The following is a 55579-nucleotide window of genomic DNA, read 5'->3' on the forward strand; positions in this document are numbered from 1 at the left end:
CCCTGATTACCGCCGTATCCGCCGCACGCCCCAAAATCGCCAACTACCCCTTCACCACCCTGCATCCGAACTTGGGCGTGGTACGCATCGACGAAAACCACAGTTTCGTGATGGCCGACATCCCCGGCCTGATTGAAGGCGCGGCAGAAGGCGCAGGCTTGGGACACCGCTTCCTCAAACACCTGTCGCGCACAGGATTATTGTTGCACGTTGTCGATTTGGCCCCGTTCGACGAAACCGTCAACCCCGCCGAAGAAGCCCTCGCCATCATCAACGAATTGCGCAAATACGACGAAGAACTCTACGGCAAACCGCGTTGGCTGGTGCTGAACAAACTCGATATGCTCGACGAAGAAGAAGCCCAAGCACGTACCGTCGCCTTCCTCGAAGCCATCGGCTGGGACTACCCGAAACCCGATGACCGCTTCCAATTCGACATGGAAACCCCGCGCCTCTTCCAAATCAGCGCACTGACCCACCAAGGCACGCAGGAATTGGTACACCAAATCAACCAATACCTGACCGAGAAAAAACGCTTGGAAGCCGAAAAAGCCGAAGCGGAGAAAGCGGCGGCAAATGTTGAAATTATCGAACAGCAGCCTAAAACGGATACGGGCGTGTTTAAGCCGGAGTAAAAGGACAATGCCGTCTGAAAGTTTTCAGGCGGCTCATTCTGCAGAGATGTGCTATGTATAAAACAATAGATTTATTTTCAGGCATTGGCGGAATACGCCTAGGCTTTGAAAAATACGGGTGCACCAATGTATTCTCATCGGAATGGGACAAATATGCCCGACAAATGTATGAAGCAAACTTTGGAGAAAAACCTTTTGGCGATATTAACGGCATCGATCCTTCAGATATTCCCGATCATGATATTCTGCTTGCGGGATTTCCGTGCCAACCTTTCAGTATCGCAGGTAAGGGATTGGGATTTGAAGATACGCGCGGAACATTGTTTTTCAATATTGCCGAAATCCTGAAAACCAAACAGCCGAAGGCTTTTCTTCTGGAAAACGTTAAGCGGCTGACTACGCACGATTCGGGCAGGACTTTCCGTATTATTTTAGAAACCCTTAAACAGCTTGGTTATACGGTTTATTTTAAGGTTTTAAATACTTTGGATTTCGGATTGCCGCAAAAACGCGAGAGAATTTATATTGTGGGTTTTTCAGACGGCATCCCTTTTTACTTTCCTGAACCCATAAACCAATATCGGCCATTGGGCGAACTGTTGGAAAACGACCGAGATGTTGAACCAAACTATTTTTTATCAGATGCCTTGAAACAAAAACGTTTGGCAGCCTTAAAAAAAGCCCCGCCCACCCCATCAATTTGGCATGAAAATATTGGCGGGAATGTTTCCGCACTTCCATATTCCTGTGCCTTAAGGGCCGGGGGGAGTTACAATTATTTAGTGGTGAACGGAGTAAGAAGGCTAACAGGAAGGGAAATGTTAAGATTACAAGGTTTTCCCGATGATTTTGAAATCAATATCCCCTACTCGCAAGTCAGGAAAGTCGCCGGAAATTCTGTATCCGTCCCTGTAATAGAAGCCATCGCGGAAAATATGCTCGCTTCTCTTTCCGGCAAGGTCGAACAAAAAGGGCAATTGGATTTATTGGAGGCAGGATGACGTTTGAAGAACAACAAGCCAAAGAAGCATTGGACGGCATTATCAAAAAATCCCGTATCCACCTTTATAACCCCATTCAAATTGCAGAAATTTTATATCATGACCGTTGTATAAAACAGTTGGATTTTTTAAATTTAGATACTTACCGCAACCAATCTAAACGCTGGAGGGATGAAATCTGCCGTCGGTTTTTAGGGCGGATTTCTACTTCATCGGCAAAATTCCAAGATAATCTGTTTGAAAAAAATGCAATGCCGCCTGAAAAACTAGCGGTATTGGGAACATTAAACAGACAGTCGGACGGCGGGGTAGAATCGTACATTTATAAACAGTTTTTCAATCGTTTTTCCCAAATGAGCGAAGCATTGGCTTATGTCGGCAATACAGACAGATACTCTTTCCAACTGTCTGAATTTCTAAATTTATTTTGGCTCGAGCCGGGATTGAAAAGAAGTATAGACAAGATATATGAAATCGTTGTTTATGCGTTGTTTGATGCATTGGTTTCAGAATTAGGCATAACGGTTTCAATTGATTTTCCTAAGGAAAACCTGTTTTTATGGGAGGAATATCAAGATTTTGCCGAAAAAATCATCACTATGCCGAAAAATGGGCATTTAAAACTTCCTGCAAAAATCCATCGTGTAGGCGTAACCAATGCTGCCGATAGAGGGTTGGATATGTGGTCTGACTTCGGATTGGCCATACAGGTCAAACATCTCTCTTTAGACGAAGAGTTGGCAGAAGATATTGTATCCTCCATTAGCGCAGATAGAATTGTCATTGTCTGCAAAAAGGCTGAACAATCGGTGATTGTTTCATTACTGACGCAAATAGGCTGGAAAAGCCGGATTCAAAACATCGTAACTGAGGATGATTTGATAAGTTGGTACGAAAAAGCATTGAGAGGCCAATATCCGATTGCAGAAGCGTTGTTGGAAAATATTAAAACTGAAATTATGCGTGAATTTCCTGCCGTTAATGAAGCCAATGAATTTTTAGATTTCGCCCAAAATCGCGGATATGACATTACTGTTACCCATTTCTAAACTTACTTGATAAATATGACTACCCTCTACAACACCCTAACCCGTCAAAAAGAACCCTTTTCCCCCATCGACCCTGAAAACGTGCGTATGTATGTCTGCGGTATGACCGTTTACGATTACTGCCATTTGGGACACGCCCGCGTGATGGTTGTGTTCGACATGATTGCCCGCTGGTTGCGCGAGTGCGGCTATCCGCTCACTTATGTGCGCAACATCACCGACATCGACGACAAAATCATTGCCCGCGCGGCTGAAAACGGCGAGACCATTGGCGAACTGACCGCGCGTTTCATTCAGGCGATGCACGAAGATGCCGATGCTTTGGGCGTGTTGCGTCCGGACATCGAACCGAAGGCAACGGAAAACATTCCGCAAATGATTGCCATGATTGAAACCCTGATTCAAAACGGCAAGGCTTATCCTGCCGCCAACGGCGACGTTTACTACGCCGTGCGCGAGTTTGCCGCTTACGGACAATTATCGGGCAAATCGCTGGACGACCTGCGCGCGGGCGAGCGCGTGGAAGTGGACGGTTTCAAACGCGATCCGCTGGATTTTGTGTTGTGGAAAGCCGCCAAAGCAGGCGAACCGGCGTGGGAAAGCCCGTGGGGCAGGGGCCGGCCGGGTTGGCACATCGAATGTTCCGCGATGAGTGAAAACCTGTTCGGCGATACTTTCGATATTCACGGCGGCGGCGCGGATTTGCAGTTCCCGCACCACGAAAACGAAATCGCCCAAAGCGTCGGCGCGACGGGGCATACCTGCGGCCACGACCACGCGCAAACCCACCACGGGCAAAGCATCGCCAGCCACGTCAAATACTGGCTGCACAACGGCTTCATCCGCGTGGATGGCGAAAAAATGTCGAAATCGCTGGGCAACTTCTTCACCATCCGCGAAGTATTGAAACAATACGACCCTGAAGTTGTGCGTTTCTTCATCCTGCGCGCCCACTACCGCAGCCCGTTGAACTATTCCGACGCGCATTTGGACGACGCGAAAGGCGCGTTGACCCGTCTATACACCACCTTGAAAAACACGCCTGCCGCCGCGTTTGATTTGTCCGAAAATGCCAACGACTACACCCGCCGCTTCTACGCCGCCATGAATGACGATTTCGGCACGGTTGAAGCCGTTGCCGTGCTGTTCGAACTGGCAGGAGAAGTGAACAAAACCAATGATGCGCACCTTGCCGGCTGCCTGAAAGCCTTGGGCGGCATCATCGGCTTGCTGCAACGCGATCCGATTGAGTTCCTGCAAGGCGGCGCGGTTTCAGACGGCCTCTCCAACGAAGAAATCGAAGACTTAATCGCCCGCCGCAAACAGGCGCGCGCGGATAAAAACTGGGTGGAATCTGACCGCATCCGCGACCTTCTGAACGAACACAAAATCATTTTGGAAGACAACGCCGGCGGCACGACTTGGCGGCGCGGTTGAACTGTATCGGAAAGGGCAAAAGTAATAAACATGGAAGATGTTATTAATAATATTAAAATCAGATTAAAAGATCTTGGATTTAACCCGGAAGACTTTCTGGAAATAAAAAAAATATCTAATATTATCAATAATAAGCAAAATAATTTTAATAGATGGATTTATAGTTTGCATAGAGTACTCTATGAAATTGGATTAAACGATAAAGAATTGGATGACTTATTAAATAAATTACTAGATTATGGAGAATAAGATAAGAGGTGTTTTTGTGAAAAGTACCGCCTTTTGCCCTTTTTCCGTTTTCAGACGGCATTTCCCGCTTGAAGCCCCGCCGTTTTCAGCAGGCAGGGCCGAATGGGAAATGCCGGGCGGCGCACCGGGTGCCGCTTTGTGTATGGGAACATTGTGAGAACTTATTTTTATTATGCTTAAAATCATTTCCGCCAACGTCAACGGCATCCGCTCCGCTTATAAAAAGGGATTTTACGAATACATCGCCGCATCGGGCGCGGACATTGTCTGCGTGCAGGAACTCAAAGCGCAGGAAGCAGATTTGTCTGCCGATATGAAAAATCCGCACGGGATGCACGGCTATTGGCATTGTGCCGAGAAGCGTGGTTACAGCGGCGTGGCGGTGTACAGCAAACGCAAACCCGACAATGTGCAAATCGGTATGGGCATTGAAGAATTCGACAGGGAAGGGCGGTTTGTGCGTTGCGATTTCGGCAGGTTGAGCGTTATTTCGCTTTATTTGCCCAGCGGCAGCAGCGCAGAAGAACGCCAGCAGGTGAAATACCGTTTCCTCGATGCGTTTTACCCTATGCTCGAAGCGATGAAAAACGAAGGGCGCGACATTGTCGTCTGCGGCGACTGGAACATCGCCCACCAAAACATCGACCTGAAAAACTGGAAAGGCAATCAGAAAAATTCGGGCTTCCTGCCCGAAGAGCGCGAGTGGATAGGCAAAGTCATCCATACGCTGGGCTGGACGGATATGTGGCGCACGCTTTATCCCGATGTGCCGGGCTACACGTGGTGGAGCAACCGTGGGCAGGCGTATGCGAAAGATGTCGGGTGGCGCATCGATTATCAGATGGTTACGCCCGAACTTGCCGCCAAAGCCGTGTCCGCACACGTTTATAAAGACGAAAAATTTTCCGACCATGCGCCGCTGGTCGTGGAGTATGACTATGCTGCCGAATAAAGTTTTGGGTAAATATGATTGGAATGTGGACGGAAAAACCGGCATCGGCGCGGCATGGGTCGTCGCTGCGTTTATCCTGCCCATGTTGGTGTGGGCGATATTTATGCTGGCGCGGATGCAGGGCTGGCTTGCGCCGACCAAGGCAAACCCGATATGGGCGTTGGTGTGGCTGCTGATTTGTCTGCCCTGCCTGCTGATTGCGTCCAAATGTTTGGGTTGGAAAGGCTGGCGGCGGGTGGTGAATATTTTTGTCTGCCTGACCGTCTGCGCCATATTGAGCGTACCCGCTTCGCTGCTCATCGCCTTTACCCTTCGGGACCTGCTGAAATAGGCGGGGCGGTATGCAGGGTTTTGAACTCGAAGATTTGACGCTTTGGCTGATACGCGATGCCGGAGAGGATCAGATGTGGATAGACCGTTGGGCGGTCAGTTATCCCGTCGTGCAGATGTCCGAAGCATCGGCCGGTCAAAGCATAGGGGAATGGCAGGCAGGGCTTCAGACGGCATTCGAACGGATACAGGGCAGGCATATCGCCGTTGTCGCACACGGAGCGGGTGCGGCCGCATTCTTGGCGTGGCTGTATCGGGCAGACATCCTGACACGGAAGAAAATTGCCAACATCATCCTTGTACCGCAGCGTCCCAATATTTTCTCCGATGATGCGGAACACACCTTCCGGCGCGTCCGCTGTCCTTGCCGTGCCGCATTGGTGGTGTCCGAACACGGGGGTGTGCCGCGAGATTGGGCGCAAAAACAGGCGGATACGTGGAACGCGCGCCTGTTGGTTTCCCCGCATTCGGGCAGTTTGAACGGTATGCTCGGCGGCTGGCAGTGGGGTATGAAGCTGATGCAGGAAATGTTGCTGGCGTGAACGCTTGCTTTATCGGGATTTCGTCCAATTGGGGTTGCAAGGAAAATGCCGTCTGAAACAGGATTCAGACGGCATTTCCATTCAAACAGGGCTTACAGGCTGCCCAACACGATGCGCAACACGCGGCGCAGAGGTTCGGCCGCGCCCCACAAAAGTTGGTCGCCGACGGTGAACGCGCTGATGTATTCGCCGCCCATGCCCAGTTTGCGGATGCGTCCGACAGGGACGGACAGCGTGCCGGTAACTTTGGCAGGAGTCAGCTCGTGGATGCTGGCTTCTTTTTCGTTGGGGATGACTTTCACCCAGTCATTCGCGCCTGCCAAAATCGTTTCGATTTCGGAAACAGGCAGGTCTTTCTTCAGCTTCAGGGTGAGGGCTTGGCTGTGGCAGCGCATAGAGCCGATGCGGACGCACAAGCCGTCGATTACGGTCGGATTGCCGCTGCGGCCGAGGATTTTGTTGGTCTCCACGCCGCCTTTCCATTCTTCTTTGGACTGGCCGTTGCCCAAGTCCACGTCAATCCACGGAATCAGGCTGCCGGCGAGCGGTACGCCGAAGTTGGCTTTCGGATAGTCTTCGCTGCGCAGGAAATCGGACACTTTGCGGTCGATGTCGAGAATCGCGCTGGAAGGATCGGCAAGCTCGTCCGCCACTTGGGCGTGAATCGCGCCCATGCCGCTGATGAGTTCGCGCATATTTTTCGCGCCCGCGCCGGAAGCGGCTTGGTAGGTCATGCTGGTCGCCCATTCGACCAAATCGTTTTGGAACAGGCCGCCCAGCGCCATCAGCATCAGGGAAACGGTACAGTTGCCGCCGATGTAGTTTTTCACGCCGTTTTTCAAACCGTTGTCGATGACGTTGCGGTTGACGGGGTCGAGGACGATAATCGCGTCGTCTTTCATACGCAGCGAGGATGCCGCGTCAATCCAGTAGCCGTTCCAGCCACTGTCGCGCAGGGGTTGGAAGACGGATTTGGTGTAATCGCCGCCTTGGCAGGTAACGATGATGTCCATTTTTGCCAGTTCGGCAACGTTGTTCGCGTCCAATAACGTTTTAGCCGCCTGACCGAAATCAGGGGCTGCGCCGCCGACGTTGGAAGTGGTAAAGAAAAACGCTTCGGGAATGTGGGCGAAGTCGTTTTCTTCTTTCATACGCTGCATCAAAACCGAACCGACCATACCGCGCCAGCCGACGAAACCTACTTTCATTGTGTTGCTCCTTGAGGAAAAATCGTTAATAAAATTATGTATGGCGTAAAGGAAGCGTTTTAACGCCGTATTGGGAAAATGTAAAGTTCTTTATCGAATTTTCTTTTTGGGATTGGCGTTTGCGGCAGCAGGGCGGTAGAATGCCATCTGTTTAAGAACAATTATCAGGAACGGATATGGAAGAAAAAAACGACTACACCGACGCTGCATCCGACAACCGCAACGGGCAGGAAATTGAAGTCGGAATTGCCGGCGCAGGCGACCGGATACTTGCCGCGCTGCTGAACCAATTGTTTACCTTTTTGATTCTGCTGGTGCCGTTTGCCGGACTGATTGCCTTCGCCGTCAAGAATGAAGGCAGAATCGTCGGCAGTGAGGAAATAGTCGGACTGCTTTTGGGCACAACTTCCTTTTGGGTCGGACTGGCGGGCATTTTGGCGTACACCGTCATCCAAATCTACTATATGAGCAGGGACGGGCAGTCATTGGGTAAGAAAATCATGAGAATCAGGGTGTTGAAAACCGACGGCCGCAATCCGGGTTTTGTCGGTACGGTTTTGGTACGCGAAATCGCATGGTCGGTTTTGGTTGCCATTATTGCCGCCGTTATCGGTCTTGCAGTAGGTGACAACGGAGAAAACGCTATCAACCTACTGGCATTTCTTGCCAACTTTGTCCTGCTCTTTATGGTCAAACGCGACCGCCGCACGCTTTACGACATACTGGCGGATACGGTTGTCGTCAAGCTGCCCAAATAAACGGACACGGCAAAATGCCGTCTGAAAGCCTTTCAGACGGCATTTTTATCTTCAGAACCGCTCAAGCATCGTGCAGCGAAGCCGCGTGCAGGGTGTTTTCCATCAATGTGGCGATCGTCATCGGGCCCACACCGCCGGGAACGGGCGTAATCATCGCCGCCCGTTCTTTTGCCGTTTCAAATTCCACGTCGCCGCACAGGCTGCCGTCGTCCAAACGGTTGATGCCTACATCGATAACGACCGCGCCGGGTTTGATCCATTCGCCTTTGACAAAGTTCGGAATCCCCACGCCGACCACCAAAATATCGGCCCCGGCAACCTCGTCTGCCAGATTTTCGGTCGCGCTGTGGCAGACCGTTACCGTTGCGCGCGCCAGCAGCAGTTCCAAAGCCTGCGGGCGGCCGACAATATTCGATGCGCCGACCACGACCGCTTTTTTCCCCTTCGGATCAATGCCGTAAGCCTCCAAAAGCGTCATCACGCCCTTGGGCGTACACGGGCGCATCAGCGGCATTTTGACCGCCAGCCTGCCGACATTGTAAGGATGGAAGCCGTCCACGTCCTTATCCGGCGAAATACGTTCCAAGACTGCCTGGCTGTCGAGGTGCTTCGGCAGTGGAAGCTGAACCAGAATACCGTCCACTTCGGAATCGGCATTCAGGCGGTCGACCAATGCCAGCAGTTCTTCCTGCGATGTTGATTCGGGCAGTTCGTAAGACAGCGACTTGATGCCGCATTTTTGGCAGGCTGTTTTCTTGTTGCGCACATAAACCGCGCTGGCAGGGTCGCCTCCGACCAAAACCACGGCCAGGCAAGGCGTGTGCAGATTGTCCTGTTGGCGTTGCGCCACCGCTTCGGCAACCGCCTGCAGGCGTTTTTGCGAAACTTCTTTACCGTTGATCAGTTGTGCCGACATATCCGTCCTTTTGTTAAACAGGTAGAAAATGCTGAAAATTATCGCATTTTCCGTTTGTTTTTACAGCAGGATGCCGAAAATAAATTTGTCCTGAAATAAAATACGGCTGTTTGGACGGATTAAATATTTTTTCAAATCAAAAAACTATATTTTTCATCTTGGTGTTTTGAAAATAAATGTTGACGCATCTTTCCCTGAACTGTATAGTTCGCTTCTTCAAGTCGGGGCGTAGCGCAGCCCGGTTAGCGCATCTGCTTTGGGAGCAGAGGGTCGTGAGTTCGAATCCCACCGCCCCGACCAATCAATCAGCACGAATCGGCATGAGCGCCCGTAGCTCAACCGGATAGAGCACCGACCTTCTAAGTCGGGGGTTACAGGTTCGATTCCTGTCGGGCGTGCCAAGAATTTGATTGAAAACCGTTTTTATGGTGGCTGTAGCTCAGTTGGTAGAGCCCCGGATTGTGATTCCGGTTGTCGTGGGTTCGAGCCCCATCAGCCACCCCAGATAAAGGCCCGTACTTTTCGGTACGGGTCTTTTTCCGTTTGCACGTACTGTCCGCACCGTCGTACCGGTGCGGCGGTATGCCATCTGAAAGCTGGGCCGGTCATACGGAAACCGCTTCAGACGGCATTTGCGCCTTCGGCTTTGCCTTTCGCATATGCTTCTGTATCATGTGGGTTTTTCTGTCTTTTATGGTTTTTGTCGGAGGCTTTGATGGTTGACGCTTGGTCTGTCCCTGATTTTGAATCGAAAATCTGTCCGCCCGAGGCGTTGGTGGCGCGTTTGGCATTGTTGCCGCGCCCGCTGGTGTTTACCAACGGCTGTTTCGACATCCTCCACAGGGGGCACGTTACTTATCTGGCGCAGGCGCGTTCGGCAGGGGCGGCGTTGGTGCTGGCGTTGAATACCGATGCTTCGGTGCGGCGTTTGGGCAAGGGCGGCGACCGCCCGATTAATCCTTTGGAGAACCGTGCCGCCGTTGCCGCCGCGTTGGAAAGTGTGGATTTGGTTACTTGGTTTGACGAGGATACGCCGGCGGCTTTGATTGAGGCGGTGAAGCCGGAGGTGTTGGTCAAGGGCGGCGATTGGGCTGCGGATAAGATTGTCGGCGCGGCGGAAACGCTGGCGCGCGGCGGTCAGGTGTTTTCAATTCCGTTTCTGCACCAGACTTCGACAACGAAGACTTTGGCAAAAATCCGTGCGGCAGAGGGCGGAAAATGACGGTTTTGAAGCCTTCGCACTGGCGGGTGTTGGCGGAGCTTGCCGACGGTTTGCCGCAACACGTCTCGCAACTGGCGCGTGTGGCGGACATGAAGCCGCAGCAGCTCAACGGTTTTTGGCAGCAGATGCCGGCGCACATACGCGGGCTGTTGCGCCAACATGACGGCTATTGGCGGCTGGTGCGCCCCTTGGCGGTTTTCGATGCCGAAGGTTTGCGCGCGTTGGGGGAGAGGTCGGGTTTTCAGACGGCATTGAAGCACGAGTGCGCGTCCAGCAACGACGAGATACTGGAATTGGCGCGGATTGCGCCGGACAAGGCGCACAAAACCATATGTGTGACCCACCTGCAAAGTAAGGGCAGGGGGCGGCAGGGGCGGAAGTGGTCGCACCGTTTGGGCGAGTGTCTGATGTTCAGTTTTGGCTGGGTGTTTGACCAGCCGCAGTATGAGTTGAGTTCGCTGTCGCCTGTTGCGGCAGTGGCGTGCCGGCGCGCCTTGTCGCGTTTGGGTTTGAAAACGCAAATCAAGTGGCCAAACGATTTGGTCGTCGGACGCGACAAATTGGGCGGCATTCTGATTGAAACGGTCAGGACGGGCGGCAAAACGGTTGCCGTGGTCGGTATCGGCATCAATTTCGTGCTGCCCAAGGAAGTGGAAAACGCCGCTTCCGTGCAATCGCTGTTTCAGACGGCATCGCGGCGGGGAAATGCCGATGCCGCCGTGTTGCTGGAAACATTGCTTGCGGAACTGGACGCGGTGTTGTTGCAATATGCGCGGGACGGATTTGCGCCTTTTGTGGCGGAATATCAGGCTGCCAACCGCGACCATGGCAAGGCGGTATTGCTGTTGCGCGACGGCGAAACCGTGTTCGAAGGCACGGTTAAAGGCGTGGACGGACAAGGCGTTTTGCACTTGGAAACGGCAGAGGGCGAACAGACGGTCGTCAGCGGCGAAATCAGCCTGCGGCCCGACGACAGGCCGGTTTCCGTGTCGAAGCGGCGGGATTCGGAACGTTTTCTGCTGTTGGATGGCGGCAACAGCCGGCTCAAGTGGGCTTGGGTGGAAAACGGCACGTTTGCAACCGTCGGCAGCGCGCCGTACCGCGATTTGTCGCCTTTGGGCGCGGAGTGGGCGGAAAAGGCGGATGGAAATGTCCGCATCGTCGGTTGCGCCGTGTGCGGAGAACTTAAAAAAGCGCAGGTTCAGGAACAAATCGCCCGCCCCATCGAATGGCTGCCTTCCGCCCATCAGGCTTTGGGCATACGCAACCACTACCGCCACCCCGAAGAACACGGCGCGGACCGCTGGTTCAACGCCTTGGGCAGCCGCCGTTTCAGCCGCAACGCCTGCGTCGTCGTCAGTTGCGGTACGGCGGTAACGGTTGACGCGCTCACCGGCGACGGGCATTACCTCGGCGGGACCATTATGCCCGGCTTCCACCTGATGAAAGAATCGCTCGCCGTCCGAACCGCCAACCTCAACCGCCCCGCCGGCAAGCGTTATCCTTTCCCGACCACCACAAGCAACGCCATCGCCAGCGGTATGATGGATGCGGTTTGCGGCTCGATAATGATGATGCACGGCCGTTTGAAAGAAAAAATCGGGGCGGGCAAGCCTGTCGATGTCGTGATGACCGGCGGCGGCGCGGCGAAAGTTGCCGAAGCCCTGCCGCCTGCATTTTTGGCGGAAAATACCGTGCGCGTAGCGGACAACCTCGTCATCCACGGGCTGCTGAACCTGATTGCCGCCGAAGGCGGGGAAGATGAACATATTTAGGGAATACAGAGATGAAATGGTTATTTATCCTTTTGGTTGCGATTAATATTGCCGTATTCGGCGGTACGGTAGGCTACAAACTGACACTGAAACAGGCCGGCAAAATACCGGAGGCACAGAATGCCGCAAACAATTTGCAGGTTCAACCAGTTGCCCCAACTATGCCGGTTGTTCGGAATATTCCGGCATCCGGTTCTGCCGTTCAGGCGGCATCTGAATCGGATACAGGCGTACTGCTTGGTGCAAGCGATATTCTGACCGAAGAACAGGCCGAGCAGTTGCGCTTGAAGAAAGAAGCGGAGCAGAAAAAGCTCAAAGAGAAAAAACAGCGCGAGGAAAAAGCCCGCCGCGAAAAACTCGCCGCCGAAAAGGCGCAGGCGGAACGCGAAAACGGCGCGGCGGATGCCTTATGCGCCGCGCAGGCAAGCCTCACGATGGACGAAGACGACTACCACCGGATCAAAGGGCTTTTGGGCAAATGGTCGCACGTCGCCAGTAGAAGCGTCGAAAAACGCACCGCCCAAGCCAAATCCGCCGGCAAAACCTACCGCGTCGTCCTGCCCGTTTCAGCCGATGCCGAAAATCAGGCGGCGGAGCTGTCTGCCAAAGGTTTCAACCCCATACCGTTTGACGGCGCATTGAGTTTGGGTGTCGGCAACAGCAGGGAAAACGCCCAAGCCCTGCAAAACCGGCTTGCCGGCGCGGGATTCGGCGGGGCGCATATTGTCGAACGCGCTGCAGAAACCGGCCGGCAGGACGATTCTTTGAGCGTGTCGCGTATGACGGTTTTGTTTACCGGCGTGAATGCCGCCGATGCGGACGAAATCCGTAAAATCACGTCCCCATACGGCAAACTGAACCTCAAGTCTTGCAAATAAGTGCAGACCAAAAACGCCAAACCCACCGTAAAGGTGGGTTTGGCGTTTTTGGTTTTGAGTATCTGATATATAAAAAGGAATGTATGTCTCGTATATGCCGACTCCAAGTGTGAAAGTGAATTGTGAGGGAATACAGTGTTTAATGGTTCGGAATTGACGACTTCCGAGTGGTTTTAATTATACGCTAATAATAATAATTATCAATAAAAATTTAAAAATAAATGCGGATTTTTTGTAATGCGATGAAAAATAAACAAATTAACCTATACGCCGATGTTTGTGATTCGGGTCGGCAAACTTTCATTGTGCCGGACAAATCGGGGTCGGCAGGCATAGCTGGGGGCTTCGCGCCTGCCGGGAATAAGTGTGCCTCTGTTTGAACATCTGTCCGATTTGGTGCGGACAGGGTTGTCATTCGGGGGTGTTTGAGCGTGGATTCGGGGATGCAAAAGCGGTGAAACCGTTGCGGATGAAGGCTTACGGATGGCTTTAGGTATTTTTAAATGTATTCAAACAACAACAAAACGCTTCTTCTGTTGCCGTACTTGGGGCTTGCGCGGCAGCCTGCGCACCGTGGAGGCCGGGTGTTTCGTTGGTTGCGGCATCGGGACGGGCGGCAAGGTTTTCCGGCCGGTTTCCCTGTTCCTCATGACAAAGCCGTGATGCCGGGGAATGGCGGTTTGTCCGTTTCAGGCTGCCGCCGTTTTGAGCCGCGATGCCGTCTGAAGCCTTCAGACGGCATTTTTGCCGCCTTTTTCAATATTCCGCCGAATGCCAAAACGGTTGTCCGACTGTCGGCGTGCTGGCTTGCGCTTTGGTGCGAGCCTCGACCGGTTCGGCTTCAAATGCCAGCCGTCCGGATTCGACGGCGAGTGCGAAGGCGCGCGCCATATTGACCGGATCGCCGCTGCGGGAAACGGCGGTGTTCAAAAGCACGCCGTCAAAGCCCCATTCCATCACTTGTGCCGCCTGTGAGGGCAAACCCAAGCCCGCGTCGATAATCAGCGGCGTGTAGGGCAGGCGTTCGCGCAGGACGTTCAACGCGTAGGCGTGAACCGCGCCCAAACCCGTGCCGATCGGGGCCGCCCACGGCATCAACGCCTGACAGCCTGCGTCGAGCAGGCGGCGGCAGGCAATCAGGTCTTCGGTGCAATAAGGCAGCACTTTGAAGCCGTCTTTAATCAGGATTTCTGCCGCTTCGACAAGTTGGAACACATCCGGCTGCAAGGTGTCGTCATCGCCGATGAGTTCCAATTTTATCCAATCGGTTTCAAACACTTCGCGCGCCATTTGCGCCGTCGTTACCGCTTCCTGCACGCTTTGGCAGCCTGCCGTGTTCGGCAGGACGGGAACGCCGGTTTCTTGAAGCAGCGACCAAAACCCCTGACCGTGCGCCTCGCCGCCGCTTCCCGCGCGGCGCAATGAGACGGTAATCATCGCGGGTTGGGCGATACGGACGGATTGTTTGAGGATTTCAGGGGTCGGGTAGGCAGCCGTGCCGAGCAGCAGCCGCGAGGGGAAAGTTTCTCCGTATAGGGTGAGCATAAAAATTCCTTGATATGTTTGGGATACGATGCCGTCTGAAAGCCGGCGGCGTGCCTTTGGGGCTTCAGACGGCATTCAGCCGCCGACGACGGGGCGGACGATATCGATTTTGTCGTTTTCGTTCAAAACCGTTTCCGCATACGCGCCTTTGGGGACGAAAACGGTGTTGACCGCCACGGCAAAGGGCTTTTGCGGCGCGGTTTGGGCGATGAGGTCGGCAACGCTTGTGCCGTGAAGTTCGGCGGGTCCGCCGTTTAAGATGATGTTCATGGTTTCTCGATGTTTCTGTATTTATAGTGGATTAACAAAAACCAGTACAGCGTTGCCTCGCCTTAGCTCAAAGAGAACGATTCTCTAAGGTGCTGAAGCACCGAGTGAATCGGTTCCGTACTATCTGTACTGTCTGCGGCTTCGTCGCCTTGTCCTGATTTTTGTTAATCCACTATATCTAGCCGAATTACTTTATTTTTTGATACGCAACCGGCCGGTTGCCGTCATTCCCGCGCAGGCGGGAATCCATTTTTGAAATTCGGAAACTGTTTTTCAAATGATGGTTTCTCAAGTTTTAAGGCGGATTCCCGCTTACGCGGGAATGACGGAATTTGATGATATGCCACATTTAAAGTTAAGTATGTTTGCGATAACGGGCTAAGTTTTGCCTACACGGCAATTGAATTTTCTTCTTTCGGTTTTATCCATCCCACAAAGCCTGAAACGCTTTAACCACCGCTTCAGGATTTGCCGCTTCGGTTACGGCGCGGACGGCGGCGAGTGAGGAAACGCCGGTGGCGAGTACGGCTTGGGCATTGTTCAAATCGATGCCGCCGATGGCGACGACGGGCGTGCCGCCTGCCTGTTTCACATATTCGCGCAGTTTGTCCAAGCCTTGCGGGGCGGTGGGCATTTGCTTGGTCGTGGTTGGGAAAATCGCGCCGCTGGCGACGTAGCTAGGGTGTACGGACAGGGCGCGGTCGAGTTCGGCGACGGAGTGCGTACTCAAACCCAAGCGCAAACCGGCAGCGGCAATGGCGGCAAGGTCGGCGGTGTCCATGTCTTCTTGTCCGAGATGCACGCCGTATGCGCCTGCTTCTATCGCCTCGCGCCAGTGGTCGTTGATGAAAAGCTGCGTACGGCTGCCTTGACAGGCGGCGACGCAGCGGGCGATTTCGCGTTTCAATTCATCGCCGTGCAGGGTCTTGCAGCGCAGTTGCACCGTGTCGGCACCTGCTTCGACCATGCGCTCCACCCAATCGGCGGTGGGAACGACGGCGTAGAATTTGAGCGGGGATTTTAGGGGCGGGAAGGTCATGGGGTTCCTTTCAGACGGCTTTAATCTTGTCTTCGGATATACGCCAAACCGCTTTCTTCATCATGTTCGGGTGCGTCTTTTCCGTCAAACAGTACCACTGCCAATCTGACGGCGGCGGCGGTTACAGCGGGGGAAATCATGAAACCGTGGCGGAAAAGACCGTTGATTTCAATCAGGCGGCGGGTGCGGCTGTAACGGATTTCGGGGTTGTGGTGGTTGAGCGTGGGGCGCAGGCCGGTGGCGATTTCGAGAATGTCGGCTTCGCCGAAGGCAGGGTGGACGGCATAGAGTGCGGACAAAAGTTCCAACCCTGAACGCACGCCGGCAGGGGCTTGGCTTTCGCTTTCGATTTGGGTCGCGCCGATAACGAAGACGTGGTTTTCTTTCGGGGCGATGTAGAGCGGATAACGTGGGTGCAGCAGGCGCACGGGGCGGTTGAGCGTGATTTCGGGCGTGTAAACCCGCGCCACTTCGCCGCGTATGCCGCGCAAGGTGCTGGTGTGTTCGGGGGCTTGGTTCCACGCGGCTTTTGAGCCGTAGCCGCGACAGTCGATCAACCAGTCGTATTGGGCTTGCAGGTCTTCGGGGGCGCATTCGTGTTCCCAATGGCAAGGGACGTTCAGCCCGTCCAAAGCGTCGGCAAGTGCAGACAATATTTGCCGCCCGTCGAGTTGTCCTTCGGTCGGCAGGTAAAGGCCGTCTGAAAACCGTCCGCCGAGTTGCGGTTCGCGTTTGGCGATGTCGTCGGTACGCCAACGGACGATTTCGTCATCCGCCACGCCGCCGCGTTTGAGATGGCGGACGAACTCGTTGGATAAAGGTTTGTCCTGCCCGTGCCACACAATCAGGCTGCCGTTTTCCTGCATCATCGTGTGCGTGTTCAGACGGCATCGGATGCCGCGCCAAAGCGGAATGCTCTGCCTGCCCAGCCTGACCACTTCAGGCGTGGCTTCGACCGCTTCCGCCGCAGGCGCGAGCATCGCGGCGGCAACATAGGCGGCGGCGTGTTCGCCCCAGCGGCTGCCTTTGTCGAAAAGTTCAATCCGATAACCTTGTTCTGCAAGCTGCAATGCGGTCAGCCTTCCCGAGAGGCCGCCGCCGAGGATGGCGATACGGGTCATGACGGGTTCCTTTGTAAAGATTGGGTTTTTTTAAAGAAAAGGCGCACCAGTACGGTGGCAATGGCAACGGCAGACATTACGGGGGCGGTCAGACCGATGCTGCTTTCCCAGCCGGACGAGAGCAGGAAGCGGTAGAGGATGAAGCCCGCCAGCCACAGAACCAGTCCGGCAAAGTCAAAGCTTTCAATCTCCTCACGCCGTTTCAAGACGAAAAAGTCGGCAATCAAAACCGCCGCCATCGGCGCAAATACCGAGCCGATAAGCAGTAGGAAGTTTTCATATTCGGTAACGGGCAGCATGACGGCAAGCACCGTGCCGATCAGGGTAACGCCGACAGCGACGGGTGTTTCCGCAAAACGCGCGGAAATGTTGTTCGCACTCGCGCCGGCGGAATAGGCATCGAGAAACGTTGTGGTAACGGTGGAGAGGACGACCGACAAAATGCCTGCCGCACCCAAACCTGCGCCCAGCAGGATTTTTGCCACGTCGGTTTCTCCGGTGAACAACGCCGCTGCCAAACCCAAGGCATACATCCAGCAGCCGGTCAGCGTGTAGGCGAGTGTTGCCGTCAGGGTTGCCGCAAACGGGCGGCGCGCGTGGCGCGTGTAGTCGGCGGCAAGCGGCAGCCAGGAAAGCGGCATCACGGCGGACAGCTCGACTGCCGTTCCGAAACTCATGCCGTCTGAAACCTGTGCGGCGGTGCTGCCTGCCGTGGAAAAGACTTCGGCACTCAGCCACAGAACCGCCAACAGCATCAGCAGCATCGAAACGGTTTTCAGCCCGCCTGTTTTGCGTGCGCCGAAAACCAGCCACAGCACAATCAGCGCGCCGTTTGCCAATGCCCACCAGACAAAAGATTCGCCGTCCCACAACACTTTGCCCAAAGCGGAGCTGACCGTTGCGCCGGCGTAAATCATCACCGCCGTCCAGCCGGCCAGTTGCAGCATATTCGCCACGGAAAACAGCACTGAACCGCGTTTACCGAACGACAGGCGCACGCTTTCCATCGAGCTGCGTCCGGTCAGTGCGCCGATATACGCCGCCGCAAAAAACAGCGCGCCGCCGACGGCATGACCCAAAAGTAGAGCCGCCAGACCGCGTTGCCAGCCCAAGGGGGCAAGCAGCGTACCCGTGCTGATTTCGGCAATCGAGACCGCCGCGCCGAACCAAATCAGCCCGATGGCGGCGGAAGATGAAGGAGAGGAGGCATTGCCCGACATATGACGTCCTTTAAAAAGAAGGAAGGTGGGCGGGGAAGTGCGGAAAAGGGAACGGAAGCCTGATAAGGCATTTGACGGTTTGTTTCCTACGCAGGCATTACCCCGACAGGTTCTACGGATTCTGCTTTCGCAATCTCAGCCGCCCGGCGGCACTCCGACAAGAAAGTTTAAGTGTACACAAAAGCAGGGTACGTTGGCAAAAATCTTACATTTTCGGCGGCACGGCGCATTTCCATAACAAATGCCGTATAATCAAGCCCCTGATTTTTTATGCGCCGACACTATGCATCCGACCTATTCCGCCGTACAGGCGCGGCTGCTCGAAGCCAACCGCCTTTCCCCCGAACTGCTCGCCAAAAGCCTGTGCATCATCGGCGCGCACCACGTCGATTACGCCGACATCTACTGCCAGCGCACCGCTTATGAAAGCTGGCATTTGGAAGAAGGCATCGTCAAATCGGGCAGCTTCCAAATCGATCAGGGCGTGGGCGTGCGTGCCGTTTCGGGCGATAAAACTGCTTTTGCCTACGCCGACAGCCTATGTATCGATTCGATCAACCGCTCTGCCAAAGCCGTGCGCGTGATTGGTGCGGCCGGCGGTGAGGTCAGCGTCAAAGTGCCGACACCTGCTTACGGCAAGCCTGTCCACATGGCGATGGATCCTATTGCCAGCCTTGATTCCGCTGCCAAAGTCGCGTTGTTGAACAAAGTCGAAACGCTGGCCAAAGCCGCCGATCCGCGTATCGTGCAAGTGATGGCCGGTTTGACCTGCGAATACGATATGGTGTACATCGCCCGTTTGGACGGCAAACACGCCGCCGACATCCGCCCGATGGTGCGCCTGAACGTTACCGTCATCGCCAAACAGGGCGACAGGCGCGAACAGGGCAGCGCGGGCGGCGGCGGACGCTGCGACTTGGCTTATTTTGATGAAACTTTGGTGCGGCAGTTTGTCGATTCCGCCGTCAAACAAGCATTGATTAATCTTGAATCCCGCCCTGCGCCTGCCGGCGAGATGACTGTTGTTTTGGGCAACGGCTGGCCGGGCGTGTTGTTGCACGAAGCGGTCGGACACGGTTTGGAAGGCGATTTCAACCGCAAAGAAACCAGCGTTTTCTCCGGCCGAATCGGCGAGCGCGTAGCCGCCAAAGGCGTTACCGTTGTGGATCAAGGCGATATTGCCGACAGACGCGGTTCGCTCAATATCGATGACGAAGGCAACGAAACCCGCCGCACTGTATTGATCGAAGACGGTATTTTGGTCGGCTATATGCAGGACGAAACCAACGCCCGCCTGATGGGTACGCAATCGACCGGCAACGGCCGCCGCGAAAGTTACGCTTCTGCGCCTATGCCGCGCATGACCAATACCTTTATGGAAAACGGCAGCTACGAGCCGGAAGAAATCATCGCGTCCATCGACAATGGCATTTACGCCGTCAACTTCGGCGGCGGACAAGTGGACATTACCAGCGGCAAGTTCGTATTCAGCGCATCCGAAGCATGGTGGGTGGAAGGCGGCAAGTTACAATATCCCGTCAAAGGCGCGACCATCATCGGCAACGGCCCCGAAGTGCTGAAACATGTTTCCATGATAGGCAACGATACCGCGCTGGACAGCGGTGTCGGCGTGTGCGGCAAAGAAGGGCAGAGCGTCCCCGTCGGCGTCGGACAACCGACCCTGAGGATTGATGCCGGGCTGACCGTCGGCGGCAGCGCAATCTGACGCGGAATCCGGCACGATGCCGTCTGAAAGTTTTTTCAGACGGCATCGCCTTATTCTTTTTTCTGATGTTTGATATTCCCAAGTATTCTTTAACATTATCTTACAAGTTCATTAAAATACCGCCTTTCGTTAAGCTGATTGTCTGATTCTGATGAACTGGCCTTATCTGATCGATGCCATACCCAAATTCGCCGATGCGGCAAAGCTGACGCTGGAATTGTCGGCTTACGGCATCGTTTTATCGTTGCTGTTCGGCCTGCCCGTCGCCGTGGTAACGGCATACCGCATCCGCCCTTTCTACGCATTGGCACGCGCCTATATCGAACTGTCGCGCAATACGCCCCTGTTGATCCAGTTGTTTTTCCTGTATTACGGCCTGCCGAAAATGGGCATCAAATGGGACGGTTTCACCTGCGGCGTAATCGCACTGGTTTTCTTGGGCGCAAGCTACATGGCGGAAGCCATCCGCGCCGGTATTCTAGCCGTCCCCAAAGGACAGGTTGAAGCGGGTAAGGCCATCGGTTTGAGCCGATTTCAAGTCTTCCGCTATGTCGAATTGCCTCAAGCATGGGCGGTCGCCGTTCCCGCCATCAGCGCAAACGTATTGTTTCTGATGAAAGAAACATCTATCGTCAGCGCAGTCGGCATTGCGGAATTGCTGTTCGTTACCAAAGACATCATCGGCATGGACTACAAAACCAACGAGGCATTGTTCCTGCTGTTTGCCAGCTACCTGATTATCCTTCTGCCCGTTTCGCTTTTGGCGCGCTGGGCCGAAAACCGCGTACGGAGTGCAAAATATGGTGTTTGACTGGCTGTTTGAAGGACAAAACGCAGCGCGCTTGGGCGAAGGCCTGCTCTTAACGGCACAAATTTCTTTAATCTCTGTTGCGGCTTCTTGCGTATTGGGGACGCTGTTCGGCCTGGTTTTGCGTTCGCGCAACCGGCTTGTCCGCCTTATCGGACGGTTTTATCTCGAAACCATCCGCATCGTGCCGATTTTGGTGTGGCTGTTCGGCCTGTATTTCGGTTTGTCCGTGTGGACGGGCATACACATCGGCGGATTTTGGGTTTGCGTTTGGGTTTTTACGCTTTGGGGTGTCGCCGAAATGGGCGATTTGGTGCGCGGCGCATTGGAATCGATTGAAAAACATCAAGTCGAATCGGGTTTGGCACTGGGTTTGAGCCGCCGTCAAGTGTTCTGCTACATCGAATTGCCGCAAAGTGTCCGCCGCGCTTTGCCGGGGGCGGTTAATTTGTTTACGCGCATGATCAAAACCAGTTCGCTCGCCTCGCTTATCGGTGTGATTGAAGTGGTCAAAGTGGGGCAGCAAATTATTGAAAACTCGCTGCTGACGCAGCCCAATGCTTCATTTTGGGTTTATGGACTGATTTTTATGCTGTATTTTTTATGCTGTTGGCCACTGTCGCTGCTGGCGGCAAAGCTGGAACAAAAATGGGAACACTGATATGGCTTTACTGAGCATCCGCAAGCTGCACAAACAATACGGCGGCGTAACCGCCATCCAATCCTTAGACTTGGACTTGGAAAAAGGCGAAGTGATTGTGTTGTTGGGCCCGTCCGGCTGCGGCAAATCCACCCTCCTGCGCTGCGTCAACGGTTTGGAACCGCACCAGGGCGGCAGCATCGTGATGGACGGCGTCGGCGAATTCGGTAAAGACGTTTCCTGGCAAACCGCCCGGCAAAAAGTCGGTATGGTCTTTCAAAGCTATGAACTGTTTGCCCATATGACCGTCATCGAAAACATCCTTTTAGGCCCGGTAAAAGTACAAAACCGCAACCGCGCCGAAGCGGAAGCACAAGCTGACAAATTATTGGAACGCGTCGGTTTGTCCGACCGCAAAAACGCCTATCCGCGCGAACTTTCCGGCGGACAAAAACAGCGCATCGCTATTGTCCGCGCCCTGTGCCTGAATCCGGAAGTGATTTTGTTGGACGAGATCACTGCCGCACTCGACCCCGAAATGGTGCGCGAAGTCTTGGAAGTGGTTTTGGAACTCGCCCGCGAAGGGATGAGTATGCTCATCGTAACCCACGAAATGGGGTTCGCCCGCAAAGTTGCCGACCGCATCGTCTTTGTGGACAAAGGCGGCATTGTCGAATCGTCCGACCCCGAAACCTTTTTTTCCGCACCAAAAAGCGAACGCGCCCGCCAATTTCTGGCAGGTATGGACTACTGATTTACCGCAAACCGTCCGAACCCCCTTTCAGACGGCATTTCATCCCAAGCAAACATTCAAAAAGGAGATTCCCAATGAAACTGAACGCCAAACTCAAAGCCCTGTTGGCTTCCGCCGCCATCGCCGTCGGTCTGACCGCCTGCGGAGGCGGCAGCAGCGGCTCCGGCGATGCCCAATCTTCACAAAGCAGCGGTGCGGCAACCGTTGCCGCCATCAAGGAAAAAGGCGTGATCCGCATCGGCGTATTCGGCGACAAGCCTCCGTTCGGCTATGTTGACGCCAACGGTAAAAACCAAGGCTTTGACGTTGAAATCGCCAAAGACCTGGCCAAAGACCTGCTCGGCAGCCCCGACAAAGTCGAATTCGTCCTGACCGAGGCCGCAAACCGCGTCGAATACGTCCGTTCCGGCAAAGTCGACCTCATCCTCGCTAACTTCACCAAAACACCCGAACGCGCCGAAGCCGTCGATTTCGCCGATCCTTACATGAAAGTGGCCTTGGGCGTAGTTTCCCCCAAAGACAAACCGATTACCGACGTTGCGCAATTGAAAGACCAAACCCTTCTGGTCAACAAAGGCACTACCGCCGACGCCTTCTTCACCAAAAGCCATCCTGAAGTCAAACTGCTGAAATTCGACCAAAATACCGAAACCTTCGACGCACTGAAAGACGGCCGCGGCGTAGCACTCGCCCACGACAACGCCCTGCTGTGGGCATGGGCAAAAGAAAACCCGAATTTTGAAGTCGCCATCGGCAACCTCGGCCCTGCCGAATTCATCGCCCCGGCTGTTCAAAAAGGCAACACCGACCTCCTGAACTGGGTCAACGGCGAAATCGCCGCCATGAAAAAAGACGGCCGTCTGAAAGCCGCCTATGAAAAAACCCTCTTGCCCGTATATGGCGAAAAAGTCAAACCAGAAGAATTGCTGGCCGAATAAGTTTGTTTGACAAGAAAATCCGTATCCGCATTTGAAGGCGGGTGCGGATTTTTTTTCAGCCGCCGAAAATATCGAAAGTCCAAAGGAAAAATCAACTATCTCATTGTTTTCTTTATTTGTTTTATCATTCTTGTATGTGCAGAAATCAAGTTCGTCCGGTTTTGCCTGTGTTTGAATTTCGGGCAACTTTCAAATCGTCATTCCCGAAAAACGCTTCAGCCTTAGGTTTCCGGATGACCGTTTTCGCGGGATGACGGCGGAGCGTTTCTTTTATTCGGATAAATTCCTACGGTATCGAAACGGCGATAAGGTGTTTTTCTTTATTATATAATTTCAATGCAAAATGATATTTTCTGAATCAGCGTGCCGCAAAGCCGGAAAAAATGTTCGAGCCGCATCGGCGGCAGACGGGACGAAAAATGACGTTTGATAAATGGTTGGGCTTGTCAAAACTGCCTAAAATTGAAGCAAGAATGCTGCTGCAATATGTTTCGGAATATACGCGCGTGCAGTTGTTGACGCGGGGCGGGGAAGAAATGCCGGACGAAGTCCGACAGCGGGCGGACAGGCTGACGCAACGCCGTCTGAACGGCGAGCCGGTTGCCTATCTGTTGGGCTGGCGCGAGTTTTACGGACGGCGTTTCGCCGTCAATCCGAGCGTGCTGATTCCGCGCCCCGAAACCGAGCATTTGGTCGAAGCCGTATTGGCGCGCCTGCCCGAAAACGGGCGCGTGTGGGATTTGGGGACGGGCAGCGGCGCGGTTGCCGTAACCGTCGCGCTCGAACGCCCCGATGCGTTTGTGCGCGCATCCGACATCAGCCCGCCCGCCCTTGAAACGGCGCGGAAAAATGCGGCAGATTTGGGCGCGCGGGTCGAATTTGCACACGGTTCGTGGTTCGACACCGATATGCCGTCTGAAGGGCGGTGGGACATTATCGTGTCCAACCCGCCCTATATCGAAAACGGAGATAAACATTTGTCGCAAGGCGATTTGCGGTTTGAGCCTCAAATCGCGCTGACCGACTTTTCAGACGGCCTAAGCTGCATCCGCACCTTGGCGCAAGGCGCGCCCGACCGTTTGGCGGAAGGCGGTTTTTTATTGCTGGAACACGGTTTCGATCAGGGCGCGGCGGTGCGCGGCGTGTTGGCGGAGAATGGTTTTTCAGGAGTGGAAACCCTGCCGGATTTGGCAGGTTTGGACAGGGTTACGCTGGGGAAGTATATGAAGCATTTGAAATAATTGTTTGCAAAATTGGCGGGTTTCCCGTTATTGGGTTATGATGTGTTTCGATATGTAAACATTTATAGGTTTGGAGCGATAAACAATGAATGCAGTCGTAGTTGCCGTAATCGTTATGCTGGTGCTGTCGCTGTCGCGCGTGCACGTGGTATTGAGCCTGACGGTCGGCGCGTTTGTCGGCGGCGCGGTGGCGGGTATGCCGCTGCAAAACATTGCCGATGCGGCGGGACAGGTCAGTCAGGCGGGGATTATCCCCGTGTTTAACAAAGGTTTGGAAGGCGGTGCGAAGATTGCGCTTTCTTATGCGATGCTCGGCGCGTTTGCAATGGCGATTACCCATTCCGGCCTGCCGCAGCAGCTTGCCGGCGCGGTCGTCCGCAAACTGAACCGGGGCGGTATGCCCGACAGCGTGCGTTCGGGCGAGGGCGCGGTCAAATGGCTGCTGCTTTCCATCATCCTTGTGATGGGCATTATGAGTCAGAACATCATCCCCATCCACATTGCCTTTATCCCGATGATTGTTCCGCCGCTGCTTTTGGTGTTCAACCGCCTGAAAATCGACCGCCGCCTGATTGCGTGCGTCATCACTTTCGGGCTGGTTACGACTTATATGTTCCTGCCTTACGGCTTCGGCGCGATTTTTTTGAATGAAATCCTGTTGGGCAACATCCATTCCGCCGCGCCGCAGCTTGATGTGAAAAACATCAACGTAATGGCGGCAATGGCGATTCCCGCGTTGGGAATGCTGACCGGACTCCTGCTGGCGTTTGTCCATTACCGCAAACCGCGCCTGTACCAAAGCAACAATGCCGATACGGCGGGCAACGCCGATGCGGCAAACCGTCCGCAGCCGTCCGCCTACCGCAGCCTGGCCGCCGCCGCCGCCATTGCCGTATGCTTTGCCATCCAGTTGATGTATGAAGACTCGCTGGTGTTGGGCGCGATGCTCGGTTTCGCCGTATTTATGATGTTGGGCGTCATCAACCGCGACAAGGCAAACGACGTATTCGGCGAAGGCATCAAGATGATGGCGATGGTCGGCTTCATTATGATTGCCGCGCAGGGTTTTGCCGCCGTGATGAATGCGACCGGGCATATTCAGCCGCTGGTGGAAAGCAGTATGGCGATATTCGGCAACAGCAAAGGTATGGCGGCATTGGCGATGCTGGTGGTGGGACTTTTGGTAACGATGGGCATCGGTTCGTCCTTTTCCACTTTGCCGATTATTGCCGCGATTTATGTGCCTTTGTGTGTCGGTTTGGGTTTTTCGCCGCTTGCCACCGTCGCCATTGTCGGCACGGCGGGGGCGTTGGGCGATGCCGGTTCGCCTGCGTCCGATTCCACGCTGGGTCCGACGATGGGGCTGAACGCCGACGGGCAGCACGACCACATCCGCGATTCCGTTATCCCGACCTTCATCCACTACAACATCCCGCTGCTGATTGCCGGCTGGATTGCCGCGATGGTGCTGTAAATGGACGCGGTTCAAGAGTTGGAACACCGCATCACAGAGCTGGAAATCCAATCCGCGCTTCAGGAAGACGTAATCTCCGGCCTGAACGCGATGGTGGCGGAATTGCGGCAGACGCTAGATTTGCAGCAGGCTCAGTTGAGGCTGCTGTATCAAAAAATGCAGGACAGGAATCCCGACGCGCAAGAGCCGTATTCTCTGCGCGACGAGATTCCGCCGCATTATTGATGCGCCGCCGTATCCGGATTTCCTTAAAAAAGGCTGTGTTTGAATATTCCGCCGATGTAAACCTAAGATGTAACTTTAATCAGTCGGACAAAATGCCTTTTATCCGATGGAACCGTTTTCCGCCCGAACGGAAATAAGCGGTTTTCCCCTGTAAACAGATAAAACCAACCGGGTATTCAAACACAGCCAAAAAAAAAGCCGTCCGAACCCAAAAGGGACAGACGGCCAAACACATTACGGGGAAAACGTCTTACTCAATGAGTCTGCGAAACAGACATTGCTAAAACAACTGCAATTATAAGGTAAGTTTATTTTTTTTTTTTTTTTTTTTTTGCAAAGAAATGTAAATTTTTAAATTTTTAAAACCGTTCCTCCGCATCCGTTTGGATACCGTCTGAAACGGCGGCAGGGTTTTACCGTTCCGCGCCGCAAATCGGGCATTCGGGGTTGCGCGGCAGGTCGAAATATTGCCAGCCTCCTTCCAAGGCACGGTAAACCGCCAGCCTGCCGTGCGACGGTTCGCCCGCATCCAGCAGGATTTTCAGAGCCTCCGCCGCTTGGGTACTGCCGATGATGCCGACCAGCGGCGAGAACACGCCGAAGAGGGAACAGATGCCGTCTGAAGCCGATCCGCCGTCAAACAGGCAGGCGTAACACGGCGAGTCGGGCAAGTCGGGACGGTACACGGCAAGTTGCCCTTCAAAGCGCACCGCTGCTCCTGAAACCAGCGGTGTTTTCGTTTGTACGCAGGCACGGTTGACGGCTTGGCGCGTGGCATAGTTGTCGCAGCAGTCTAAAACGATGTCGGCGGTTTGAACCAAACCGGTCAGGCGGTCGCTGTCGAGTTTTTCGTTGACGGCGCGGACGTTGACGGTATGGTTGATGCGTTTCAGGCGGTCTGCCAAGGCTTCGGCTTTGGGTTTGCCGACATCGCCCTCGTCAAATGCGACTTGGCGTTGCAGGTTGTGCAGTTCGACCGTGTCGGAATCGGCTATGGTCAGTGTGCCGATGCCGGAAGCGGCAAGGTAGGGCAGGGCGGAGGCACCCAATCCGCCACAGCCGACGACCAAAATATGCGCGTCGGAAAGCTTTTGCTGCCCTTCGATGCCGATTTCGTCCAAGAGGATGTGGCGGCTGTACCGCAGCAGGAATGCATCGTCGTTGTCGTGTTCGGTCGTGGTCATGATGATGTTCGGAAAAAACAGTTGCGGGCGATTGTAACGCTGCCGTCGGGCGGCGTTCAACTTCAGACGGCATTTTGGGAAACGGGCGGTTAAAGTGTGAATGTTTTGGCACGGACGCGGCATTTGAGGTACATTTACAATATTTACGGCAAACGAGAGAGAAAAATCATGCAACTGCATATTCTGAACAATCCGAAGGATGCGGCCTTGGCGGCAGACGCGGAATTTTTAAAACAGTCGTTGTTCAACCTTTTGCACGAGGAAGCATCGCCGTTGGTGGTGGAAACGGTCAAACTCTTGTCCACTTCCGACGACAGCGCGGCATTGATTGAAAAAGTATTGCCGCAGTTGGACGAACGGCAGACCTACGATCTGACGCTTGCCTGCGGGCTGTTCGCACAAATTTTGAACATCGCCGAAGACGTGCACCACGAACGCCGCCGCCAAATCCACGAAGAAGCCGGACACGGCGGCGCGGAAGGTAGCCTGACGGAAACCGTCCGCAGGCTCAAAGCGGGGAAAACCGACGGCAAAACGGTGCAGCGGCAGTTGGACAATACGTCCGTTACCGCCGTTTTGACCGCACACCCGACCGAAGTGCAACGCCAAACTGTTTTGAATTTCAACCGCCGCATCCGCGCGCTGCTGCCGCAACGCGAACGCTGCACCAATGCCGACGCTCTGGCACGGCTGCGCCGCGAAATCGACACCGTGCTTTTGGGCTTGTGGCAGACCAGCGAAACGCGCCGCCACAAACTCAGCGTCAACGACGAAATCAACAACGGCGTGTCCATCTTCCCGATGAGCTTTTTTGAAGCCCTGCCCAAACTCTACCGCAAGATGGAACACGACTTTCAGACGGCCTATCCCGATGTCCGCGTTCCGGACATCCTCAAAATCGGCGGCTGGATCGGCGGCGACCGCGACGGCAATCCGTTCGTCTCTGCCGAAACCCTGCGTTTTGCGTTCAGACGGCATGCCGATGCCGTGTTCCGTTTTTACCGCAGCGAACTCGACAAACTTTACCGCGAATTGCCGCTCTCCATCCGCCGCGTCAAAGTTAACGATGACGTAATGGCACTGGCAGCCCTCTCGCCTGACGAAGAAATCGCCCGCACCGAAGAACCCTACCGCCGCGCCATTGCTTACATTATGGCGCGCGCTATGGGCAAAGCGCGCGCGCTCGGTTTGGGTATGGGTTGCAAATTCGGCTTCCTCGAGCCTTATGCTTCGGCACAAGAATTTCTCGATGATTTGAAAAAATTGCAACGTTCCCTTATCGACAACGGCAGCCGCCTGCTTGCCGAAGGCCGTCTTGCCGACATTATCCGCAGCGTATCCGTGTTCGGCTTCCACATGATGCCGCTCGACCTGCGCCAACACGCAGGCAAACACGCCGATGTGGTTGCCGAGCTTTTCCAACACGCAGGCTTGGAAGACTACAACAGCCTGAACGAAGAGCAAAAACAAACCGCCCTGTTGCGCGAGTTGAGTCATCGACGTCCGCTGTACAGCCCGTTCATCACATATAGCGACCATACCCGCCACGAACTGGCGATTTTCAACGAAGCGCGAAAAATCAAAGACGAATTTGGCGAAGATGCCGTAACACAAAGCATTATTTCCAACTGCGAACAACCCAGCGACCTGCTCGCCTTGGCGTTGCTGCTGAAGGAAAGCGGCCTGTTGGTGGTGGAAAACGGCAAACCGCGCAGCCGCATCAACATCGTGCCTCTGTTTGAAACCATCGAAGCGCTCGAAAACGCCTGTCCGGTCATGGAAACCATGTTCCGCCTCGACTGGTATGATGCCCTGCTCGAAAGCCGAGGCAACATCCAAGAAATCATGCTCGGCTATTCCGACTCCAATAAAGACGGCGGCTACGTTACCAGCTCATGGTGTCTGTATCAGGCAGAGTTGGGCTTGGTCGAACTCTTCAAAAAATACGATGTCCGCATGCGCCTGTTCCACGGTCGCGGCGGCAGCGTAGGTCGCGGCGGCGGTCCTTCTTACCAAGCCATTTTGGCGCAACCGGCCGGCAGCGTGGCCGGACAAATCCGCATCACCGAACAAGGCGAAGTCATTACCGCCAAATACGCCGACCCCGGCAATGCCCAACGCAACTTGGAAACCTTGGTTGCCGCGACTTTGGAAGCCAGCATCCTGCCGGATAAAAAAGACCCTGATGCCAAACTGATGCAGGATTTGTCGGACGTATCGTTCAAATACTACCGCGAGCTGATTACCCACCCCGACTTCATCGACTACTTCCTGCAAACCAGCCCGATTCAGGAAATCGCCACCCTCAACCTCGGCAGCCGTCCCGCCAGCCGCAAAACCTTGGCGCGGATTCAGGACTTGCGTGCAATTCCGTGGGTATTCTCGTGGATGCAAAACCGCCTCATGCTGCCAGCTTGGTACGGTTTCGGCAGCGCAGTGGAAACCTTGTGCGAAGGCAATCCCGAAACCCTCGCCGCCCTGCGCGAACATGCCCAAAGCAACCCGTTCTTCCAAGCCATGCTCTCCAATATGGAACAAGTGATGGCGAAAACCGACATCACCTTGGCGGAAAACTACGCCGGCTTGAGCGAATCGCCCGATAAGGCAAAAATCATCTTCGGCATGATCAAGGAAGAATACCGACGCAGCCGCAAAGCCCTGCTCGACCTGCTGCAAACCGAAGAACTTTTACGCGACAACCGCAGCCTCGCCCGTTCGCTCGCTTTGAGGATTCCATATCTGAACGCGCTCAACGGTTTGCAAGTCGCCATGCTCAAACGCCTGCGTAAAGAACCCGACAATCCGCACGCCCTGCTGATGGTTCACCTGACCATCAACGGTGTGGCACAAGGTTTGCGTAATACCGGTTGATAGTGCCGCATCGAGGCAAAATGCCGTCTGAACGCCTTTCAGACGGCATTTCCCTGACCGCACTTGCAGAGAAACACCGATTGTTTTAAAGTGAACGGCAGTGATATGTTGAAAGACGACCAATGAAAATTACCGTTATCGGCGCAGGTTCGTGGGGTACGGCGCTCGCCCTGCATTTTTCCCAACACGGCAACCGCGTATCCCTGTGGACGCGCAACGCAGATCAAGTCCGCCAAATGCAGGAAGCGCGTGAAAACAAACGCGGACTGCCGGGCTTTTCTTTTCCCGAAACCTTGGAAGTGTGTGCGGATTTGGCAGACGCGCTCAAAGACAGCGGACTTGTCCTTATCGTAACCTCCGTTGCCGGATTGAGAAGCAGCGCAGAGCTGCTCAAACAGTACGGCGCGAGACACCTCCCCGTCCTTGCCGCCTGCAAAGGATTTGAGCAGGATACCGGGCTGCTGACCTTCCAAGTATTGAAAGAAGTATTGCCCGACAATAAGAAAATCGGCGTGCTTTCCGGCCCGAGTTTTGCACAGGAACTCGCCAAACAACTGCCCTGCGCCGTCGTCCTCGCCTCCGAAAACCAAGAGTGGATTGAAGAACTCGTACCGCAGCTCAACACGACCGTCATGAGGCTTTACGGCAGTACCGACGTTATCGGCGTGGCGGTTGGCGGCGCGGTAAAAAATGTTATGGCGATTGCCACCGGATTGTCCGACGGTCTAGAGTACGGGCTTAACGCCCGTGCCGCACTGGTTACGCGCGGACTGGCCGAAATCACCCGCCTTGCCTCCGCAATGGGCGCACAGCCCAAAACCATGATGGGGCTGGCCGGCATCGGCGATCTCATCTTGACCTGTACCGGCGCACTCTCACGCAACCGCCGCGTCGGTTTGGGTTTGGCAGAAGGCAAGGAACTGCATCAGGTGCTTGTCGAAATCGGGCACGTTTCAGAAGGGGTCAGTACGATAGAAGAAGTCTTCAATACTGCCTGCAAATACCAAATCGATATGCCGATTACCCAAACCCTGCTGCAACTCATCCGCAAAGAAATGACCCCTCAGCAGGTCGTCGAAAGGCTGATGGAACGCAGCGCGCGTTTCGAATAAACAACATACAGATGCCGTCTGAAGCCTTCAGACGGCATACGGACAGGTAAGGTTATGAAACAAAATATCGAAAAACTCGAAAGCAGCGTTTATACACTGGTACAAAAATTCGAAACCCTCGTCAGCGAAAACCGCCGCCTCAAAGAAACCGTTGCCGAACTCAAACGGGCGCACGAGCGGCAAAAACTCGAACACGAAACCGCTGTCGACGAACTCAGCGAAGCCCTGCTCGTCCAAGTCGGCAAACTCAAAGAAGACCTGCAAAACAAAATCGACAGCCTGACAGAAGAAAATGCACGATACCGCAGCCTGCTCGAACAGAGCAGGGAAAAAATCAGCGCACTGGCAGCGCGCCTCCCCCAACTGCAGGAAACGCAGCAATAAGGATTAAAGGATGAACATCGAACAAGTCCACATCGAAGTCATGAACGCCCGGCTGACCGTCAACACTCCGGCAGAAGAAAAAGACACACTGTTGCAGGCAGTCGGAATGCTCAACGGCAAAGCCGAAGCCATCCGCGAAGGCGGACGCGTCGCGGACAGCGAAAAAATCGTCATTATGGCCGCGCTCAACGTCGTCCACGACCTGTTGAAAACCTCCCTGAACGGCGGCGATTTGGCAATCGGCGATTTTGCGCGTAAAATAGTCGATATGGACAACGCCTGCCAAAAAGCACTATCTCGCTTGGCGCAGGAGTAACCCCTTTTTCCCTGCGGTGTCCGCGAAGGCATATATTCCTTTGAACCAATAAGTTCGCTTAAGGTTGCCGGGAGCAGTAGTGGGCGCGAGCGTCCTTTTGCGGACGCACCCGAAACTACCCGAGGCAGCCGCCTTGTCAGCAAGGTTCAAGCGGATTCGGCCGAAACGGCTCTCGCGGGGATTCCCATTCAAAACCGCATCGCAACGATGCGGTTTTTCACATTGGCCGCCGCCCCGCCTGAAAAAGCAGTATGCAGTCTGCCGAAATCCGGAAAATCCTTCCGTAACGCGGTAATGCGATTGACAAAATCGAATCCTGTCTTTAGAATTTACAACTTTCTATATCTATCTGGATTTCCACTATGAAAACCTTTTCAGCGAAACCCCACGAGGTGAAGCGCGAATGGTTCGTCATCGATGCCCAAGACAAAGTCTTGGGTCGCGTTGCGTCCGAAGTCGCCAGCCGTCTGCGTGGCAAACACAAACCTGAATACACCCCCCACGTCGATACCGGCGATTACATCATTGTTATCAACGCGGACAAACTGCGTGTAACCGGTGCCAAATTCGAAGACAAAAAATACTTCCGCCATTCCGGTTTCCCAGGAGGTATCTACGAACGCACCTTCCGCGAAATGCAAGAGCAATTCCCGGGCCGCGCTTTGGAACAAGCCGTAAAAGGCATGTTGCCTAAAGGTCCCTTGGGTTACGCCATGATTAAAAAACTGAAAGTGTACGCTGGTGCAGAACATGCCCATGCCGCACAACAACCCAAAGTTTTGGAATTGAAATAAGGACGCGACATGAACGGTAAATACTACTATGGCACAGGCCGCCGCAAAAGTTCAGTGGCTCGTGTATTCCTGACTAAAGGTACAGGTCAAATCATCGTAAACGGCCGACCCGTTGACGAATTCTTCGCACGTGAAACCAGCCGAATGGTTGTTCGCCAACCCTTGGTTCTGACTGAAAACACAGAATCGTTCGACATCAAAGTCAATGTTGTCGGCGGTGGTGAAACCGGTCAATCCGGCGCTATCCGTCACGGCATTACCCGTGCCCTGATCGACTTCGATGCCGCGCTGAAACCTGCCTTGTCTCAAGCCGGTTTCGTTACCCGAGATGCCCGCGAAGTCGAGCGTAAAAAACCGGGTCTGCGCAAAGCACGCCGTGCAAAACAATTCTCCAAACGTTAATGTTGGAAATTCAAAAAAACCCTGCTTATCGCAGGGTTTTTTATTTGTAACAGGCGGTTTCCCATTGGTAATCTAAAGATTACGGATTGGGCAAAAATCAAAAACAGCACCAGTATCGACTACACGGACGAACTGACCGTCAGGGATGGCTGTTACTGGAGAGGACATCGTATTTCTACTTTGTAAAATAACTTTTAATTCATTTGGAGTTATTGAAAAAATAGAACGGCTATTTTCAACTAGCCTATAAAAATGGCAATCTATTAGGGTTAGCATAGGTGTCACCGCCGCCGTTCAAGCCGATCAGTAAAGGAACAGTTTCCTAGTTTTTAGCTAACCTGTATTACATAATGGGGAGAATATCTTAAATAACCAAGCATCCTTAATCATAATTTAGAGAAATTATTTTTTCAGAGTCTAACTCTTTTAATATGATTAACTTATTAACTTTATCTATTTCCCAGTCTGATATTATATCGGTAGATACTGAATTCTCTCTTGTTAAGTTTTTATCTGTAATAATTGCACCCAACTCATGAATAATACAAATTTTTTGATTATCCAATAAATAGATATCAAAAACTATTCCATCTATATTTAGCATGTTAACTTTTGAATTTTGTATAGAAATACAAAAAACGACTGAATCAAATCCGATAAAAATATTTTTATCATCAAGTATTAATACTTTTGGGGGAATACTTATGCAGGAAACAGCTAATCCAATACCTATATTGAATTCTTTATAAAAAGAAAGAATAAAACATCGATAAATCTCTTTTCCTCCCTCTTGTAGAATAATATATTTTTGATGGGTGTTTATTAAATAGTCTTCTAACTCTCTTATGGAGTTATAAGGATATTTCGTTAATCTCATTATTTTGTTCCATGCCTAAAACGTCCTGTTGGTCCATATATTTCACCCGTTATGAGTCTGTTCCCATCTCATATAGTTTCAAGTTTAACAACCCCTTGAGGCCATGTTAAAAGAGTTTTTCTAATAACTATTCCGTTTTCTTAAATATAAAAAAATAGCCCGGGTATAGTTTGAACAAGGGAAATCAGACAGGTTCCAACTCACTTAATCCGGGCAAGTCCGCGAAGCCGCGTTCACGTATGATTTGGCAAAAGTTGTTCAGATAACTTTTATCTGTGTCTTCAGTGCGGATGGCGGCATACAGTTTGCTTTGCAGTCCGTCGGCAGTAATTTGGCGGTGGACGACATAGCCTTTTTCAAGGTAGGGCATGACTGTCCAATAGGGAAGGGCGGCAATGCCACGTCTGCTGGCAACCAGTTGGATAATAGCGATGGTCAGTTCGCTGTGCCGGCGCGGCGGGTTGATGTTTTTCGGAATCAGGATTTTCTTGGGCAAATCCAGCATCTCGTCGGGAACGGGATAAGTAATCAGGGTTTCCCCGATAAAGTCTTCGGCTTCCCAGACAGTTTTGGCGGCAAGCGGGTGATCTTTGGCGCAGATGCCGACCATTTCGTAGGCAAACAGCGGTTGGAAGGAAATACCGTTTTGTTTTTCCGCTTCGGAAACAATGGCAAGGTCGGCGCGGTGTTGCAGCAGCAGCCCGACGGGATCCGCTTGGAATCCCGATACGATGTCCAGTTCGACTTGGGGCCACATCGGGCGGAATTCACCCATTGCGGGCATGAGCCAGTCGAAACAGGTATGGCATTCGACGGCAATCCGCAATTCTCCTGCCTCTCCTTCTATAATACGTGCCAAATCACGTTCTGCATCGGTAACTTGCGGCAACAGGTCGTGAGCGAGGCGTAACAGCCTTTCTCCAACCGGGGTAAAGCGTAAAGGCGTGGATTTTCGTTCGAACAATGGTGCGCCGTAGTGGTTTTCAAGCATACGGATTTGGTGGGAAAGTGCAGATTGGGTAAGGAAAACCCGTTTGGCGGCAAGGGAGACGCTGCCGGTTTCTTCAAGTGCCAGCAGGGTCTTGAGGTGGCGCAGTTCGATGATGGAATCCATGAGGTTTCAGACGGCATATTGAACAGGCGCATATTAAAATAATTCATATGCGGGTGCAAATCGGAAAAATGTGAATTCCGGACATTTTGCGATTAGAATGCCCGCTTGTTTAAAGCGATTAGGAAAAAAGATGGTACTGCGCAGGGATTTTTTGACTTGGTGTAATGAAACATTGCAGACAGCATTGTTTAAAGATTATGCCCCCAACGGTTTGCAGATTGAAGGAAAAGAGTATATCGGTAAGATTGCCACATCGGTAACTGCAAGCAAAGCGGCAATTGATTTTGCCGCGGATCAGAAGGCAGATTTGCTTCTGGTTCATCACGGCATGTTTTGGAAAAACGAGTTGCCGACCATTACCGGTTGGAAAAAAGAACGGATTGCTGCGTTATTGGACAATGATATCAATATGGCGGCTTACCATTTACCGCTGGATGCGCATCCTGAATTAGGAAATAACGCCCAACTTGCTGAAAAACTCGGTTTTACAGTCGAAAGGCGTTTTGGCGAACAAAACCTGCTTAATTCAGGAAGCCTGAAACAAGTCAAGACACTTGGTGCATTGGCTGTCCATATTGAAGCAGTTTTGCAGAGGAAGCCGGTCGTTATCGGCGATTTGAACCGTGAAATCAGAAAGGTTGCATGGTGCAGCGGGGGGGCGCAGGGGTTTTTTCAGACGGCAATAGACGAGGGTGTCGATTTGTATTTGACGGGGGAAATCTCTGAAGCTCAATACCACCTTGCCAATGAAACGGGTACGGCTTTTGTTTCTGCAGGGCATCATGCGACGGAACGTTACGGCGTACAGGCATTGGCGGAGGCGGCGGCAGGAGTGTTCGGATTGGAAGTGTGTCATTTTGATGAAGGCAATCCGGCTTGATTATTGAGAAATATCATAAAACTTTACCTTATTTTAAATAATGCTTTGAGTATCACTGCAAACTGGGTAAAATTGCAATGTTTAATGGCTCGGTATTCCCAAAATATTAGGACGACTGAATAATGGATAATCAAGAAATCAATAACGGCCGCCGCCGTTTCCTGACACTTGCGACCTGCGGCGCAGGCGGAGTGGCAGCATTGGGTGTGGCAACGCCGTTTGTGGCCAGTTTTTTCCCTTCGGAAAAAGCTAAGGCCGCCGGTGCTGCCGTCGAAGTGGATGTCAGCAAAATCGAAGCGGGTCAGATGTTGACTGCTGAGTGGCAAGGCAAACCGATTTGGGTGGTCAACCGTACGGATCAACAGCTTAAAGACCTGAAAAGCCTGAACGGCGAACTTACTGATCCCAATTCCGATGTGGAACAACAGCCGGAATACGCGAAAAACGAGACACGTTCGATCAAGCCGAACATCCTTGTCGCCATCGGTATCTGTACCCATTTGGGCTGTTCGCCAACCTACCGTCCCGACATTGCACCTGCCGATTTGGGTGCGGGCTGGAAGGGCGGCTTTTTCTGCCCCTGCCACGGTTCGAAATTCGACATTGCAGGCAGGGTGTATAAAGGTGTTCCTGCGCCGACCAACTTGGTCGTACCGCCTTACAAATATCTGAGCGATACTACCATCTTGGTGGGTGAAGACTGAGAATAAGGAACGATAATTATGGCAAACCAAACCAATAGCAAAGCAAAAGCATTGTTAGGCTGGATGGACGCTCGTTTCCCCCTGTCTAAGATGTGGAATGAGCATTTGGCTCAATACTACGCACCAAAGAACTTCAACTTCTGGTATTACTTCGGCTCTTTAGCCTTGCTTGTCCTTGTGATTCAAATCGTCAGCGGTATTTTCCTGACTATGAACTACAAACCGGACGGCAACCTTAACGCCTACCATCTGCCTGCTGCCTTTACTGCAGTAGAGTACATCATGCGCGACGTGTCCGGCGGTTGGATTATCCGCTACATGCACTCCACCGGCGCATCTTTCTTCTTCATCGTTGTTTATCTGCACATGTTCCGTGGTTTGATTTACGGTTCGTACAAAAAACCCCGTGAGTTGGTGTGGATTTTCGGTTCTCTGATTTTCTTGGCATTGATGGCGGAAGCCTTTATGGGCTACCTGTTGCCTTGGGGTCAAATGTCCTTCTGGGGTGCGCAGGTAATTATTAACCTGTTCTCCGCCATCCCTGTTATCGGTCCTGATTTGTCCACTTGGATCCGCGGCGACTTCAACGTTTCCGATGTTACCCTGAACCGCTTCTTTGCCCTGCACGTTATTGCCGTACCTCTGGTATTGCTCGGTTTGGTTGTGGCGCACATCATCGCCCTGCACGAAGTGGGTTCTAACAACCCTGATGGCGTTGAAATCAAGAAAAACAAAGACGAAAACGGTATTCCACGCGATGGTATCCCATTCCATCCTTACTACACCGTTAAAGACATCTTGGGTGTTGTTGTATTCCTGATTGTCTTCTGTTCCGTGTTGTTCTTTGCACCTGAAGGCGGCGGCTACTTCTTGGAAGCGCCAAACTTCGATGCAGCAAATGCGCTGAAAACACCTCCGCACATTGCGCCGGTATGGTACTTCACTCCGTTCTACGCCATTTTGCGTGCGATTCCCTCGTTCTTGGGAACACAGGTATGGGGTGTAATCGGTATGGGTGCGGCAGTTGTACTGATTGCCCTGTTGCCTTGGCTGGATAGGGGCGAGGTTAAATCCGTCCGCTATCGTGGCCCGATCTTTAAAACCGCATTGGTCTTGTTCATCATTGCCTTTATCGGTTTGGGTATTTTGGGTGCGATGGTGGCAACTGATACGCGTACTTTGGTTGCGCGCATCCTGTCCTTCGTCTATTTTGCATTCTTCTTGGGTATGCCGTTCTATACTAAACTGGATACCAACAAACCGGTTCCCGAACGTGTAACCATGAGTACCGCCAAACAGAAAATCATGTTTTTTGTTTATGTAGGCATTACGGCGGTTTGTGCATATCTGTTTGCAACCAACATCTGATGAGGGCAGTCAAAATGAAACAAGTTATGAAAAACTGGTTTGCTGCCTTACTGTTGGCAGTACCCATGAGTGCGGCATTTGCTTCGGGCGGTCATGCACACTATGAGAAAGTCGATATCGATTTGCGCGATCAGGTCAGCCTGCAGCGCGGCGCACAAATCTTTACCAACTATTGCCTGTCCTGCCACTCGGCAAGCGGTATGCGTTTCAACCGTTTGAAAGACATCGGTTTGACTGACGAAGAAATCAAGAAAAACCTGATGTTTACCACCGATAATGTCGGCGATGTGATGCATGCTGCAATGGATCCTAAAGATGCGGCAAAATGGTTTGGTGCTGCTCCGCCCGATTTGACGTTGATTGCGCGTTCCAAAGGTGCAGACTACCTTTACGCCTATATGCGCGGATTCTATAAGGATCCTACGCGTCCGAGCGGCTGGAACAATACCGTATTTGATAAAGTCGGTATGCCTCACCCGCTGTGGGAACAGCAAGGCGTTCAAGCCGTTGAGTTGGATGCCAAAGGTCAGCCGGTTATGGTAAAAGACGAACACGGCGAGATGAAGCCTAAGCTGTATTGGGAATCTACCGGTTTGCACAGCCGCCGTCTGCCTAACGGCAAAGTGATCCAAAAAGAGTACGACGCATATGTACGCGATTTGGTGAACTATCTTGTGTACATGGGCGAGCCTGCACAACTGCAACGCAAACGTATAGGCTATGTCGTGATGATTTTCTTATTGGCGGTTATGCTGCCTTTGGCGTATTTCCTGAAAAAAGAATATTGGAAAGACGTACACTAAGCGTTTGGAACAAAAGGGCAAATCCTTTAGGGTTTGCCCTTTTTGCATGCTTCGGCCCTTTTGGAAAATCAGCACCCGTATGCCGTCTGAACATAGCTGCAACATTTCAGACGGCATCATTCTAAAAATGTCAGACATCGGGAACTTAATTAGGGTTTGTGGCAGATTGATATTGAATTAGGAAAAGGTCTGAAACCGCAAGCAGCATGGTAAGGCGATGTCGAACAGGTTTAAAGCCAATCCGCTATATTTTTTGGAGCTATGTCGAACAAACAGGTAGAATCGGAATAAGCGGCGGTTTTGTCCGGTGTGAAAATGTTTGAATATTAGGATGATTGATGGAACTGATGACTGTTTTGCTGCCTTTGGCGGCGTTGGTGTCGGGCGTGTTGTTTACATGGTTGCTGATGAAGGGCCGGTTTCAGGGCGAGTTTGCCGTATTGAACGCGCAATTGGTGGAAAAGGCGGCAAGATGTGATTTTGTTGAACAGGCGCACGGCAAAACCGTGTCGGAATTGGCGGTGTTGGACGGGAAATACCGGCATTTGCAGGACGAAAATTATGCTTTGGGCAATCGTTTTTCCGCAGCCGAAAAGCAGATTGCTTATTTGCAGGAAAAAGAGGCGGAATCGGTTCGGCTGAAGCAGTCGTATATCGAGTTGCAGGAAAAGGCGCAGGGTTTGGCGGTTGAAAACGAACGTTTGGCAACCCAGCTCGGACAGGAGCGGAAGGCATTTGCCGACCAATATGCCCTGGAACGCCAAATCCGCCAAAGAATCGAAACCGATTTGGAAGAAAGCCGCCAAACTGTCCGCGACGTGCAAAACGACCTTTCCGATGTCGGCAACCGTTTTGCCGCAGCCGAAAAACAGATTGCCCATTTGCAGGAAAAAGAGGCAGAGGCGGAGCGGTTGAGGCAGTCGCATATCGATTTGCAGGAAAAGGCACAGGGTTTGGCGGTTGAAAACGAACGTTTGACAACGCAAATCGAACAGGAACGCCTTGCTTCTGAAGAGAAGCTGTCCTTATTGGGCGAGGCGCGCAAGAGCTTGAGCGATCAGTTTCAAAATCTTGCCAACACGATTTTGGAAGAAAAAAGCCGCCGTTTTACCGAGCAGAACCGGGAGCAGCTCCATCAGGTTTTGAACCCGCTAAACGAACGCATCCAAGGTTTCGGCGAGTTGGTCAAGCAAACCTATGATAAAGAATCGCGCGAGCGGCTGACGTTGGAAAACGAATTGAAACGGCTTCAAGGATTGAATGCGCAGCTGCACAGCGAGGCAAAGGCCCTGACCAACGCGCTGACCGGTACGCAGAATAAGGTTCAGGGCAATTGGGGCGAGATGATTCTGGAAACGGTTTTGGAAAATTCTGGCCTTCAGAAAGGGCGGGAATATGTGGTTCAGGCAGCATCCGTCCGAAAAGAGGAAGACGGCGGCACGCGCCGCCTCCAGCCCGACGTTTTGGTCAACCTGCCCGACAACAAGCAGATTGTGATTGATTCCAAGGTTTCGCTGACGGCTTATGTGCGCTATACGCAGGCGGCGGATGCGGATGCGGCGGCACGCGGGTTGGCGGCACACGTTGCCAGCATACGCGCGCACATGAAAGGCTTGTCGCTGAAGGATTACACCGATTTGGAAGGTGTGAACACATTGGATTTCGTCTTTATGTTTATCCCTGTCGAACCAGCCTACCTGTTGGCGTTGCAGAATGACGCGGGCTTGTTTCAAGAGTGTTTCGACAAACGGATTATGCTGGTCGGCCCCAGTACGCTGCTGGCGACTTTGCGGACGGTGGCGAATATTTGGCGCAACGAGCAGCAAAACCAAAACGCACTGGCGATTGCGGACGAAGGTGGCAAGCTGTATGACAAGTTTGTCGGTTTCGTACAGACGCTTGAAAGCGTCGGCAAAGGCATCGATCAGGCGCAAAGCAGCTTTCAGACGGCATTCAAGCAACTTGCCGAGGGGCGCGGGAATCTGGTCGGCCGCGCCGAGAAGCTGCGTCTGTTGGGCGTGAAGGCAGGCAAACAGCTTCAACGGGATTTGGTCGAGCGTGCCAACGAACAGACGGCATTTGCTTTGGGCAAACCTTCGGAACAGGAAGCGGCTGACGAAGCCGAATAGGAAAGGCGGATGCGTTTCAGACGGCATCAGTGCAGATGATGCCGTCTGAAGACCGTAGGGAAGGCGGTTAGAAAAACGGATTGTGCCGCTTTTCGTGTCCGATGGAAGTCATACGCCCGTGTCCGGCGACAACTTGCACGGTTTCGGGGAGGGCGAATAATTTGTTGCGGATATTATTGATTAAGTCGGTGTGGTTGCCGCGCGGAAAATCGGTTCTGCCTATGGTTTCGTAAAACAGCACGTCGCCCGCAATCAGCAATTCCGCCTCGGCGCAATAAAAGACGATATGTCCCGGCGTATGGCCCGGAATATGCAGCACTTGAAAGGCATAGCGTCCGACCGTGAGCGTTTCGCCTTCTTCGAGCCAACGGTTCGGCGAAAATGCGGGCGAGACGGGGAATCCGTATTGTGCGGTGGTTTGCGGCAGCGATTGGAGCAGGAATTCATCGTCCGGATGCGGCCCGAGGACGGGAACGTTACGCGTTTTCAGCATTTCGACCACGCCGCCCGCGTGATCGAGATGGCCGTGCGTCAGCCAGATTGCCGTGAGCGTGAGTTTGCGGTTTGCCAACGCTTGCAGCAGGAACGGCACGTCGCCGCCGACATCGGTCAGGACGGCTTCGCCGCTTTCGTCGTCCCAAATCAGGGTGCAGTTTTGGCGAAAGGGGGTAACGGGGAAGATTTCGTAACGTAGGGTCATCGGCGTGTTCCTAAACGGTTTTCAGACGGCATCGGGTTTGCCGTTTGTTTTATGGCGGTTTGCCGCCTGTTTGGATATTGGGGGAATCAGGTGATTAAGAAGATAATCGGCGGCATCATACCGATTTTTACGGCGGTTTTCATCCCTGCATCGGCAGGCGCGGTGGATTTGATGCTGGCGCAGGAATACAAAGGGCAGGACATTGCAGGCTGGGCGATGAGCGAGAAACTCGACGGCGTGCGCGCCTATTGGGACGGAAAGCACCTGATGAGCCGTCAGGGGTATGCGTTTGCTCCGCCCAAAGGTTTTACCGCTCAGTTTCCGCCTTATCCTTTGGACGGCGAATTGTATAGCGGACGCGGTCAGTTCGAGCAGATTTCCGTTACCGTGCGTTCTGTTTCTTCAGACTGGCGCGGCATCCGCCTGCACGTTTTCGACGTACCCAAGGCGCAGGGCAATCTCTACCAACGTTTGGCAGTCGCAACGCAGTGGCTGAAAACGCATCCGAACGCGCCGATTACCATCATCCCACAAATCAAAGTGCGCGACCGGCAGCACGCGATGGACTTTTTAAAACAAATCGAAGCGCAGGGCGGCGAAGGCGTGATGCTGCGTCAGCCCGAATCCCGTTACAGCGGCGGCAGGAGCAGCCAATTATTGAAGCTGAAAAGCCAATACGACGACGAATGCACGGTAACGCGGCACTATGAGGGCAAAGGGCGAAACGCCGGACGGTTGGGCGCGGTCGGCTGCAAAAACCGGCACGGCGAATTCCGCATTGGCAGCGGCTTCAAAGATAAAGACCGCGACAACCCACCCAAAATCGGTACGCTGATTACCTACCGTTACCGTGGCTTTACGCAGAAAGGTACGCCGAAATTTGCCACATTTGTGCGCGTGCGTACCGACCGCTGAGCAGGACAGTTCAGACGGCATCCGATACTTTGGTTTATAATTTTCCTTTTACCGACTGATTCCGACATATGACCGATTTAGAAACCAAACGCCTTGAAACACAGGCGATGCTTGAAAACGCTGATCTTTTGTTCGACCAAAGCCAATGCCGTGCCGCGCTGCAAAAAGTGGCGGACGAGATTACGCGCGATTTGGGGGATAAATATCCGTTGCTCCTGCCCGTGATGGGCGGGGCGGTGGTGTTTACGGGGCAGTTGCTGCCGCTGTTGCGCTTTCCCTTAGATTTTGATTATGTTCACGTTTCCCGTTACGGCGACAAGCTGGAGGGCGGCGCGTTCAACTGGAAGCGTATGCCCGATGCGGAACAAATCCGAGGCAGGCATGTGGTCGTGTTGGACGATATTCTAGACGAAGGGCATACGATGTCCGCCATTCAAGCCAAACTTTTGGAAATGGGTGCGGCAAGCTGCCGTTCGGCGGTGTTCGCCAACAAGCTGATCAACAAACCCAAGCCTATCCGAGCCGATTATGTCGGACTGGATGTGCCGAACCGTTATGTGTTCGGTTACGGTATGGACGCGGCGGGCTGCTGGCGTAATTTGGGCGAGATTTACGCATTGGACGGAAAATAAGGGACGCGATGCCGTCTGAAGGCCTTTCAGACGGCATCGCGCCCATACGCCGGCAGGACAACGAGGAACAGGACGCATAATATGATAGGGCTTTTAATCGTTACACACGAAACCATAGGCGAAGCCTACCGCAAGCTGGCGCATCATTTTTTTCCGGGCGGGCTGCCTGAAAACGTCCGCATACTCGGCGTGCAGCCGACGGAAGACCAAGACGACATCATCAACAACGCCATTGCCGCGCTGCAAGAATTTCCTGAAAACCACGGCGTATTGATTATGACCGACATCTTCGGCGCAACCCCCTGCAATGCAGCCCGCCGCCTTGTACGCGAAAATAAATCGGCGATTTTGACCGGCCTGAATGCGCCGATGATGATTAAGGCCGTCCAATATTCGCCGACGGCGGAAGACCTTGCCGCATTTACCGAATGCGTCAGAGAGGCGGCGGTAAAGGGCATTTTCGCCATCACGTCCGCGCCCGAAGATTTGGTGTGCCGGCGCAGCGGCGATGCCGTCTGAAGAAGCGGCAGGGCAGGAAAATATTTTAAACGGCATCTGCTGCCGATATACATAAAACGGGAATCGAAATGCTCAAACAATCCATCGAAATCATCAACAAACTCGGACTTCACGCCCGCGCGTCCAGCAAATTCACCCAAACCGCGTCTCAGTTTCAAAGCGAAGTCTGGGTAACGAAAAACGGCAGCCGCGTCAACGGCAAAAGCATCATGGGCTTAATGATGCTCGCCGCCGCCAAAGGCACCGTCATCGAGCTGGAAACCGACGGCTTGGACGAAGCCGCCGCCATGAAGGCATTGACCGACTTAATCAACGACTACTTCGGCGAGGGCGAATAATGAGTATCGTGCTGCACGGTGTCGCCGCGGGCAAAGGCATCGCCATCGGACAAGCCCACCTGATTACGCGCGGCACGGCTGAAGTGCCGCAATACGACGTTTCAGACGAGCTCATCGACACCGAATCCGCCCGTTTCGATGCCGCCATCAAAGCCACGCGCAAAGAGTTGGAACAGCTGCGCAGCGCGATTCCCGAAAACGCCCCGACCGAATTGGGCGCGTTTATTTCGCTGCACCTGATGCTGCTGACCGATGTAACCTTGTCGCGCGAACCCGTCGATATTTTAAAAGAACAAAAAATCAACGCCGAATGGGCATTGAAGCAGCAGAGCGACAAACTTGCCGCTCAGTTTGACGGCATAGGCGATGCCTATTTGCGCGAACGCAAGCAGGATATGCTGCAAGTCGTCCAGCGCATCCACAACAACCTGGTCGGGCAGGGCAACGATTTAAATGTTGCCGACAACCTGTTTGACGAAACCGTGCTGATTGCGCACGACCTTTCGCCTGCCGATACGGTTTTATTCAAGGAGCAGCGGATTGCCGCTTTTGTAACCGATGTCGGCGGTCCGACCAGTCATACGGCGATTTTGGGCAGGAGTTTGGATATTCCTTCCGTCATCGGGCTGCACAACGCGCGCAAACTGATTACCGAAGGCGAAACAGTCATCGTGGACGGTATCAACGGCGTATTGATTATTTCGCCGGATGAGTCGGTGTTGAACGAATACCGCCGCCGTGCCCGCGAATACCGCAGCCACAAACGCGAGTTGAACAAGCTCAAAAAAACTGCCGCTGCTACCGCCGACGGGGTCTGTATCGAGCTTTTGGGCAATATAGAATCAGCCGAAGATGTCAAATTGCTGCACAATCTCGGCGCAGACGGCATCGGGTTGTTCAGGAGCGAGTTTCTTTACTTGAACCGCGATACGATGCCGTCTGAAGACGAACAGTATGAAGTTTACAGCGCGATTGTCAAAAAAATGAAAGGCAAAAGCGTTACCATCCGAACCGTTGATTTAGGCGTGGATAAAAACCCCCGCTGGTTCGGTCAAAACGCCACCCCCAACGGCAGCCTCAACCCCGCACTGGGCATGACCGGCATCCGCCTGTGCCTTGCCGAACCGGTCATGTTCCGCACCCAGATGCGCGCCATCCTCCGTGCGGCGGTACATGGTCCCGTGCGCATGATGTGGCCGATGATTACCTCCTTGTCCGAAGTGCGCCAATGCCTGATTCATTTGGATACTGCCCAGCGGCAGCTTACCGAGCGCGGTGAAGCCTTCGGCGATGTCGGTGTCGGCTGCATGATTGAAATCCCCTCGGCCGCGTTGACCGTCGGCAGCATTTTAAAACCGGTCGATTTTATTTCCATCGGTACCAACGACCTGATTCAATATATCTTGTCCGTCGACCGCAGCGACGACAGCGTCAGCCACCTCTACCAGCCCGGACATCCTTCCGTGTTGAAAATGCTGCAACACGTCATCCGTACCGCCAACCGTATGGAAAAAGACGTGTCCGTGTGCGGCGAAATGGCGGGCGACACGGCGTTTACCCGCGTTTTATTGGGTATGGGGCTGCGCCGTTTTTCGATGAATCCAAACAACATCCTGCCCGTCAAAAACATCATCCTGAACAGCAATATCGCACAGCTCGAAAACGATATTGCCAAAATCGTCCGCTGCGAGGACGAGGAAAAGGCGGAAAAGCTGATCAAACAGATGAACAGCGCGCCGGCAGGGGAGGAAGCCGAAGCCAAAGTGCGGAAATAAATATTGTTGACAATGGAAAAAGATTGCAGTCAAATAACTCCCTTAGAAAAAATATAGCTGCTTTGGTAAAAAAATGCCGTCTGAAAGGTTTTTCAGACGGCATTTTGTTTTTAAGGAGGCATCAACGGAAACGGACGATTTCCCTGTCTTCGATATGGATGCGTACCGTATCGTTTCCCGATATTTCACCGGCGTGCGGCATATCGAGGTTCAGCCACAGGATGCCGTGTTCCGGATGGAGGACGGATAGGCTGAACGATTCGGGCAAACAGGTACGGGATAATACGCGGCACTCCATGCCGTCTTGGTCGAAACGCACCGCATGTTGCGGAATATGGCGGTCATCGTCGGTATTGGGCAGCCCCATCAGTCGGGCAACCTGCACGCAGGACGGTGTTTTGACCAATGTTTCGGGTGTGCCGTATTGTAGAATCCTCCCTTCATGCATCACGGCAATTTCGTCTGCCGTCGTACAGGCTTCTTCGGGCGAATGAGTAACCAAGACGGCAGGGATGCCGCCGTTTCGGATACGTTCGGCAGTCATGCGGCGCAGCCGGTCGCGCAAATGCGTGTCCAAACTGGAAAACGATTCGTCCAGCAACAGCAGGGAAGGGCGGACAACCAAAGCGCGCGCCAGTGCCAACCGTTGTTTCTCGCCTCCGGAAAGTTTTTCAGGCTTACGGTGCGCCTCGTTTTCCAGTCCGACTTCGGCAAGTGCCGCCATGGCAAGGCGTTCGGCTTCGGCTTTCGGCATTTTTTGCATTTTCAAACCGAATGCCGCATTTTCCAGCGCACTCATATGGGGAAACAGCGCGTAATCTTGAAACATCAGAGAAATACGGCGTTTTTCGGGCGGCATACGGGTAATGTTTTCCCCGTTCAGCCATATTTCCCCGCCGTCCGGACGGACGATGCCCGCAATCATATTCAGCAGGGTGGATTTGCCGCAGCCCGACCGCCCCAAAACGGCGAGTATTTTGCCGCGCCCGACAGTCAGGCAGATATTGTCGGCGACGGTTTTATCGCCGAAGCGTTTGCAGAGTCCGTTCAGTTCAAGCATGGCGCATCCTATAAACGTATGCCGTCCAGCCACTCGGACAGCGGATGGGCGGCATCAATCAGACCGTAACGGCAAAACGCGTCCAGCGTAACCAGTTGCGCGTCGTGCATCATGTTTCCCGACAACATGGCATCCAATAGGCTGTCGATGTCCATCTTTTCAAAACCCGCCACCTCGCCGTCCTGATTTTCAGGCAAGAAGGTTTCGGGCAGGACGGCATCGAACACATACAGGATTTCATTGTGCACACCCCTGCTGACGGGGCGCAGGCTGTGCAGCCGCGATACCGGGCGGATGAGCGGAAACAGCGTTTTATCCAAACCCGCCTCTTCGCTGCTTTCGCGGTACACGGCTTCAGACGGTATTTCGCCGCCGGAAACACCGCCGGCGGCAGTATTGTCGAGTTTGCCGGGATCGACTGCTTTGTGCGGACTGCGCCTGCCTATCCAGAAATGCCATCGGCCGTCCGATTCGGTCAGACCGTTGAGATGGACGGCGCGGCTGAGCAGCCCGAACGGGCGGAAAGCGGCGCGTTCGAGCGTGAACAAGATATTGCCGCCGCCGTCGGTCAGGTCGAAACACTCGTTGCGCCAGCCGTCCAACAGCCCCGCACAGTGCCAACCGTGGGCGAGGTGCTGCAAGCGTCCGCCCATATCCGGCCAGCCGTCCGCATTCAGAAAAATGCCGTCTGAAGACTCCGAGCAGCCTGCCTCCCAGTCTTTTTTGACGCGCTCCGCCCATTCCGGCGACAGATTGCCCAAAGGCAGACCGTTCAGATACAGCATTTTCCAGCAGCTTTCTGCACCGTAACTTGCTTTTGCCCACTCGAATAGGGCATCAAGGTCGTGTTTGCTGACGGATTCGGTAAAACGGACGGTCGGCATAGTCGGCTTTCTTGAACATAATGCGGAAGATTGTAATCAAACCGCCTGAATTTGCAACCGCAAACAGACGGCGGGCTGCCGTTCCGATATTGCGGCAGGAAGGAAAATCCGGCAAAAAACGGAGGCGGCAGGAAACAGGCAAAACAAAACCCCTCGGCATTGAACCGAGGGGTTTGATATTTGGTTGCGGGAGCAGGATTCGAACCTACGACCTTCGGGTTATGAGCCCGACGAGCTACCATGCTGCTCCATCCCGCGTCAGAAGATGAGACTATACGGCAGATTTTTTATGTTGTCAAACATTACTTCCGCGAAAAATCATAAAATTTTGCCGTCCGGCGGTTTATGCCTGATTTGACATATTATTTTCTTTACAAAAGTTCATGTTCGTGATTTAATTTTGGTTAACATTGAAACAGGGGTGCTGCCTGATGTTCAGGCGGCTGAGAAATACCCTTTACACCCGATCGGGATAATACCTGCGTGGGGAGTTTTCACGGATTCTGTCTTTCAGACGGCATTGGTTTTCAAATGCCGTCTGAAAACGCAAAACGCTCCTGTTTCTTTATTCTAAACGAGAAAACAGGAGCATTTTTTATGACTACGCCAAAAAAAACCGCCAAAACTTCCGGCAACGAAGCGCGCGAGCTTGCCGACTTGAGCGAAGACATCGGCATCCGCTTCAAATATCCGAACTCCGAACGCGTGTATCTGCAAGGCAGCCGCGACGACATCCGCGTGCCTTTGCGCGAAATCCGTCAGGACGACACCTACACGGCGCAAGGCACGGAAGCCAACCCGCCGATTCCCGTCTATGACACCAGCGGCGTGTACGGCGATCCGGCGGCGCACATCGACCTGAAACACGGTTTGCCGCACATCCGCACCGCGTGGCTGGACGAACGCGGCGATACTGAAATCCTGCCCAAGCTCTCCAGCGAATACGGCATCGAACGCGCACATGACCCGCAAACCGCCCATCTGCGTTTCAACCAAATCACCCGCCCGCGCCGCGCCAAAGCCGGCCGCAACGTAACCCAGCTCCATTACGCCCGCCAAGGCATCATCACGCCCGAAATGGAGTTTGTCGCCATACGCGAACGTTTGAAATTAGACGAATTGTCCCAAAAACCGGAATACGCCAAGCTCTTGAAACAGCACGCAGGGCAAAGTTTCGGCGCGAATATCCCGACCCGTCCCGACCAAATCACGCCCGAATTCGTGCGCCGGGAAATCGCCGCCGGACGCGCGATTATCCCCGCCAACATCAACCATCCCGAACTCGAACCGATGATTATCGGCCGCAACTTCCGCGTCAAAATCAACGGCAACTTGGGCAATTCCGCCGTCACCTCCAGCCTGACCGAAGAAGTCGAAAAAATGGTGTGGTCGCTGCGTTGGGGCGCGGACACGATTATGGATTTGTCCACCGGTGCGCATATCCATGAAACGCGCGAATGGATTATCCGCAACGCGCCCGTCCCCATCGGCACAGTGCCAATTTACCAAGCGTTGGAAAAAACCGGCGGCATCGCCGAAGATTTGACTTGGGATTTGTTCCGCGACACCTTAATCGAGCAGGCGGAACAAGGTGTGGACTATTTCACCATACACGCGGGCGTGTTGCTGCGTTATGTGCCGATGACCGCCAACCGCCTCACCGGCATCGTATCGCGCGGCGGTTCGATTATGGCGAAATGGTGTCTCGCCCACCACAAAGAAAACTTCCTCTACACGCATTTCGACGAAATCTGTGAAATCATGAAGGCGTATGATGTGTCGTTCAGCCTCGGCGACGGCCTGCGCCCCGGCTGCATTGCCGATGCCAACGACGAATCCCAATTCGCCGAGCTGTACACCTTGGGCGAATTGACCGATAAAGCGTGGAAACACGACGTACAAGTTATGATCGAAGGCCCCGGCCATGTGCCGCTGCAACGCGTCAAAGAAAACATGACCGAAGAGCTGCAACATTGCTTTGAAGCGCCTTTCTACACCCTCGGCCCGCTCGTTACCGACATCGCTCCCGGCTACGACCACATCACCTCGGGCATAGGCGCGACCAACATCGGCTGGTACGGCACGGCGATGCTTTGTTACGTTACCCCCAAAGAACATTTGGGACTGCCCGACAAAGAAGACGTGCGCACCGGCATCATCACCTACAAACTCGCCGCCCACGCCGCCGACCTCGCCAAAGGCTGGCCGGGCGCACAGTTGCGCGACAACGCCCTGAGCAAGGCGCGTTTCGAATTCCGCTGGCGCGACCAATTCCGCTTAAGCCTCGACCCCGAACGCGCCGAAAGCTTCCACGACGAAACCCTGCCCGCCGAAGGCGCGAAAATCGCCCACTTCTGCTCGATGTGCGGCCCCAAATTCTGCTCGATGAAAATCACGCAGGAAGTGCGCGACTACGCCGACAAGCAAAAGGCCCAACAGCAAGGCATGGAAGAAAAAGCGATTGAGTTCGTCAAAAAAGGAGCGAAGCTTTACAGCTAAAACGTCAAGCAAAAAATGCCGTCTGAAAACCGGATATCGGGTTTCAGACGGCATTTTTGTTTTCAAACGGGGTACGGTTCGGAGCCGGTGTGCGGACGGAAGCCTATTTTGCAGAAACCGATCCGCTTACGGACGATTCGCTGCCGGAGGCAGGCTTCTGCACTCTTTTGTCGGTAAATACGCAAACGACGCCGGCATTGTTGTAGGTAATGTTGTAGTTGGTGTCGCAGTATTGGGCGACCGCAAAGAGCGGGAGTTGCTCATTTCCCCATCGGGTCGGATTGAAGAAAGACAGTTCGCCGTTTACGCATTTCCGGGCTTCTTCGTCATTAGAATATACACATATCCTGCTTTGATCGACAGGCCGTTTTTGTGCAGCTTGTTCTTTGCATCCGGCGAGCGCGGTCAGGACGGCGAGTTTCTTCATATTGAATCTCCCGTGTAGGTTGAATGCGGAAATGCCGTCTGAAACGGATGGCATTATCCCAAAATAAAAAGTTCCCTGCCGCGGTCTTTGAGCCATTGCTTGGCTTCGTCCGCGTAGGGTGCGAAGCGGCGGGTCAGCACCCAGAATGCGCGGCTGTGGTCGGCGTGGGCGAGGTGGCAGAGTTCGTGTATGCAGACGTAGTCGGCAACGTATTCCGGTGCGCCGACCAGCCGCCAGTTGAGGCGTATGCCTGTGGTTTTGCGGCACACGCCCCAGAAGGTTTTGGCAGAGGTCAGCGAGGAGGAGGCGGGGAACAGTTGTGTGGTGCGGGCGTGGTGTTCGAGGCGGGGAAGCAGGTAACTGTGCGCCTGCCGTTCCAAAAAGTCCCGCAGCAGCGCAAGCTGTTTTTCGGGTGCGCCTTCGGGAACACGGATTTCAGACGGCATCAGCAGGATTTGCGTGTCTTGATGGGCGGTGAGGGCAAGCTGTCTGCCGTGGAAGAGGATGGATTCGGGCAGCCGGTTTTCGGCAGTTTGCGGCGGCGGTGTTTTCGCCAGTGTTCGCCGCAGGACGACTTCGTTTTCGTACAGCCAGCGGTTTAGAGCGGAGACGGAGAAGCAGGGTGGGACGCTGATGCTGACGGTATGTGTGCCGATAGGGCGGATAATCAGGTTTTTCTTGGCACGGCGTTTGATTTCTATGGTCAGTTCCATGCCGTCTGAAAGAGTGTGGATCAGGGAGGTCATACGGTTTCAGACGGCACTTTGGCGGCAAACGGGCCTGCGCCGGAAATGAGCGGCTGCTGCGTTTCGATGAGGTGTTCGCATTTTTCCATCAATTCGGCTTCGCTGCCGCTTGCGTGCGGGATGGTCGGACAGATGACGACGGTGATTTCGCCCGGATATTTCAGAAAGGAATTTTTCGGCCAAAATTCGCCGCTGTTGAGGGCGACGGGGACGATGTCCATCTCAAACATTTTCGCCATGCGCGCGCCGCCGAGCTTGTATTTGCCGCGTTTTCCGGGTGCAAGGCGCGTGCCTTCGGGGAAAATGGTAATCCAATAGCCTTCGTTTTTGCGCGCCAACCCCTGTTTTATGAGCTGTTCGTTGGCTTCGCGGCGGTTGTTGCGGTCTATGCCTATGGTTTTGACCAGCTTCAAACCCCAACCGAAAAAGGGGATTTTGAACAACTCGCGTTTGGCAACGTAAACCTGCGGCGGAAAAATGTCCTGAAGGGCAAGCGTTTCCCAGCCGCTTTGGTGTTTGGCGCAGATGACGGCGGGGCGGTCGGGGATGTTTTCCGCGCCGATGACGCGGTATTTGAGCCCGACGATGTGTTTGAGCGACCAGTTGAGGATGCCGACCCAGACCCGCGCCATCTTGTGCGCCCCGTCCCGGAAAGGCGAGGCGAGCAGCATAAAGGGAAAGAGGAAAATCAGGCTGGAACAGAGTATCAGCCAGTAAATCAGGTTGCGGATGATGAGCATGGTTTTGCCTTGTCGGAAATGCGGTATGTTCAGTCGGCTTGCGGTGCGGCGTTTTCCTGCATGATGTATTGTGAGAAATCGAGCAGGGTATCGAAAACCTGTGTGTGTTCGGGCAATTCGTGTCCGTGTTGGGAGAGCGTTTTTTTGCCTTTTCCGGTCAGAACCAGCGCGGGTTTTCCGCCGACGGCATCGATTGCCTGCAAATCGCGCAGGCTGTCGCCGACCAGCCAGGTTTCCGAAGCTTGAGCGTTGAAGCGTTCGAGGATGTCTTCAATCATGCCCGGTTTGGGCTTGCGGCAGTTGCAGTTGTCGGCGCCGGTATGCGGGCAGAACCAGATGCCGTCGATTTCCCCGCCTGCCTGACGGATGAGGCGGTGCATTTTGGCATGCATTTCGGTGAGGTCTTGAACGGTAAAATATTTGCGGCCGATGCCGGATTGGTTGGTGGCGACGGCAACGGTGCAGCCTGCCTGCGTCAGGAATGCCACCGCATCCATGCTGCCTTCGATAGGTATCCACTCGTCAACGGATTTGACGAAGTCGTCGCGGTCCTGGTTGATGACGCCGTCGCGGTCGAGAATGATGAGTTTCATCACGGTTCCTTTGGATTGGGGCAGGTCGGGGGTGGCATTATACTGAAATATCGGCAGTGATGCGCCTGTGGCGCGCGATAACGAGGCAATGCCGTCTGAAGCCGCCGGCGGGCTTCAGACGGCATTTTGCCTTTATCCTTTAAATACGGGGACGAGTTCCATTTGGCTCAATACCTGTGCGGCGATGTTGGCGATGCCGAAAAGGAAGACCCAAACCATCAGCCACAAGCCGCCGTAAACTTTATAGGTTTTGCCTGCGCCGAATTTTTGGCGCGAACGGTAGAGCAGCATGGCGGGGATGATGCCTGTCCAGACGGTTGCCGCCAGGCCGACGTAGCCGATGGCGGTAACGAAGCCGGTGGGGAAGAGCAGGCAGGAAATCAGGGGCGGCAGGAAGGTCAGCGCGGCGGTTTTGGTGCGGCCGGAGATGCTGTCGTTCCATTTGAAGATGTCGGCGATGTAGTCGAAGAGTCCGAGCGTTACACCTAAAAACGAGGTGGCGATCGCCATGTAGGAAAACAGGGACAATATTTTATCCATATTGCCGGTTTGGGCGAATTTGGACAGGGTTTCGATGAGGACGGAGACTTGCCCTTCGGCGGCAATCACGGGGGCGAACTCGTTGCGCGGCAGGTTGCCTTGGATGGCGGTTTGCCAGAGGACGTAAATTACCAGCGCAATCAGTGTGCCCGTCCAGATGGATTTAGCCACTTTGGGCGCGTCGCCTTTAAAGTATTTGAGCAGGCTGGAGACGTTGCCGTGGAAACCGAATGACGCAAGGCAGACGGGCAGGGCGGTGGCGGCGTAAATCCAGTAGTTGGTGCCGACGGGGGCTTGGGTGTCGAACAGGACGGGCATTTTGGCATCGGCAATCAGGCCGCCGGTTGCCCAAATAAAGGTTAATACCATGCCGCCGATGAGGACGCTGGTGAAGCGGTCGACCAAGCGTGCGGATGCCCATACGCAAAAGGCGAGGATGCCGAAGAAGACGAGTTGTCCGACGGTGAGTGAAACGTCGCCGCCTGCCGCGCTGCCTAAGCCTTTGGCGGTCAGGTCGCCGCCGACGAAGATATAAGCGTAAGTAAGCAGGTATAAAACGAAGGCGACGGCGATGCCGTTGATGATGTTCCAGCCGCGTCCGAGCAGGTCTTTGACCATCGTGTCGAAACTTGCGCCGTGCGGATAATGGGTGTTGACTTCCAAAATCATCAGGCCGCTGGAAAGCATGGAAAACCAGGTGTACAGCAACACGGCCAGCGAGCCGGTAAACCATACGCCGGATGTGGCGGTCGGGTTGGCAAGCATGCCTGCGCCGATAACCGTACCGGCGATAATCATCGCGCCGCCGAACAGGGAAGGGGTTTTGGTTGACATATTTTATCTTTCTGACGAAAAGCGTGGCCGCCATTATGCCGTAAAGTGCGGGGGGCTGTAAGGTGTTTGCAGTCATGCCGTCTGAAAGTCTGTTCAGACGGCATGACGTTCCATAGTATAATCTTTTCCCTTTTGGGCAACGGCGGACGCCGCCGTGTTTTTGAATGATGGGAGGCAGGATGTCTGACAGAAAATATAATGTGGACGCAGAGGAAATCGCCAAGTTCAGCCGGATTGCCGACAAATGGTGGGATAAGTCGGGCGAATTCAAGCCCTTGCACGACATCAATCCGCTGCGGCTGGATTATATCGACGGACACGCGGATTTGCGCGGCAAACGGGTTTTGGACGTGGGCTGCGGCGGCGGGATTTTGGCGGAAAGTATGGCGCGGCGCGGCGCGGCGTTTGTCAAAGGCATCGATATGGCGGAGCAGTCGCTGGAAACCGCCCGCCTGCACGCGGCTTTGAACAATGTCGCCGATATCGAATACGAATGTATCCGCGTGGAAGACCTTGCCGGGGCGGAACCGCACTCGTTTGATGCGGTAACGTGCATGGAAATGATGGAACACGTCCCCGATCCCGCCGCCATCGTGCGTGCTTGCGCCAAGCTGGTCAAACCGGACGGCATGGTGTTTTTTTCCACCATCAATAAAAACCCGAAATCTTATCTGCATCTGATTGTGGCGGCGGAATATCTGTTGAAGTTTGTCCCCAAAGGCACGCATGACTGGAAAAAATTTATCGCGCCTGCCGATTTGGCGCGGATGTGCCGTCAGGCGGGTTTGGATGTGGTGGAAACCAAGGGTATGACTTTTTCCGTGTTGTCGCAAACTTATGCCCTGTGCGATTCGACCGATGTGAATTATATGTTTGCCTGCCGTCCGGCGTTCTGACGGCAGGTTTGATTGTTTTGAACGGGTGAATGGATATGTCTGTTTATACCAGTGTTTCCGATGATGAAATGCGCGGCTTCCTGAGCGGTTACGATTTGGGGGAATTTGTTTCCCTGCAGGGCATCGCGCAGGGGATTACCAACAGCAATTATTTTCTGACGACAACTTCGGGACGTTATGTGCTGACCGTGTTTGAAGTGTTGAAACAGGAAGAGCTGCCGTTTTTTCTGGAGCTTAACCGGCATTTGAGTATGAAGGGCGTGGCGGTTGCCGCGCCGGTTGCGCGCAAAGACGGCCGGCTCGATTCCGTTTTGGCAGGCAAGCCTGCCTGCCTGGTTGCCTGCCTGAAAGGTTCGGATACCGCGCTGCCGACGGCGGAGCAGTGCTTCCATACCGGTGCGATGCTGGCCAAAATGCACCTTGCCGCCGCCGATTTCCCTTTGGAAATGGAAAACCCGCGTTACGATGCGTGGTGGACGGAGGCGTGCGCCCGACTGCTGCCCGTCCTGTCGCAAGACGATGCCGCACTTTTGCGTGCCGAAATCGATGCGCTGAAGGACAATCTCGGCAACCATCTGCCTTCGGGCATC

At 53.7% G+C, this 55579-nt stretch carries 58 protein-coding genes, 4 tRNA genes, 1 other RNA gene and 2 riboswitches (1 of these 65 cut by a window edge); of the genes, 44 read left to right on the forward strand and 19 right to left on the reverse strand.

Annotated elements, in window-relative coordinates:
* The 8 genes from KEM39_RS02525 to KEM39_RS02560 form a co-directional block, all read left to right on the forward strand.
* The coding region (locus tag KEM39_RS02525) for a GTPase (protein ID WP_211709553.1) at nt 1-635 on the forward strand (635 nt) is incomplete at its 5' end.
* A gap of 53 nt (nt 636-688) precedes the next feature.
* Nucleotides 689-1636 carry a DNA cytosine methyltransferase gene (locus KEM39_RS02530; RefSeq protein WP_118997398.1) on the forward strand — a complete coding sequence of 316 codons (948 nt, stop codon included), beginning with the start codon at nt 689-691 and terminating at the stop codon, nt 1634-1636.
* Nucleotides 1633-2685, forward strand: a complete 1053-nt coding sequence (locus KEM39_RS02535; RefSeq protein ID WP_211709554.1) for a HaeII family restriction endonuclease — start codon at nt 1633-1635, stop codon at nt 2683-2685. The genes KEM39_RS02530 and KEM39_RS02535 overlap by 4 nt, the downstream gene beginning before the upstream one ends.
* Nucleotides 2686-2700: 15 nt before the next feature.
* The gene (gene cysS / locus KEM39_RS02540) at nt 2701-4122 is read left to right on the forward strand and encodes a cysteine--tRNA ligase (RefSeq protein ID WP_211709555.1); all 1422 of its coding nucleotides are present in this window, start codon (nt 2701-2703) and stop codon (nt 4120-4122) included.
* 30 nt (nt 4123-4152) lie between these two features.
* Nucleotides 4153-4371, forward strand: coding sequence for a hypothetical protein (locus KEM39_RS02545; protein ID WP_211709557.1), 219 nt, complete (start codon nt 4153-4155; stop codon nt 4369-4371).
* Between the two features lie 172 nt (nt 4372-4543).
* On the forward strand, nt 4544-5323 hold the full coding sequence (locus tag KEM39_RS02550) for an exodeoxyribonuclease III (protein WP_107863706.1): 780 nt from the start codon (nt 4544-4546) through the stop codon (nt 5321-5323).
* The gene (locus tag KEM39_RS02555) at nt 5310-5654 is read left to right on the forward strand and encodes a hypothetical protein (protein ID WP_211709559.1); all 345 of its coding nucleotides are present in this window, start codon (nt 5310-5312) and stop codon (nt 5652-5654) included. The genes KEM39_RS02550 and KEM39_RS02555 overlap by 14 nt, the downstream gene beginning before the upstream one ends.
* A 10-nt stretch (nt 5655-5664) precedes the next feature.
* Nucleotides 5665-6195: an alpha/beta hydrolase gene (locus KEM39_RS02560; protein WP_211709560.1), complete on the forward strand. Its 531-nt coding sequence runs from the start codon at nt 5665-5667 to the stop codon at nt 6193-6195.
* A gap of 92 nt (nt 6196-6287) precedes the next feature.
* Here KEM39_RS02560 and asd read toward each other — a convergent pair whose 3' ends face one another.
* A complete protein-coding gene (gene asd, locus KEM39_RS02565; protein ID WP_118997404.1) occupies nt 6288-7403 on the reverse strand; it encodes an aspartate-semialdehyde dehydrogenase in 1116 nt (371 codons plus the stop codon).
* A 176-nt stretch (nt 7404-7579) separates the two neighbouring features.
* On the opposite strand from asd, the gene KEM39_RS02570 reads away from it, so the two are divergent.
* Nucleotides 7580-8161 (forward strand): RDD family protein, encoded by a 582-nt coding sequence (locus KEM39_RS02570; RefSeq protein ID WP_013448315.1) that lies wholly within the window; start codon nt 7580-7582, stop codon nt 8159-8161.
* Nucleotides 8162-8222: 61 nt separating this feature from the next.
* Here the strand turns inward: KEM39_RS02570 and folD are convergent, their stop codons facing one another.
* Nucleotides 8223-9077: a bifunctional methylenetetrahydrofolate dehydrogenase/methenyltetrahydrofolate cyclohydrolase FolD gene (gene folD, locus KEM39_RS02575; RefSeq protein WP_002223192.1), complete on the reverse strand. Its 855-nt coding sequence runs from the start codon at nt 9075-9077 to the stop codon at nt 8223-8225.
* Between the two features lie 222 nt (nt 9078-9299).
* Here folD and KEM39_RS02580 point away from each other — a divergent pair.
* The 7 genes from KEM39_RS02580 (at nt 9300) to KEM39_RS11470 (ending at nt 13615) form a co-directional block, all read left to right on the forward strand.
* Nucleotides 9300-9377: transfer RNA gene (locus tag KEM39_RS02580), tRNA-Pro, on the forward strand.
* 24 nt (nt 9378-9401) lie between these two features.
* Nucleotides 9402-9478: transfer RNA gene (locus tag KEM39_RS02585), tRNA-Arg, on the forward strand.
* Nucleotides 9479-9505: 27 nt separating this feature from the next.
* Nucleotides 9506-9581: transfer RNA gene (locus KEM39_RS02590), tRNA-His, on the forward strand.
* A 211-nt stretch (nt 9582-9792) separates the two neighbouring features.
* Nucleotides 9793-10299, forward strand: a complete 507-nt coding sequence (gene rfaE2 / locus KEM39_RS02595) for a D-glycero-beta-D-manno-heptose 1-phosphate adenylyltransferase (RefSeq protein WP_118997405.1) — start codon at nt 9793-9795, stop codon at nt 10297-10299.
* Nucleotides 10296-12074: a bifunctional biotin--[acetyl-CoA-carboxylase] ligase/type III pantothenate kinase gene (locus KEM39_RS02600; protein ID WP_211709562.1), complete on the forward strand. Its 1779-nt coding sequence runs from the start codon at nt 10296-10298 to the stop codon at nt 12072-12074. The genes rfaE2 and KEM39_RS02600 overlap by 4 nt, the downstream gene beginning before the upstream one ends.
* A gap of 11 nt (nt 12075-12085) precedes the next feature.
* Complete coding sequence (locus KEM39_RS02605) at nt 12086-12952, forward strand: SPOR domain-containing protein (RefSeq protein ID WP_118997407.1); 867 nt, start codon at nt 12086-12088, stop codon at nt 12950-12952.
* Nucleotides 12953-13435: 483 nt separating this feature from the next.
* Nucleotides 13436-13615, forward strand: a complete 180-nt coding sequence (locus KEM39_RS11470) for a hypothetical protein (protein ID WP_240002733.1) — start codon at nt 13436-13438, stop codon at nt 13613-13615.
* Between the two features lie 93 nt (nt 13616-13708).
* Here KEM39_RS11470 and KEM39_RS02615 read toward each other — a convergent pair whose 3' ends face one another.
* The 5 genes from KEM39_RS02615 to cytX form a co-directional block, all read right to left on the reverse strand.
* Entirely contained in the window at nt 13709-14497 is a 789-nt protein-coding gene (locus KEM39_RS02615; protein WP_025457470.1) for a thiazole synthase, read from the reverse strand.
* 75 nt (nt 14498-14572) lie between these two features.
* Nucleotides 14573-14767, reverse strand: coding sequence for a sulfur carrier protein ThiS (gene thiS / locus KEM39_RS02620; protein WP_002218199.1), 195 nt, complete (start codon nt 14765-14767; stop codon nt 14573-14575).
* Nucleotides 14768-15188: 421 nt separating this feature from the next.
* The gene (gene thiE / locus KEM39_RS02625; protein WP_118997409.1) at nt 15189-15806 is read right to left on the reverse strand and encodes a thiamine phosphate synthase; all 618 of its coding nucleotides are present in this window, start codon (nt 15804-15806) and stop codon (nt 15189-15191) included.
* A gap of 20 nt (nt 15807-15826) precedes the next feature.
* The gene (locus tag KEM39_RS02630) at nt 15827-16927 is read right to left on the reverse strand and encodes an FAD-dependent oxidoreductase (protein WP_211709563.1); all 1101 of its coding nucleotides are present in this window, start codon (nt 16925-16927) and stop codon (nt 15827-15829) included.
* Entirely contained in the window at nt 16924-18147 is a 1224-nt protein-coding gene (cytX, locus tag KEM39_RS02635; protein WP_118997411.1) for a putative hydroxymethylpyrimidine transporter CytX, read from the reverse strand. Before cytX ends, KEM39_RS02630 begins: the two co-directional genes overlap by 4 nt.
* Before the next feature lie 66 nt (nt 18148-18213).
* Nucleotides 18214-18314, reverse strand: a riboswitch (TPP riboswitch).
* A gap of 74 nt (nt 18315-18388) precedes the next feature.
* Here cytX and tldD point away from each other — a divergent pair.
* From tldD to KEM39_RS02675, 8 genes are all read left to right on the forward strand, one after another.
* Nucleotides 18389-19873 carry a metalloprotease TldD gene (gene tldD / locus KEM39_RS02640; RefSeq protein ID WP_192886310.1) on the forward strand — a complete coding sequence of 495 codons (1485 nt, stop codon included), beginning with the start codon at nt 18389-18391 and terminating at the stop codon, nt 19871-19873.
* A gap of 151 nt (nt 19874-20024) precedes the next feature.
* On the forward strand, nt 20025-20684 hold the full coding sequence (locus KEM39_RS02645; RefSeq protein WP_118796543.1) for an amino acid ABC transporter permease: 660 nt from the start codon (nt 20025-20027) through the stop codon (nt 20682-20684).
* Nucleotides 20674-21342 carry an amino acid ABC transporter permease gene (locus tag KEM39_RS02650; protein WP_118796542.1) on the forward strand — a complete coding sequence of 223 codons (669 nt, stop codon included), beginning with the start codon at nt 20674-20676 and terminating at the stop codon, nt 21340-21342. The genes KEM39_RS02645 and KEM39_RS02650 overlap by 11 nt, the downstream gene beginning before the upstream one ends.
* A 1-nt stretch (nt 21343) precedes the next feature.
* On the forward strand, nt 21344-22075 hold the full coding sequence (locus KEM39_RS02655; protein WP_118796541.1) for an amino acid ABC transporter ATP-binding protein: 732 nt from the start codon (nt 21344-21346) through the stop codon (nt 22073-22075).
* A 74-nt stretch (nt 22076-22149) separates the two neighbouring features.
* Complete coding sequence (locus tag KEM39_RS02660) at nt 22150-23013, forward strand: amino acid ABC transporter substrate-binding protein (protein WP_118796540.1); 864 nt, start codon at nt 22150-22152, stop codon at nt 23011-23013.
* 419 nt (nt 23014-23432) lie between these two features.
* On the forward strand, nt 23433-24254 hold the full coding sequence (gene prmC / locus KEM39_RS02665) for a peptide chain release factor N(5)-glutamine methyltransferase (RefSeq protein WP_192886311.1): 822 nt from the start codon (nt 23433-23435) through the stop codon (nt 24252-24254).
* 85 nt (nt 24255-24339) lie between these two features.
* Nucleotides 24340-25728 carry a Na+/H+ antiporter family protein gene (locus KEM39_RS02670; protein ID WP_002234390.1) on the forward strand — a complete coding sequence of 463 codons (1389 nt, stop codon included), beginning with the start codon at nt 24340-24342 and terminating at the stop codon, nt 25726-25728.
* Complete coding sequence (locus KEM39_RS02675; RefSeq protein ID WP_050892923.1) at nt 25729-25953, forward strand: SlyX family protein; 225 nt, start codon at nt 25729-25731, stop codon at nt 25951-25953. It begins immediately after the preceding gene.
* Nucleotides 25954-26366: 413 nt separating this feature from the next.
* Here the strand turns inward: KEM39_RS02675 and KEM39_RS02680 are convergent, their stop codons facing one another.
* Nucleotides 26367-27260, reverse strand: a complete 894-nt coding sequence (locus KEM39_RS02680) for a HesA/MoeB/ThiF family protein (RefSeq protein ID WP_118804120.1) — start codon at nt 27258-27260, stop codon at nt 26367-26369.
* Between the two features lie 45 nt (nt 27261-27305).
* Between KEM39_RS02680 and ppc the strand changes: the two genes are divergently transcribed.
* From ppc to rpsI, 7 genes are all read left to right on the forward strand, one after another.
* The gene (gene ppc / locus KEM39_RS02685) at nt 27306-30008 is read left to right on the forward strand and encodes a phosphoenolpyruvate carboxylase (RefSeq protein WP_118997413.1); all 2703 of its coding nucleotides are present in this window, start codon (nt 27306-27308) and stop codon (nt 30006-30008) included.
* Nucleotides 30009-30130: 122 nt separating this feature from the next.
* On the forward strand, nt 30131-31120 hold the full coding sequence (locus KEM39_RS02690; protein WP_118997414.1) for an NAD(P)H-dependent glycerol-3-phosphate dehydrogenase: 990 nt from the start codon (nt 30131-30133) through the stop codon (nt 31118-31120).
* Between the two features lie 54 nt (nt 31121-31174).
* Nucleotides 31175-31504, forward strand: a complete 330-nt coding sequence (locus KEM39_RS02695) for a hypothetical protein (protein WP_118997415.1) — start codon at nt 31175-31177, stop codon at nt 31502-31504.
* Nucleotides 31505-31514: 10 nt separating this feature from the next.
* Nucleotides 31515-31820 carry a cell division protein ZapA gene (locus KEM39_RS02700; protein ID WP_118997416.1) on the forward strand — a complete coding sequence of 102 codons (306 nt, stop codon included), beginning with the start codon at nt 31515-31517 and terminating at the stop codon, nt 31818-31820.
* 5 nt (nt 31821-31825) lie between these two features.
* Nucleotides 31826-32005, forward strand: a non-coding RNA gene (gene ssrS / locus KEM39_RS02705) — 6S RNA.
* Between the two features lie 177 nt (nt 32006-32182).
* Entirely contained in the window at nt 32183-32614 is a 432-nt protein-coding gene (gene rplM, locus KEM39_RS02710) for a 50S ribosomal protein L13 (protein WP_002257005.1), read from the forward strand.
* A gap of 9 nt (nt 32615-32623) precedes the next feature.
* Entirely contained in the window at nt 32624-33016 is a 393-nt protein-coding gene (gene rpsI / locus KEM39_RS02715) for a 30S ribosomal protein S9 (RefSeq protein ID WP_003677242.1), read from the forward strand.
* A 382-nt stretch (nt 33017-33398) separates the two neighbouring features.
* Here the strand turns inward: rpsI and KEM39_RS02720 are convergent, their stop codons facing one another.
* Both KEM39_RS02720 and KEM39_RS02725 read right to left on the reverse strand, forming a co-directional pair.
* Nucleotides 33399-33893 carry a hypothetical protein gene (locus tag KEM39_RS02720; protein ID WP_118997417.1) on the reverse strand — a complete coding sequence of 165 codons (495 nt, stop codon included), beginning with the start codon at nt 33891-33893 and terminating at the stop codon, nt 33399-33401.
* Nucleotides 33894-34077: 184 nt separating this feature from the next.
* Nucleotides 34078-35007, reverse strand: coding sequence for a LysR family transcriptional regulator (locus tag KEM39_RS02725; RefSeq protein ID WP_211709564.1), 930 nt, complete (start codon nt 35005-35007; stop codon nt 34078-34080).
* A gap of 130 nt (nt 35008-35137) precedes the next feature.
* Between KEM39_RS02725 and KEM39_RS02730 the strand changes: the two genes are divergently transcribed.
* From KEM39_RS02730 to rmuC, 5 genes are all read left to right on the forward strand, one after another.
* Entirely contained in the window at nt 35138-35887 is a 750-nt protein-coding gene (locus tag KEM39_RS02730) for a Nif3-like dinuclear metal center hexameric protein (protein WP_025457455.1), read from the forward strand.
* A 122-nt stretch (nt 35888-36009) separates the two neighbouring features.
* Nucleotides 36010-36591, forward strand: a complete 582-nt coding sequence (gene petA, locus KEM39_RS02735; RefSeq protein WP_003752780.1) for a ubiquinol-cytochrome c reductase iron-sulfur subunit — start codon at nt 36010-36012, stop codon at nt 36589-36591.
* Between the two features lie 18 nt (nt 36592-36609).
* Nucleotides 36610-37959, forward strand: a complete 1350-nt coding sequence (locus KEM39_RS02740; RefSeq protein ID WP_107863866.1) for a cytochrome b — start codon at nt 36610-36612, stop codon at nt 37957-37959.
* A 14-nt stretch (nt 37960-37973) separates the two neighbouring features.
* Entirely contained in the window at nt 37974-38762 is a 789-nt protein-coding gene (locus KEM39_RS02745) for a cytochrome c1 (RefSeq protein ID WP_025456825.1), read from the forward strand.
* 338 nt (nt 38763-39100) lie between these two features.
* Nucleotides 39101-40891 carry a DNA recombination protein RmuC gene (gene rmuC, locus KEM39_RS02750; protein WP_101084748.1) on the forward strand — a complete coding sequence of 597 codons (1791 nt, stop codon included), beginning with the start codon at nt 39101-39103 and terminating at the stop codon, nt 40889-40891.
* A gap of 67 nt (nt 40892-40958) precedes the next feature.
* On the opposite strand, the gene KEM39_RS02755 is transcribed toward rmuC, so the two are convergent.
* Complete coding sequence (locus KEM39_RS02755; RefSeq protein WP_101084747.1) at nt 40959-41591, reverse strand: MBL fold metallo-hydrolase; 633 nt, start codon at nt 41589-41591, stop codon at nt 40959-40961.
* 90 nt (nt 41592-41681) lie between these two features.
* Between KEM39_RS02755 and KEM39_RS02760 the strand changes: the two genes are divergently transcribed.
* From KEM39_RS02760 to ptsP, 5 genes are all read left to right on the forward strand, one after another.
* Nucleotides 41682-42506: a DNA ligase gene (locus KEM39_RS02760; RefSeq protein ID WP_101084750.1), complete on the forward strand. Its 825-nt coding sequence runs from the start codon at nt 41682-41684 to the stop codon at nt 42504-42506.
* Between the two features lie 68 nt (nt 42507-42574).
* Complete coding sequence (locus KEM39_RS02765) at nt 42575-43138, forward strand: hypoxanthine-guanine phosphoribosyltransferase (RefSeq protein WP_101084746.1); 564 nt, start codon at nt 42575-42577, stop codon at nt 43136-43138.
* Nucleotides 43139-43219: 81 nt separating this feature from the next.
* Entirely contained in the window at nt 43220-43657 is a 438-nt protein-coding gene (locus KEM39_RS02770) for a PTS sugar transporter subunit IIA (protein WP_211709565.1), read from the forward strand.
* A 68-nt stretch (nt 43658-43725) separates the two neighbouring features.
* Nucleotides 43726-43995, forward strand: a complete 270-nt coding sequence (locus KEM39_RS02775) for an HPr family phosphocarrier protein (protein WP_003677272.1) — start codon at nt 43726-43728, stop codon at nt 43993-43995.
* Entirely contained in the window at nt 43995-45770 is a 1776-nt protein-coding gene (gene ptsP / locus KEM39_RS02780; protein ID WP_211709566.1) for a phosphoenolpyruvate--protein phosphotransferase, read from the forward strand. The genes KEM39_RS02775 and ptsP overlap by 1 nt, the downstream gene beginning before the upstream one ends.
* A 121-nt stretch (nt 45771-45891) precedes the next feature.
* Here the strand turns inward: ptsP and KEM39_RS02785 are convergent, their stop codons facing one another.
* From KEM39_RS02785 to KEM39_RS02795, 3 genes are all read right to left on the reverse strand, one after another.
* Nucleotides 45892-46830 carry an ABC transporter ATP-binding protein gene (locus KEM39_RS02785; protein WP_118997421.1) on the reverse strand — a complete coding sequence of 313 codons (939 nt, stop codon included), beginning with the start codon at nt 46828-46830 and terminating at the stop codon, nt 45892-45894.
* An 8-nt stretch (nt 46831-46838) separates the two neighbouring features.
* Nucleotides 46839-47714: an NUDIX hydrolase gene (locus tag KEM39_RS02790; RefSeq protein ID WP_118997422.1), complete on the reverse strand. Its 876-nt coding sequence runs from the start codon at nt 47712-47714 to the stop codon at nt 46839-46841.
* Between the two features lie 181 nt (nt 47715-47895).
* Nucleotides 47896-47972 (reverse strand) — tRNA-Met (locus KEM39_RS02795).
* A gap of 149 nt (nt 47973-48121) precedes the next feature.
* A riboswitch (TPP riboswitch) is annotated at nt 48122-48221 on the forward strand.
* Between the two features lie 90 nt (nt 48222-48311).
* On the opposite strand from KEM39_RS02795, the gene thiC reads away from it, so the two are divergent.
* Nucleotides 48312-50213 (forward strand): phosphomethylpyrimidine synthase ThiC, encoded by a 1902-nt coding sequence (thiC, locus tag KEM39_RS02800; protein WP_211709567.1) that lies wholly within the window; start codon nt 48312-48314, stop codon nt 50211-50213.
* Nucleotides 50214-50316: 103 nt separating this feature from the next.
* On the opposite strand, the gene KEM39_RS02805 is transcribed toward thiC, so the two are convergent.
* The 5 genes from KEM39_RS02805 to KEM39_RS02825 all read right to left on the reverse strand — a co-directional run bounded on the left by KEM39_RS02805 (nt 50317) and on the right by KEM39_RS02825 (nt 54093).
* Nucleotides 50317-50640, reverse strand: coding sequence for a hypothetical protein (locus KEM39_RS02805; protein ID WP_118997423.1), 324 nt, complete (start codon nt 50638-50640; stop codon nt 50317-50319).
* A gap of 53 nt (nt 50641-50693) precedes the next feature.
* Nucleotides 50694-51386 (reverse strand): M48 family metallopeptidase, encoded by a 693-nt coding sequence (locus KEM39_RS02810; protein WP_118997424.1) that lies wholly within the window; start codon nt 51384-51386, stop codon nt 50694-50696.
* A complete protein-coding gene (locus KEM39_RS02815; RefSeq protein WP_118997425.1) occupies nt 51383-52126 on the reverse strand; it encodes a lysophospholipid acyltransferase family protein in 744 nt (247 codons plus the stop codon). The genes KEM39_RS02810 and KEM39_RS02815 overlap by 4 nt, the downstream gene beginning before the upstream one ends.
* 29 nt (nt 52127-52155) lie before the next feature.
* Entirely contained in the window at nt 52156-52719 is a 564-nt protein-coding gene (gene gmhB, locus KEM39_RS02820; protein ID WP_118997426.1) for a D-glycero-beta-D-manno-heptose 1,7-bisphosphate 7-phosphatase, read from the reverse strand.
* 132 nt (nt 52720-52851) lie between these two features.
* Nucleotides 52852-54093, reverse strand: coding sequence for an aromatic amino acid transporter (locus KEM39_RS02825; protein ID WP_118997427.1), 1242 nt, complete (start codon nt 54091-54093; stop codon nt 52852-52854).
* A gap of 167 nt (nt 54094-54260) precedes the next feature.
* Between KEM39_RS02825 and ubiG the strand changes: the two genes are divergently transcribed.
* Both ubiG and thrB read left to right on the forward strand, forming a co-directional pair.
* Nucleotides 54261-54989: a bifunctional 2-polyprenyl-6-hydroxyphenol methylase/3-demethylubiquinol 3-O-methyltransferase UbiG gene (ubiG, locus tag KEM39_RS02830; protein ID WP_211709570.1), complete on the forward strand. Its 729-nt coding sequence runs from the start codon at nt 54261-54263 to the stop codon at nt 54987-54989.
* Between the two features lie 35 nt (nt 54990-55024).
* On the forward strand, nt 55025-55579 hold the 5' portion of the coding sequence (gene thrB, locus KEM39_RS02835; RefSeq protein WP_101121402.1) for a homoserine kinase. Its footprint extends 363 nt past the window's final position; 555 of the gene's 918 nt are visible here — the first part of the coding sequence; its start codon is at nt 55025-55027; its stop codon lies off the right edge, out of view.

This window comes from Neisseria sp. Marseille-Q1983 (genome assembly GCF_018224585.1).
GTDB classification, from domain to species: Bacteria; Pseudomonadota; Gammaproteobacteria; order Burkholderiales; family Neisseriaceae; genus Neisseria; species Neisseria polysaccharea.

Excerpts from the sequence above, each read along its gene's own strand:
- KEM39_RS02770 (WP_211709565.1), top strand. The coding sequence starts at position 43,220 with ATGATAGGGCTTTTAATCGTTACACACGAAACCATAGGCGAAGCCTAC.
- ppc (WP_118997413.1), top strand. The coding sequence starts at position 27,306 with ATGCAACTGCATATTCTGAACAATCCGAAGGATGCGGCCTTGGCGGCA.
- rmuC (WP_101084748.1), top strand. The coding sequence starts at position 39,101 with ATGGAACTGATGACTGTTTTGCTGCCTTTGGCGGCGTTGGTGTCGGGC.
- rplM (WP_002257005.1), top strand. The coding sequence starts at position 32,183 with ATGAAAACCTTTTCAGCGAAACCCCACGAGGTGAAGCGCGAATGGTTC.
- KEM39_RS02745 (WP_025456825.1), top strand. The coding sequence starts at position 37,974 with ATGAAACAAGTTATGAAAAACTGGTTTGCTGCCTTACTGTTGGCAGTA.
- KEM39_RS11470 (WP_240002733.1), top strand. The coding sequence starts at position 13,436 with ATGGCTTTAGGTATTTTTAAATGTATTCAAACAACAACAAAACGCTTC.
- KEM39_RS02655 (WP_118796541.1), top strand. The coding sequence starts at position 21,344 with ATGGCTTTACTGAGCATCCGCAAGCTGCACAAACAATACGGCGGCGTA.
- KEM39_RS02560 (WP_211709560.1), top strand. The coding sequence starts at position 5,665 with ATGCAGGGTTTTGAACTCGAAGATTTGACGCTTTGGCTGATACGCGAT.
- KEM39_RS02615 (WP_025457470.1), bottom strand. The coding sequence starts at position 14,497 with ATGCTCACCCTATACGGAGAAACTTTCCCCTCGCGGCTGCTGCTCGGC.
- KEM39_RS02790 (WP_118997422.1), bottom strand. The coding sequence starts at position 47,714 with ATGCCGACCGTCCGTTTTACCGAATCCGTCAGCAAACACGACCTTGAT.
- KEM39_RS02810 (WP_118997424.1), bottom strand. The coding sequence starts at position 51,386 with ATGACCTCCCTGATCCACACTCTTTCAGACGGCATGGAACTGACCATA.
- folD (WP_002223192.1), bottom strand. The coding sequence starts at position 9,077 with ATGTCGGCACAACTGATCAACGGTAAAGAAGTTTCGCAAAAACGCCTG.
- prmC (WP_192886311.1), top strand. The coding sequence starts at position 23,433 with ATGACGTTTGATAAATGGTTGGGCTTGTCAAAACTGCCTAAAATTGAA.
- KEM39_RS02730 (WP_025457455.1), top strand. The coding sequence starts at position 35,138 with ATGGTACTGCGCAGGGATTTTTTGACTTGGTGTAATGAAACATTGCAG.
- KEM39_RS02670 (WP_002234390.1), top strand. The coding sequence starts at position 24,340 with ATGAATGCAGTCGTAGTTGCCGTAATCGTTATGCTGGTGCTGTCGCTG.
- KEM39_RS02535 (WP_211709554.1), top strand. The coding sequence starts at position 1,633 with ATGACGTTTGAAGAACAACAAGCCAAAGAAGCATTGGACGGCATTATC.
- ptsP (WP_211709566.1), top strand. The coding sequence starts at position 43,995 with ATGAGTATCGTGCTGCACGGTGTCGCCGCGGGCAAAGGCATCGCCATC.
- KEM39_RS02570 (WP_013448315.1), top strand. The coding sequence starts at position 7,580 with ATGGAAGAAAAAAACGACTACACCGACGCTGCATCCGACAACCGCAAC.
- KEM39_RS02815 (WP_118997425.1), bottom strand. The coding sequence starts at position 52,126 with ATGCTCATCATCCGCAACCTGATTTACTGGCTGATACTCTGTTCCAGC.
- KEM39_RS02650 (WP_118796542.1), top strand. The coding sequence starts at position 20,674 with ATGGTGTTTGACTGGCTGTTTGAAGGACAAAACGCAGCGCGCTTGGGC.
- KEM39_RS02675 (WP_050892923.1), top strand. The coding sequence starts at position 25,729 with ATGGACGCGGTTCAAGAGTTGGAACACCGCATCACAGAGCTGGAAATC.
- KEM39_RS02775 (WP_003677272.1), top strand. The coding sequence starts at position 43,726 with ATGCTCAAACAATCCATCGAAATCATCAACAAACTCGGACTTCACGCC.
- KEM39_RS02530 (WP_118997398.1), top strand. The coding sequence starts at position 689 with ATGTATAAAACAATAGATTTATTTTCAGGCATTGGCGGAATACGCCTA.
- KEM39_RS02690 (WP_118997414.1), top strand. The coding sequence starts at position 30,131 with ATGAAAATTACCGTTATCGGCGCAGGTTCGTGGGGTACGGCGCTCGCC.
- KEM39_RS02720 (WP_118997417.1), bottom strand. The coding sequence starts at position 33,893 with ATGAGATTAACGAAATATCCTTATAACTCCATAAGAGAGTTAGAAGAC.
- KEM39_RS02785 (WP_118997421.1), bottom strand. The coding sequence starts at position 46,830 with ATGCTTGAACTGAACGGACTCTGCAAACGCTTCGGCGATAAAACCGTC.
- thiC (WP_211709567.1), top strand. The coding sequence starts at position 48,312 with ATGACTACGCCAAAAAAAACCGCCAAAACTTCCGGCAACGAAGCGCGC.
- KEM39_RS02555 (WP_211709559.1), top strand. The coding sequence starts at position 5,310 with ATGCTGCCGAATAAAGTTTTGGGTAAATATGATTGGAATGTGGACGGA.
- KEM39_RS02550 (WP_107863706.1), top strand. The coding sequence starts at position 4,544 with ATGCTTAAAATCATTTCCGCCAACGTCAACGGCATCCGCTCCGCTTAT.
- thiE (WP_118997409.1), bottom strand. The coding sequence starts at position 15,806 with ATGACCTTCCCGCCCCTAAAATCCCCGCTCAAATTCTACGCCGTCGTT.
- KEM39_RS02600 (WP_211709562.1), top strand. The coding sequence starts at position 10,296 with ATGACGGTTTTGAAGCCTTCGCACTGGCGGGTGTTGGCGGAGCTTGCC.
- gmhB (WP_118997426.1), bottom strand. The coding sequence starts at position 52,719 with ATGAAACTCATCATTCTCGACCGCGACGGCGTCATCAACCAGGACCGC.
- KEM39_RS02645 (WP_118796543.1), top strand. The coding sequence starts at position 20,025 with ATGAACTGGCCTTATCTGATCGATGCCATACCCAAATTCGCCGATGCG.
- KEM39_RS02680 (WP_118804120.1), bottom strand. The coding sequence starts at position 27,260 with ATGCCGCGTCCGTGCCAAAACATTCACACTTTAACCGCCCGTTTCCCA.
- tldD (WP_192886310.1), top strand. The coding sequence starts at position 18,389 with ATGCCGTATAATCAAGCCCCTGATTTTTTATGCGCCGACACTATGCAT.
- asd (WP_118997404.1), bottom strand. The coding sequence starts at position 7,403 with ATGAAAGTAGGTTTCGTCGGCTGGCGCGGTATGGTCGGTTCGGTTTTG.
- KEM39_RS02825 (WP_118997427.1), bottom strand. The coding sequence starts at position 54,093 with ATGTCAACCAAAACCCCTTCCCTGTTCGGCGGCGCGATGATTATCGCC.
- KEM39_RS02765 (WP_101084746.1), top strand. The coding sequence starts at position 42,575 with ATGACCGATTTAGAAACCAAACGCCTTGAAACACAGGCGATGCTTGAA.
- cytX (WP_118997411.1), bottom strand. The coding sequence starts at position 18,147 with ATGTCGGGCAATGCCTCCTCTCCTTCATCTTCCGCCGCCATCGGGCTG.
- cysS (WP_211709555.1), top strand. The coding sequence starts at position 2,701 with ATGACTACCCTCTACAACACCCTAACCCGTCAAAAAGAACCCTTTTCC.
- ubiG (WP_211709570.1), top strand. The coding sequence starts at position 54,261 with ATGGGAGGCAGGATGTCTGACAGAAAATATAATGTGGACGCAGAGGAA.
- KEM39_RS02725 (WP_211709564.1), bottom strand. The coding sequence starts at position 35,007 with ATGGATTCCATCATCGAACTGCGCCACCTCAAGACCCTGCTGGCACTT.
- KEM39_RS02700 (WP_118997416.1), top strand. The coding sequence starts at position 31,515 with ATGAACATCGAACAAGTCCACATCGAAGTCATGAACGCCCGGCTGACC.
- KEM39_RS02630 (WP_211709563.1), bottom strand. The coding sequence starts at position 16,927 with ATGACCCGTATCGCCATCCTCGGCGGCGGCCTCTCGGGAAGGCTGACC.
- KEM39_RS02805 (WP_118997423.1), bottom strand. The coding sequence starts at position 50,640 with ATGAAGAAACTCGCCGTCCTGACCGCGCTCGCCGGATGCAAAGAACAA.
- rfaE2 (WP_118997405.1), top strand. The coding sequence starts at position 9,793 with ATGGTTGACGCTTGGTCTGTCCCTGATTTTGAATCGAAAATCTGTCCG.
- KEM39_RS02695 (WP_118997415.1), top strand. The coding sequence starts at position 31,175 with ATGAAACAAAATATCGAAAAACTCGAAAGCAGCGTTTATACACTGGTA.
- KEM39_RS02740 (WP_107863866.1), top strand. The coding sequence starts at position 36,610 with ATGGCAAACCAAACCAATAGCAAAGCAAAAGCATTGTTAGGCTGGATG.
- petA (WP_003752780.1), top strand. The coding sequence starts at position 36,010 with ATGGATAATCAAGAAATCAATAACGGCCGCCGCCGTTTCCTGACACTT.
- rpsI (WP_003677242.1), top strand. The coding sequence starts at position 32,624 with ATGAACGGTAAATACTACTATGGCACAGGCCGCCGCAAAAGTTCAGTG.
- KEM39_RS02605 (WP_118997407.1), top strand. The coding sequence starts at position 12,086 with ATGAAATGGTTATTTATCCTTTTGGTTGCGATTAATATTGCCGTATTC.
- thiS (WP_002218199.1), bottom strand. The coding sequence starts at position 14,767 with ATGAACATCATCTTAAACGGCGGACCCGCCGAACTTCACGGCACAAGC.
- KEM39_RS02660 (WP_118796540.1), top strand. The coding sequence starts at position 22,150 with ATGAAACTGAACGCCAAACTCAAAGCCCTGTTGGCTTCCGCCGCCATC.
- KEM39_RS02545 (WP_211709557.1), top strand. The coding sequence starts at position 4,153 with ATGGAAGATGTTATTAATAATATTAAAATCAGATTAAAAGATCTTGGA.
- KEM39_RS02755 (WP_101084747.1), bottom strand. The coding sequence starts at position 41,591 with ATGACCCTACGTTACGAAATCTTCCCCGTTACCCCCTTTCGCCAAAAC.